Origin of the sequence: Luteibacter sp. CQ10, from assembly GCF_040900725.1 — a bacterium.
Lineage (GTDB): Bacteria > Pseudomonadota > Gammaproteobacteria > Xanthomonadales > Rhodanobacteraceae > Luteibacter.
Genome location: NZ_JAEUYM010000008.1, coordinates 1 through 46,048, shown reverse-complemented (window position 1 = coordinate 46,048; position 46,048 = coordinate 1). Strand labels below are relative to the sequence as shown.

The 46,048-nt window shown below is 68.5% G+C and carries 22 protein-coding genes; 2 read left to right on the top strand and 20 right to left on the bottom strand.

The features are described 5' to 3' along the window. The 14 genes from JNG39_RS20835 to fabD all read right to left on the bottom strand — a co-directional run. Positions 1-9,948: SDR family NAD(P)-dependent oxidoreductase (locus JNG39_RS20835; RefSeq protein WP_368313879.1), on the bottom strand; the 9,948-nt coding region annotated here is incomplete at its 3' end. A gap of 82 nt (positions 9,949-10,030) precedes the next feature. Next, positions 10,031-11,227 (bottom strand): ABC transporter permease, encoded by a 1,197-nt coding sequence (locus JNG39_RS20830; protein ID WP_368313878.1) that lies wholly within the window; start codon positions 11,225-11,227, stop codon positions 10,031-10,033. Between the two features lie 33 nt (positions 11,228-11,260). Then, positions 11,261-12,412 carry an ABC transporter permease gene (locus tag JNG39_RS20825; RefSeq protein WP_368313877.1) on the bottom strand — a complete coding sequence of 384 codons (1,152 nt, stop codon included), beginning with the start codon at positions 12,410-12,412 and terminating at the stop codon, positions 11,261-11,263. Next, positions 12,409-13,110, bottom strand: a complete 702-nt coding sequence (locus JNG39_RS20820) for an ABC transporter ATP-binding protein (protein ID WP_368313876.1) — start codon at positions 13,108-13,110, stop codon at positions 12,409-12,411. Before JNG39_RS20820 ends, JNG39_RS20825 begins: the two co-directional genes overlap by 4 nt. A 44-nt stretch (positions 13,111-13,154) precedes the next feature. Continuing rightward, positions 13,155-13,901 (bottom strand): polyketide synthase, encoded by a 747-nt coding sequence (locus tag JNG39_RS20815; RefSeq protein WP_368313875.1) that lies wholly within the window; start codon positions 13,899-13,901, stop codon positions 13,155-13,157. A 10-nt stretch (positions 13,902-13,911) separates the two neighbouring features. Beyond that, positions 13,912-14,712 (bottom strand): ABC transporter permease, encoded by an 801-nt coding sequence (locus tag JNG39_RS20810; RefSeq protein WP_368313874.1) that lies wholly within the window; start codon positions 14,710-14,712, stop codon positions 13,912-13,914. Next, positions 14,709-15,608 (bottom strand): ABC transporter ATP-binding protein, encoded by a 900-nt coding sequence (locus JNG39_RS20805; protein WP_368313873.1) that lies wholly within the window; start codon positions 15,606-15,608, stop codon positions 14,709-14,711. Before JNG39_RS20805 ends, JNG39_RS20810 begins: the two co-directional genes overlap by 4 nt. A gap of 52 nt (positions 15,609-15,660) precedes the next feature. Beyond that, entirely contained in the window at positions 15,661-21,060 is a 5,400-nt protein-coding gene (locus JNG39_RS20800) for an amino acid adenylation domain-containing protein (protein WP_368313871.1), read from the bottom strand. A 28-nt stretch (positions 21,061-21,088) separates the two neighbouring features. Further along, positions 21,089-21,853 (bottom strand): enoyl-CoA hydratase/isomerase, encoded by a 765-nt coding sequence (locus JNG39_RS20795; protein ID WP_368313870.1) that lies wholly within the window; start codon positions 21,851-21,853, stop codon positions 21,089-21,091. Beyond that, positions 21,850-23,109, bottom strand: coding sequence for a hydroxymethylglutaryl-CoA synthase family protein (locus tag JNG39_RS20790; RefSeq protein WP_368313869.1), 1,260 nt, complete (start codon positions 23,107-23,109; stop codon positions 21,850-21,852). Before JNG39_RS20790 ends, JNG39_RS20795 begins: the two co-directional genes overlap by 4 nt. A 55-nt stretch (positions 23,110-23,164) precedes the next feature. Further along, positions 23,165-23,413 (bottom strand): acyl carrier protein, encoded by a 249-nt coding sequence (locus JNG39_RS20785; protein ID WP_368313868.1) that lies wholly within the window; start codon positions 23,411-23,413, stop codon positions 23,165-23,167. Positions 23,414-23,420: 7 nt separating this feature from the next. Next, on the bottom strand, positions 23,421-24,842 hold the full coding sequence (locus JNG39_RS20780) for a PfaD family polyunsaturated fatty acid/polyketide biosynthesis protein (protein ID WP_368313867.1): 1,422 nt from the start codon (positions 24,840-24,842) through the stop codon (positions 23,421-23,423). Positions 24,843-24,879: 37 nt separating this feature from the next. After that, positions 24,880-25,356, bottom strand: coding sequence for a PspC domain-containing protein (locus tag JNG39_RS20775; RefSeq protein WP_368313866.1), 477 nt, complete (start codon positions 25,354-25,356; stop codon positions 24,880-24,882). 12 nt (positions 25,357-25,368) lie between these two features. Next, positions 25,369-26,241 carry an ACP S-malonyltransferase gene (gene fabD, locus JNG39_RS20770; RefSeq protein ID WP_368313865.1) on the bottom strand — a complete coding sequence of 291 codons (873 nt, stop codon included), beginning with the start codon at positions 26,239-26,241 and terminating at the stop codon, positions 25,369-25,371. A gap of 301 nt (positions 26,242-26,542) precedes the next feature. Here fabD and JNG39_RS20765 point away from each other — a divergent pair, with 301 nt between their 5' ends. Both JNG39_RS20765 and JNG39_RS20760 read left to right on the top strand, forming a co-directional pair. Further along, a complete protein-coding gene (locus JNG39_RS20765; protein WP_368313864.1) occupies positions 26,543-27,304 on the top strand; it encodes a metallophosphoesterase in 762 nt (253 codons plus the stop codon). Continuing rightward, positions 27,301-28,101, top strand: coding sequence for a 4'-phosphopantetheinyl transferase superfamily protein (locus tag JNG39_RS20760; RefSeq protein ID WP_368313863.1), 801 nt, complete (start codon positions 27,301-27,303; stop codon positions 28,099-28,101). The genes JNG39_RS20765 and JNG39_RS20760 overlap by 4 nt, the downstream gene beginning before the upstream one ends. Here the strand turns inward: JNG39_RS20760 and JNG39_RS20755 are convergent. The 6 genes from JNG39_RS20755 to JNG39_RS20730 form a co-directional block, all read right to left on the bottom strand. Then, on the bottom strand, positions 28,088-29,035 hold the full coding sequence (locus JNG39_RS20755; RefSeq protein WP_368313862.1) for an acyltransferase domain-containing protein: 948 nt from the start codon (positions 29,033-29,035) through the stop codon (positions 28,088-28,090). The two genes, JNG39_RS20760 and JNG39_RS20755, sit on opposite strands and share 14 nt — an antisense overlap. 6 nt (positions 29,036-29,041) lie before the next feature. Then, positions 29,042-29,692, bottom strand: coding sequence for a glutathione S-transferase family protein (locus tag JNG39_RS20750; RefSeq protein WP_368313861.1), 651 nt, complete (start codon positions 29,690-29,692; stop codon positions 29,042-29,044). Positions 29,693-29,695: 3 nt separating this feature from the next. Continuing rightward, positions 29,696-32,329 (bottom strand): 50S ribosomal protein L11 methyltransferase, encoded by a 2,634-nt coding sequence (locus tag JNG39_RS20745; protein WP_368313860.1) that lies wholly within the window; start codon positions 32,327-32,329, stop codon positions 29,696-29,698. A gap of 30 nt (positions 32,330-32,359) precedes the next feature. Further along, a complete protein-coding gene (locus JNG39_RS20740) occupies positions 32,360-36,913 on the bottom strand; it encodes an amino acid adenylation domain-containing protein (RefSeq protein ID WP_368313859.1) in 4,554 nt (1,517 codons plus the stop codon). A gap of 11 nt (positions 36,914-36,924) precedes the next feature. Further along, on the bottom strand, positions 36,925-45,828 hold the full coding sequence (locus JNG39_RS20735) for an SDR family NAD(P)-dependent oxidoreductase (RefSeq protein ID WP_368313858.1): 8,904 nt from the start codon (positions 45,826-45,828) through the stop codon (positions 36,925-36,927). Between the two features lie 34 nt (positions 45,829-45,862). Beyond that, a partial coding sequence (locus tag JNG39_RS20730) for a hypothetical protein (protein ID WP_368313857.1) occupies positions 45,863-46,048 on the bottom strand: 186 nt, incomplete at its 5' end.

Genomic DNA, 46,048 nt, shown 5'->3' with positions numbered 1-46,048 from the left:
CTCCCCCGGCACGAAACCGTTCGCACCGTCGTCCATCGTCTTGCAGCGCCCGTCGCTGGACAGCATGCCCGCCGCGCTCATGGTCACGTAGAGCTCGGGCGCGAGATAGAGCGTCACTCCGCCGGCGAGCGCCATGTCCACCTCGCCGTGGCGCAATGCCTGGCAGGCCAGGTGCGTCGCCACCAGCGACGAGGAGCATGCGGTGTCGATGGCGATCGCCGGACCTTTCAGGTCGAGCAGGTAGGCGATGCGCGCCGCGGCGATTGCGCCGCTGTTCCCCGTGCTGTCGGCCGTGCCACCGTGGCGCTGGATGATCTGCGCGTATTCGTTGCCCATGATGCCGAGGTACACCCCGCAGCGGGCACCGCCGAGATCGCCCGGGTGACAGCCCGCATCGTCGAACGCGCGCGACGCCTCCTGGAGAAAGAGCCTGTGCTGCGGATCCATCAGCTCCGCCTCGGCCGGCGATATGCCAAAGTACAGCGGGTCGAACGCGTCGATGTCGTCCACGACACCCAGCCAGCGGCATGCCACGTCGGCGCGATCGGCGGCCCACCGCTCGGGCGGCACCTCGGTCACGCAATCGACGCCGTCGGCGAGACGGTTCCAGAACGCGTTGAGGTCTTCGGCTCCGGGATAACGTCCCGACATGCCGACGATCGCGATCGGCTCCAACACGACGTTCCGCGCACGGCCGATGTCGTCGTGCACGGCGGCATCGGCCGCGCGCGGCGGCTCCGGCGGCGCGGCAGCGGCGGATGCGATGTCCTCGCGCACCGCGTCGCCCACCGTCGGTACGGGCGTCTTCACCGCCATGGGCTCGTCCTGCCGTTCCAGCACCTGGACCACGTGCGCGGCCATCTGCGCCAACGTCGGGCAGTCGTAGATCTTGGCGGTGGGCAGGCGCAGGTGGAAATGCGCATTGACCGCGCGCAGCCACTCGACGCCGATGATGGAGTCCAGGCCCAGTTCCGCGAACGGTTTGCGCGGATCGATGTCCTCCGCCTCCATGTACAACGCGCGGCCCAGCATCCGGCCAAGTTCGGCCTCGATCGCCCGCGGATCCCGGCGATGGACGGGTGGCGCGGCGGCGGCCGCCGTGTCTGGCGCGGCCATCGCGGTGGACACGGGCATGGGGGGGGCGGGACGGACGGGCGAAGGCGTGGGACGTTCCGTCCGGCTCGTCGCCTCCGCCGAGAGCGCGCGCAGCGCGATCGCGGTGGGCTTGCCCGGCGCCCCATCGCGCATCGGCGCGGGCAACGGCGGGGCATCGACGGCCGGTGCCGCTCCCAGCGCCCGCGGCGCGATCCAGAAACGGGTCCGTTCGAACGGATAGGTCGGCAGCGAGCGACGGCGAGCGGTGGCGTTTTCGGGCACGACCCGCCAATCGACAGGCAGGCCTCCCACCCATAGCTCGCAGACCTTGCGATAGTCGCCGTTCGCGAGCCAGGCCGAGGCGAGGCGTGCGACGTCGGCAGCGTCGACCAGCGCGGCGAGTCCGTCGGGAACGGCTGTTCCGTCACCCAGGTACACGCCGTCGACGGACTCGCCATCGACGATGGCCCGCAAGCGCTGGCGCAAGGCGTCCATCGAGTCGACGACGAACGCCAGCCGGTGCGACATCGCCTCTCGACCGACCTGCAGGGTATGGGCGATGTCGTGCAGGTCGCCATCGTCCAGCCGGTCAGCCTCGATGGCGTGCAGCAGGCGCGCGGCCACCTCACGGCGCGCGGCGACGCTTTTCGCCGAGAGCACGATGATCGCCGGCCGCGGCGCGGTCGATGCGGTCGGCTCACCGGCCGGTACCACGTACTCCTCCACCACGACGTGCGCGTTGGCGCCGCCGGCACCGAACGACGACACGCCGGCGCGACGCGGGCGTTCGTACGCCGCGCCGTCGATTTCCACGCGCTGCCGGGGCCACGGCGCAAGGCGCGATTGCACGAAGAACGGCGTCGCCGCGAAGTCGATGTGCGGGTTGGTCTCTTCGGCGTGCAGGCTGGGCGCGAGCGCGCCATGCTTCATCTGCAGGAGGATCCGGGTGAGACCGGCGATGCCCGCGGCGCTTTCCGCATGCCCGATCATCGTCTTCACCGAGCCGATGGCGCAGAACTGGCGATCGGCCGTGCTCCGTTCGAAAGCCTGGGTAAGACCGGCGATCTCGATCGGATCGCCCAGTTCGGTGCCGGTACCGTGGGCCTCGATGTAGCCGATCGAGCGCGCGTCGATGCCCGCCCGGTCCAGCGCGGCGGACACCAGGTCGCGCTGCGCGAGCGGGTTGGGCACCGTGTAGCCGTGCGTCCGTCCACCGTGGTTGATGCTGGTACCGAGGATCACGCCATGGATGGGATCGCGATCGGCGATCGCCGTGGACAGGCGTTTGAGCAGCACAGCGCCGCTGCCCTCGCCCGGCACCATGCCGTCGGCACCGGCACCGAAGGTGCGGCAGCGCCCGCCGGGCGACAACATGCGCGTCGCGCACATGTAGACGTAGCTCGACGGATGCAGGTAGAGATTCACGCCGCCAGCAAGAGCCAGTTCGCATTCGTCGCGAAGCAGGTGCTCGCATGCCTCATGGACGGCGGTGAGCGATGCCGAACACATCGTGTCCACGGGCATGCTCGGACCTTGCAGGTTCATCACGTACGACACGCGGTTGGCGATCGAGGCGAACGACGTGTGCAGGGTCAACGCCTCGCCCCGGCGCCAGAGCGCGGGGCCGTACAGGTCGAAGCCGGTCTTGGTGACGCCCGCGAACACACCCACCGACCGGTGGTGCCGCGTGTCGAGGGATTCGCGCGTATAGCCGGCGTCTTCCACCGCTTCCCAGCAGGTCTGCAGGAAAAGGCGTTCCTGCGGATCCATCATGTCGGCATCGCGGGGAGCGATACCGAAGAACAGCGCGTCGAACTCGCTGAATCCTTCGATGAAGCCGCCCCACTTGCCGTAGCTGCGCCCGCGCGCGCTGGCCTGGAGCTCGTCGGGATCGTAGAAACCCTCCAGCGACCAACGCTCGGGCGGAATCTCACCGATGCAGTCGCGTCCCTCGCTCAGGTTCGTCCAGAACGTGCGCAGGTCGCGCGCGCCGGGATACCGCCCGGCCATACCGATGACCGCGATCGGTTCCCGCGCGGCGGCCCGCGCGGCAGGCGTCGCACCGACGGACGGAGCCGGGCCGGCGACGGGTGTCGCCGGGGTCACGGGCGCGACCTGGCACCAGCGTGAACATGCTTCCGGGTACCGGGACAGCAGGTGGTCGCGCAGGGAACGCAGCGTCGCGTGTTCGTAGAGCACCGTCTTCGACAGCCGCTCGAAGACGGCGCCCAGGCGCTTGTTCAACTGCAGCACCATCATCGAATCGATGCCGTAGCGTTCCAGTGGCGCGATGGGATCGATGCGCGCGGGCGACTGCCCGCTGACCTCCGCGAGGAGATGTTTCAGGCGTTGCGTCAGGTTCTCGGCGAGGGCCGGCGCATCCATCGCCGGCACCGGCGGCTTCGGCCCGGTCGCGACCGGCGCCGGCGCAACGAACGACGCCGTGCACGGCGCCGCGATGGCGACCGTCGCTGCGCGGCTGCCGAGGGCCAGGTAGAACGCGGCGATGCCGTCGTCGGTGTCCAGCGGCGACACGCCGAGCGAGCGCAGTTCCTCGGCCGTGGCCTCCGGTATGCGCATGCCACCGACGGACCACCATGGCCACGCGATGGACAGGGTCTGGCCATGGAGGTCGCCCTCGGCCACGCGACGCGCGCGTTGCCGGGCAAACGCGTCCATCGCGGCGTTGGCCGCGGCGTAGTCGCCCTGCCCCGGATTGCCGTCCGTACCGGCCACCGACGAAAACAGCACGAAGAAGTCGAGCGGTCGCGCGCCAATCGCGGCATCGAGGTTGAGCGCACCGTGAAGCTTCGGCGCCATCACCTGCGCGTATTCCTCTGGCGTCTTGCGCAGCAGGTAGCTGTCGCGGATCACGCCCGCGGCATGCAGCACGCCGTGGAGCACGCCATGCGCACCCTCGATGTCGCGAACCAGGGCGATCGTCTCGTCCCGCCGAGCCACGTCCACCTGGCGATAGGCGACCGATCGACCCGACCTCTGCCACGCGGCCACGCGCGCGGCGGCGTCGCCGCGCAATGGCGAACGGCCGGCGAGGACGACGTGGGCCGCCGGCGCGCGGACGAAGAGTTCCTCGACAAAGGCGAGGCCGAGACCACCCGCACCGCCGGTGACGAGATAGACACCTTCCGGGCGCCACGGCATCCGCGCGACCACGCCGTCGAGCACGCTCGACCGTCGCGCCTCCAGCACACCGCCGATGCGACGCAACTCGACCGCCGCCATCCGCGATCCGGTGTCGATGGCGGCGACCCACGAAGGCGCGTCGTCGTTCGCCTCGCCTTGGATCAATTGCACGCCGATGCGCGGGTTCTCCCGTTGCGCGGTCTTCAACAGTCCGCCCAGGCCGCTAAGCAGTGTGTCCGGCGAGCCCGCAAAAGCCACCTGGACGAGGATCTCGCTCCGCGGCGAACTCACCAGGAGGCGCTTGAGGTAAGCCAGCAAGCGCCAGCCGAACCCTTCGAACGCTTCGCCCGGGTCGTGCGTTTCGGCCACCCAGCGATCGCAAGCGATGCCGTCACGCCCCTGGAAGGCGGCAGCGACCTGCGCGAACGGCGCGCTGTCGTCCATGCCCTGGAGCAGCAGCACGTGGCGTTCGTCCGCTTCGGCGCGTGCGTCCACCGGTGCGCGCGTCCAATGGGCGTGGCTGAGCACCGGAACGGGATGCGTCGCGGCGGCGCCGTCGTCGATCCAGTGGCGCGTGCGCGCGAACGGGTAACCGGATAGTTCAATACGCCGCCCGGGCGACGCGTCGGGATGCGTGTTCCAATCCACCTCTTCGCCTGCGAGCCAGCGGCCCATCAGCGCGTCGCCGTGGCTGACTTCCGTCGAGGCGGCCATCGCGTCGTCGTCGGCCAGCACGGCGTCAAGCCGCCTCCGCGCGTCGGCAAGCGACGTCGCCGTCACGACCAGGCGCCGCTCCATCGGTTCGCGACCGTGCTGGAGCGTCCAGGCGACGTCGGCCAGCCGCGCGTCGTCATCGATCCGGTCGAGATCGGCGCGCAGCGCGGCGACCCTGCCCCGCAGCTGCGCCTCGTTGCGCGCCGAGAGCACCAGGTGATGCGAAGGGGCGATCCGGGCCGTTTCGTGATGCGCCGGGATGGGCGGTTCGGCCAGGATGGCATGCGCGTTGACGCCACCGAAACCGAAGGAACTGACCCCGGCCACGCGTGGCGCTTCGCGACCGTCGGCACGCACGCGACGCGGCCACGGCGAAGTAGCCTCGACGACGCGCAGCGGACCGTCGCCCAGGCCCAGCCCCGGATTCGCGGTCTCGAAACCGAGGCTGGCAGGCAAGGTGCCGCGACCCATCGAAAGCAGGACCTTGACCACCCCGGCGAGACCGGCGGCGCCTTCCAGGTGTCCGATGTTCGTCTTCACCGAGCCGATGGCGCAGGTGGACGCCACCTCGCCCGGCCTCCGGTTCAGCGCATCGCGCAAGCCGGCGATCTCGACCACGTCACCGAGCGGCGTACCGGTGCCATGCGCTTCGACGTATTGCAGGTCGTCGGCGCGCACGCCCGCATCGCGCATCGCCTGCTCGATCACGGCGGCCTGCGACGCGGGCTTGGGCGCGGTCAGTGACGCCGCGCGGCCGCCATGGCCGACCGCCGTGCCAAGGACGATGCCGTGGATGATGTCACCGTCCGCCATGGCATGCCGTAGCGGCTTGAGCAGCAGCACCACGGCCCCTTCGCCGCGCACGAAACCGTTGGCCGCCTCGTCGAAGGCCCGCACGCGGCCCGTCCTGGAGAGCATGCCGGATTCGTGATAGGCCACGCTGTTGACTGGGCTGCACAGCAGGTTCACCGCACCCAGCAATGCGATATCGCATTCGTCGCCACGCAGGGATTGGACAGCGCGATCCATCGCCACGAGGGCGCTGGAGCACGCGGTGTCGATGCACACGCTGGGACCGTTGAAGTCGTAGACGTAGGAAAGCCGGTTGGCCAGCATCGACGGTGCGCTGCCGGTGCCGATGTAGGCATCGCCGGCGCCCGGCGCGCGCGCGAGCAGGTCGCGATAGTCGCTGTGGCAGGCGCCGACGAAGACGCCGGTGCGCCGGGCCGCGAGTTGCGACGGACGGTAGCCACTGCGCTCCATCGCCTCCCAGCCCAGTTCCAGGAGCAGGCGCTGCTGTGGATCGAGACGTTCCGCCTCGTGCGGCGAGATGTGGAAGAAGTCGGCGTCGAAGGCATCGATCCGATCAAGCAGTCCGGCGCGGTCGATTCCGGCATGCTCCCCGTCGAGGTCGACGCCGTCGGGCCAGCGCCATCGCCCGTCGAGCGAAGCGATCGCATGCCGACCGTCGCGCAGCAAGTGCCAGAACGCCTCGGTGGTGTTCGCTCCAGGCAGACGGCAAGCGATACCGATGACCGCGATGGCGCGCTCTTCGCCCGGCAGCGGTGCCTGCACCGGCGCGGCCGACGCCTCGACCGGCCGTGGGTTCGGCGCCATGTCGGCGAGCGCGGCGGCCACCTTGGCGGCGGTTTCGTTCTCGAACAGGAAGGCGGGCGCGAGCTTGACCCCGATCGCGCGACCGATCGCTCCCTTGAGTTCCACCAGTTCGACCGAATCCAGGCCCAGTTGCATCAGCGGCCGGTTGGCGTCGAACGCCGCCGCGCGGCGTTCGCCGAGGATGTCCATCACCTGGTCGCGAACGAGGGATGCGAAGGCCGGATCGACGGCGGCGGGATCGGGCTCGGGCGATGCCATGGACTGCGTATCCTCGTGATCGGGGACCGGGTTTGCGGCGCAGGCCGGTGCGAGGGGGGCGGGTCTGCGCGACGCCGTGTCCGGCGCTCGGCACGCGAAGATGGTGTGCCCGGATGCGTCGACGGAAGGCGCGGAGGGCAGTCCGAACGCCGACACGGCGACGAACCCGGCTTCGGCCAACTCGTGACGCCACTGCGGCACGCCGAGCAGACAGAAATCGTCCAGCCGCTTTGCCCCGTCCTCGAATTGCCAGGTGCCGTGCAGCAGTCCGCCGCTGAACAGCAACCATGTCTTGGCCTCGGTGTATTCGGCCAGGAGCAAGGTGCCACCCGGCGCAAGCAACTCGCGCACCTGGCGAAGGGTGAATGCGATGTCGCGGGTGTTGTGCAACACGTTGGCCGCGATCACCACATCGTAGGTGCCAGCCGCCACGTCCTGCGTCGCGAGGTCGCCTTCGATGTCCAGCACGTGGAAGCCGACGTACGGATAGCGATCCGCGAGCGCCCTTTGCGCGCGGCGCAGGAAGGCCGGCGAGAGATCGGAAAACACGTAGGACACATCGGCGGACGCGCCGAGCGCGCGCAGGACGGATATCGTCGTACCACCGGTTCCCGCGCCGATTTCCAGGATACGCAGTGGCGCACCGGCGCGGGCGGCGTGGCGCGCGCCCACCGCCGCGGCGATCAACTCGTTGATGTAGTCCGCGATCGGCTCGCCGTGGAAGATGCCGCCGAACGCCTGCATGTCGCCGTCGGGGAACATGGCCGACGCAGCCGCGACCCGCCCGGCGAGCACATCGGCGAAGTGTCGGAGCGGCCCGAGGATGAAATGCAGATAGGCCGACGCGTGGGGGTGGCGCGCAAGGAAATCCCGAGCGAAGTCGTCGACGTCGTCGATGCCGGCGTTACGCGCCGACGCCGTGAGGGCGATGGTGTCGCCTTCGCTGCGCAGCAGGCCCCGCGCGTCCAGTCGCGACAGCAGCGCGTCCAGGTAGCGGTGATATTTGGACAGCACGCCCAAGTTCGCGATCACGTCGGCTTTGCGCCGCGAGTCCCCACGAGCCAGGCCGGCGTCGCCATGCAGCCACGCCACGACGCGGCGCAGGGCGAAATCGGTCAGTTCGGCTTCCCATTCGCGGGAATCCAGCCCGGGCTCGTCGGCTCGTCGTGCCGCGGCGGCGCGCACGGCGGCAAGCGTGTCGGCCCATCCGTCGTGCGGCGCATCGCACCATGCGTCGAGAGCGGCACGGCAGGCGTCGACGCCCTCCAGCGATTCGAAGGACTTGTCGACCAGAAGGTAATGTCCGGCGAACACCAGCAATGCCGCGAGGTCGTCGCCACGACCGCCCTCGCCGGACATGAGCCACCCGCCCTGCAGGTGGGCGCGGCGCCCCGGGGTGGCGACGGCCGGTTCGTCCTCGCGCCACGCGAGCGCGGCACGGATTCGTCCGTCGCGCACGAGGACGAGCGTGGTATCCGCGAGCGTCGCCGGTGCCGGCGCATCGTTCACTGCTTGCCAGACCGGGGTGGCCGCCGAGCGGTCGAGGTCCTCGCCCAGGTGCAGGTGACGCACCGTGTGCGGACGGCGACGGAAATGGTTCACCGTGATCCGGGTAAAGCCCATGCGTTGCGGATAGCTCTGCCATTCGCCGTCGGCGCAGAAGAGGCCGGCCTCCGCGGCGGCGAGCACGAAGCTGCGTGCGTCGAGGAGAAACTGCCTCGACATGCTGTGGTAGGCATCGAAATGCAGGCTCTCGGCTTCGTCGATGAACGCCGCGCCGATCGCCGTCGGCAACGAGTGCACCTCCAGCAGCAGCAGCCCATCGCCGCCGACCACCTCGCCCCAGCGTCGAAGGTGCTCGACCGTGCTCTGCATCACGTCGCGCGCGGGGATGCGTCCACCGGCGTGGTCGACGAAGACGCCGTCCACGCCGACGACGCGGCGAGCGGCCGCCTCCCCGGCATCGACCGGCGGACGGTAGGGGCGATCGTGGTCGAGGAACGAACGCACGTGGAGCACGTCGTCAGGCGTTCCGATGCCCAGGTCGTCGAGGTCGGCGACAATGCCCGCCGGGTCGCCGATGTCGCCCTTGATGGCCGTGTGCGGCGTGCCGGCCAGCGTCAGCGCCGACTGCCGCAACGCCTTCACGTTCCAGTCGATCGCCGCCAGCCGCAACGGATGCCGGTCGATCGCCGCGCCGCGCGTCGTCTCGGCGAGCACCTTGTCGTAGAGCGTGCGCAACAGCGTGCCGTCGCCGCATCCGGTGTCGGCCAGGCACGTCGGCTGCGCGGCGACGTCGTCGGTATCGAAGCAGCGCAGCACGAAGCCGGCGAGCGCGGCGAAATACCGCTGGTGCTGGAAGCCGCTGCCCACCACGTTGAGCGTTCGGTCGAGGTGCTTTTCGTGGCCCTTCCCGTCGAGCGCGAACACGTCGTCCGGCACACCACCCAGCAACGTCGCGGTCTGCGCGAACATCGGCCGGTAGGACGCCAGCGCAGCCGTGGTGCGGATCCGCTCAAGCATCGACTGCCCGGAGGGCAGCAGGCATAGGCCCTCGGCGTCGCGCCGTATCCAATGCTTCGAAAGCAGCCACGTCTCGATTTCCCGTCGCGGCCCCTCGGCCAGGTCGAGGTCGAGCGCCATGCGTCCCTGCGCATCCGCCGTGCCCCGGCGCACGCATTCATGCTGCTCCAGCGCGAGCAGGAGCGGAATCGCGAACACGCCGTCCAGATAGTCGCGCAGGCGTTCGTCGTCGGTCGCCCAACCGTCGGCGGACCGTTCCAGCCAGCGCCGCAGCGAGCGTTTCGCGCTGCCCCTGGCGTAGCCGTCGAAGGGAAAGCGGTATAGCTCCATGATCCGGTCGGGAATCGCCGCCTGGGCATCGAAGGCACCGGTGACGCACCAATGGTCCTCCCCCGCCGCTTCGATCCAGCCTAGGGTCCGGAACATGCGCAACGCGACGGCCACGTAGCCCTCGTTGAGCGAGAAGCGCCCACACAGGGAGGTAGTGGAGAAACGGCCAGACGACGCCATGTGCGCCAGGCACCCCTGCCTGCGCATGGCGTCGACGAACGGCAGCAGCACCATGCCGTGTGCGTAGCGGTTCAGGACCTCGAGCATCCGGATCGGCCCCCCTCGTTTGGCGCTTCCTCACCCCTGCGCCGGCGCCCCCTCGACGGCCGGCCGGGGCACCCGTTTTGTCTTAGATCTCCCTCAACGCGACCGTGACCGGTACCCGCGCCGCCGTCAACGCCGGGAAGAGGCTTCCCGCCACGCCGATGACCAGCGCCACCGCCACGCCGATGAGCGCGGTGCCCAGCGTCATCCTCACGTCGAACACCAATTGCGTGTTGAGTCCGCCGAACCCCGTGCCCAGTTCCTTGCCGTTGAGCAAGAGCCAGGCGAGGCCCAGGCCCAGCAGACTGCCCACCAGGGTCAGCGCGAGGGCTTCGAGCAGCACGGACAGCACGATCACTCCTTCGCCGTAGCCCAGCGCGCGGAGGATCGCGATCTCCGACGCGCGGACGCTCACCGACGCATACATGGTGTTGAGCGCGGCGAACATGGCACCGATGGCCATGATCGCGCCCAGAACGTAGGCGGCCACGAAGACGAGTTTGCCGATGTCCTTCGACTGCTGGCCGAAGAACTCCGATTCGCGCATCACGTCGACGTTGAGCCCGGGATTGGCGCGCAGCGACGCCTGCAGCGTATCGAGCGCCGCCGGCGACTCCAGTTGCACCAGCACCGAGTTGTAGTGACTCCAGCGCAATGCGTTCGCGAGCGTGTCGCGGTCGGTCATGAGTTCGGATTCATGCGTGTCCCCGGCGCTGCCGAACACGCCCACCACGTCCCACCGCGCTCCGCGAAGGGTGAGCGTGTCGCCCACCTTGAGTCCCTGGAACCGGCGTGCGGCCGTCTGGCCGACGATCAGTTCGTACTTGCCCGGACGGAACATGCGCCCCTGCAGCAGCTTCATCTCCGGGCGCACGGTCATGACCTGCGGCCCCACGCCGCGTAACGCGATGGTCACGTTCTGGGCATCGCGCCCGGTGCCGCGCGTGACCGAGGCGGGCGCTAGCAGTTCCGCCGAGGCGATCGGTTGCCCCGAGGCGTCGTGGGCGATTCCGGCGCCGGTGAGGATAGTCAGCACGTCGTTGCGCAAGAGCACGCTGGTCGCGTCGGTCGATGCGCCGCCTCTCAGGACGATGGCGCGATCGGGCCGGCCGGTCTCCGCCACGGACCGGGTCAGCCCGGTGGCCATGGCCAGGATGGCGGCCAGCACCGCAACCACGGCGGTCACTCCCACGACGATCACCAGCGAAGATCCCGCGCGACGCGGCAGCGTGAAGAAGCTGGCGGTCATGACGGCGGCGATCTGGCGAAATGGTTTGGACATGCGGTCGGTATCTCGTGAAGGGAGTCCGGAACCTCAGCGGCGCAGCGCGAGGGATTCGATGATGCTCAACCGTCCTGCCTTCCAGGCCGGCATCCCGCCACTGACCAGCGCCATCGCGAGGGCGATGCCGAACGAGGCCAACCACAGCACCCAGGGAATGCCCGCCCTGGCGAACAGATCGCCGGCCACGGCGAAGACGCCACGAGCGACCAGCAAGCCGATGCAGGCCGCGAAAAGACAGAGGAGTACGGCCTCGGCGATGACCAGCGCGACAACCCCCGCGCGGGTGAAACCGACCGTCTTGAGCACCGCGAATTCGGGCCGTCGCTCGCGCACGGACTGGCTCATCGTGCTCGCGGTAACGAACAGAAGCGAGAAGAACGCCGCGCCCACGATCGCGTTCACCAGCAGGTTCAGGTCGGCGATCGTCGTCATCTGGCTTTGCAGCAGCGCCTGTTCGGTCATCGTCCGCGTCTCCGCGGGTGAGTTGGCGAAGCGCGCGTCGATCGTGTCGATGATTCCCTGCGCAGCCTTCGGATCGGCTATCTCGGCGATGAAGAACTGCACGGTGTCGGGCAGGAACGCGCGCGACTCGTTGAGGTATTCGTAATTCATGAAGAACGCGCCGGCCAGGCCCTGGGTGGCGCCATCGGTGCTCTCGAAGATGCCCACGATCTGAAACGGATAGCTCGACGTGCCGTCTTTTTTCGTCCAGATGGAGCTACCCAGCGTCACGCTGTCGCCGAGTTTCCAGCCGAAGCGGTTGGCCAGCGACCTGGCGACGATGGCTCCGGAGCGATGCGTGCGCATGGCATCGAGCTGGTCCGCCGGCACCTTGAACAGCGAATGGTAGACGCCGAACATGCTCTTGACGTCGGTGGCATACACCGGCACCGCATTGCGCCGGTCCTGGAAATAGCCGCCGAAGAAGGTCATGTGCGATACCTCCACTACGCCGGGCGTCTCGGCGATGCGGCCCTCGTAGCCGAGCGGCAATTGCTCCTGGGCGTATTTGCTGGAAACGAACAGGCGATCGTTGAGATTGGAGAGTGCCGAGTTGAGCACCACGTTGAACCCGATCAGCACGGCGAACAGCAGGAAGGCGACCGCGACGGAGATGATCGCGAACCAGGTGCGCTTCGGCCGGCGCCACAACTGCGCCCAGACCAGCTGGAAATACTTCACGCGGCGCTCCTGTGGTTGCCGGACGCCTCGCGCGTCCGCGCCTTGCCCACCGGGATGACCCGCGTGGTGTGCTGGGCGGCCTCCGGATCGTGGGTGGCCATGACGATCGTCTTGCCCTGCTCGCGATTGAGCCAGGCCAGCAATCCGAGCACCATGTCGGCGTTTTCGCGATCCAGGTCGCCGGTGGGCTCGTCACAGACGATCAGCGCCGGATCGGTGACCAGGGCCCTGGCGATGGCGATGCGCTGCTGCTGGCCGCCTGAAAGTTCCTCGGGTCGCCGGTGCAGGTAGTCGGCCATGCCCAGCACTTCGAGCACGTCGCGGACACGCTTGCGGCACTGCGCCGAAGGCATGCCCGTCAGCAGCAGCGGCAGCATCACGTTGCGCTCCACCGACATCACCTGGAGCAGGTGGTAGAACTGGAATACGAGTCCGACGTGCCGGGCTCGCCATTGCGAAAGCTGGCGGTTGGAGAAGGTATGGAGTTCGCCGCCGGCCACCGAGACGGAGCCACGTTCCACCGTGTCAAGACCGCCTATGATATTGAGCAGCGTCGTCTTGCCGGAGCCGGACGGCCCCATCAACGCGACGAATTCGCCTTGCTCGATGGTCAGGTCTTCCTCGTAGAGCACCTCGATCATCGTGCCGCCGAGCTTGTAACGCTTGGTCACCTTACGCAACGCGATGAAACTGGTCATCCTCTCCCCCCCTGCCTGCCCCGGCCGGCGCCGGGCGCAAATGGTCAGTTTCCGAAAAGCCGCTCGATCCGCTCCCTTACCTCGGGCTGCGAGAACGTCACGTCGTGCATCGCCAGCTCCTGCTCGATCACGGCCGGCAATTCGCGACGCATGCCGCCCACGAGGTGGTCCTTCAGCGTGACCAGCGCCCCCCGGGGCTTGTCCGCCAGATCCACCGCCAGCTCTCTGGCGTACCCTAGCACATCGGCGCGCGGCATCACGGGGAACGGCACGCCGCGCTTGGCGAGGTCGTCACCGCGGTAGCTGCGGGCGCTCATCAGCATTTCGTGGCCGAGCGGAATGCCGAGCTTGCGCGCCAGGATATAGGTGGCGCCCATGCCGGGGGTGAAGCCGTATTTCATGAAATTCGTGGTGTAGACGCTCTCCCGGCTGAGCACCACGAAGTCGGCGAACAGCCCGAACACGAAGCCGCCGCCGATGCCATGGCCCTGCATGGCCGAGATGACCGGAACCCTGCAGTCGAGCGCCAGGCTGTAAAGGTTCACGTCGGAGAACTTGCTGCGTCCCTGCTGGATGCTGTGCAGGCCTTCCTTGGTGCCGCCGGAGGCGAAATAGGTGTCATAGCCGGTAAGGATCACCGCCCGGTAGCCCGGATTCGCCTCGATGTGGGCGAAAGCCTCGACGAGCCCCTGCATGAGCTCCGGCGAAAACGTGTTCTTGTTCTGGCGATCCTGCATCGTGACCTGCAGGACCCCCGGTGCCACTTCGCTCAAATCGACGACCGATGTCATGGGGATGCCCTTATCCGTGGCGCGTCATCTTCTTCACGGTAAGCAAGGTCAGCCCGACGGTGAGCACCGCCAGGAAAAGCACGTGGAACCATGCTCCGCCGATGTAGATGTGCTTGGCGCCACCCACGCCCAGCACCAGCTGGTTCAGGTAGAACGGCGGCATGAACAGCGCGATCCAGCCGATGGCGGCCGGCAACGGGAAGAACAGGCCGGAAAAGTACAGCTGCGGCATGTACACGATGGTGGTGATGCCGTTGGCCACGTGCGCGCTGGCACGGGCACCGATGAAGAAACCGATGGCACAGAACGGTAGCACGCCCAGCCACAGCACGAGGCCGACCATGATCGCCTGGGTCGCGTTCAGCGAGATGCGGCCCATGACCAGTCCGACCGCGATCATCACCAGGATCACCATCGCCGCGTAGGCCATGGCGCAGACGAATTTGCCGATCAGGTGCGCAGCCGCCGGCATCGCGATGGCGCGCTTGAACTCCAGCAGTTTGAACTGTCGCTCGCCGGCGAGGATGGCGCCGAAACCGAACATCGCAGGGCCCATGATGCCGAGAATCGCCATGCCGCTGAACAAGCCTAGCCGCATGTCGGGATCGGCTTTCTGCGGCGAACCCAGCGCGCTGAACACGAGGAACAGCACCACCGGCATCACCAGGAAGGGAAAGCCGAATCCGGGATTGCGCAACGAGCGGATGAATTCGTACTTGGCCTCCAGGTAATAGATGCGCAATACCTTCAGGCGAGACATCCGCTTGCGCTGGATCGTCGCGGTGTCCAGTTCGGGAACGGTCGAATTCACAGGCGGTTCTCCTGGGTGATCTTCACGAAGGCATCGGCCAACCCCGCCTGGCTGACGGACAGGTCGCCGAGTGTGTTGTCCCGTTCCAGCAGGCGGCTCACCGTGGATTCCAGTTCGGCGTGGTCCACGGTCAGCTTCAGGGATCCGTTCTCGACCACCGCGATCGCCACGCCCGGCCAGCTCCCGACCTCGTCGGCGGTGAGACGGCTGGTGCAGGTGATCCGGCGGGTGGAAATCGATTGGGTCACTTCCTTGACGGTGCCCGACTTGACGACGCGCCCCTTGGCCAGCACCACGATACGGTCGGCGAGCGCCTCCGCTTCCTCCAGGTAATGGGTAGTCAGAAGGATGGAGCACCCGGCGTCGACCTGCTTGCGCACGATGTCCCAGAGGCCTTGCCGGGCCTGCACGTCGAGGCCCACCGTGGGTTCGTCAAGGAACAGCAATTCGGGTTTGCCGCACAACGCGATGGCGAATTGCACCTGTCGCTTCTGTCCGCCCGAGAGCAAGCCGTAGCGACGGTCACCCAGCGAGTCAGTGTTGGTCATCCGCAGAATCTCGTCGGGATCGTGACCGTCGGGGTAGTAGCTGGCGAACAGCGTGACCAGTTCGCGCACCTTCAGTTCCGGCGCCATGAAGACCTCCTGCAACATGACGCCGAGGCGTCGCCTCGCCTCCATGTCGCCCGGCGGCAGGCCGAACATGCGGATCTGTCCGGCATCGGGTGTCTGCAGCCCCAGCATCAGGGAGATGGCGGTGGTTTTGCCGGCGCCGTTCTCGCCGAGCAGCGCGACCAGCTCGCCACGACGTACGCGAAGGTCGAAACCGTCCAGCGCGGTGGTGTCTCCGAAGCGCTTGTAGACGCCTTCCATTTCAGCCAGATCGACGCTTGCCATCATGTTTCCCTGATTTCGTGGGTTGACTGGATGTAGCCGGTGCGACGAGGGGTCAATGCGATGGCCCCTGTCCGGAAAGGCTCGACAACGACGCCTCGAACGAATCCGCGATGCCCTGCAGCGTATCGCGAGAGTACCTGCTGCTGACGAAATTTACACACAGGCAGCCGTCCGTGATGTTGCTCATCAACGCCATTTTCCATGGCAGCGATACCTGCTCCAGCACATCGGCGTACTCGCGGTTGTCGAAGTGCGTGGTGAAAAGGCTGCCTGTCGCCGCGCCGCCGAGCACACCCTGGTGGTTGAGCAGCACGTCGATGGGCGCGGGCGCGAGGCGTCGCGAGACCTCGCCCAGGTGCCGCAGCACGCCGTAGCCGAGACCTTCGTGCGGCAGCTTGCGCAACCGCTGGCGCACGCCTGCCAGCGTCGCGTCCATCGAGGAGTCGGCCGCCAGTTCGAGCAGGCACGGCACCGGCGTGGAGAACCAGCCGAGCGTACGCGACACGTCGAGGCCGCCGAAGCCGGCGACCCGGCCGTGATGGTAGACGCCGAGCGCGAAACTCGTTCGCCCCGACCATCGCCACAGGGCGCGCACCAGCGCGGCCAGCAGCAATTCGGCCGTTTGCGCCGCATGCACGCGCGCGGCACGTGCCAGCAGCTCGGACGTCCGCCGCGCATCGATGCGCAGGGTGACGCATTCGGAACGGTCCGCATCGCCGCCCGCGTCGAGCTCCACCGGCAGCGGTTCGTGCGCGGCCCATGGCAACGCCTGCCAGAAGGTCCGGTCCGTCTCGGCGGCCGGCGATGCGGCGTAATCCTCCAGGGCCACGGCCCATTGCCGAGCGGAGGCGCCCTTGATCGGCAGGCGTACCGGCAGGCATGCCTCGAGCTGTTCGTATACGGTCTGCAGGTCCTGCAACAGGATGCCCCACGAAAGTGGATCGATCGCGAAGTGATGGACCGCCAGCAGGAGCACCTGGGTCGAGGTGTCCGCGGTCTCGACGAGGCTGGCCTGCAAAGGCATGCCGGCACCGGCGTCCACCCTTTCGCGCGTGCGTGCCAGGGCCGCCGCGACGGCCTCGCCGACGTCCGCACCCTCGCTCAACCGCTCGACGTCCAGCAACTCGCAGCCGGCCAGCGTGGCGGCGTGCGCGATCGCCTGCGTCCAGCCGCCATCCGGCGTGCGCGCCACGCGCAATCTCAGCGCATCATGATAGATCGCCAGCTTGCGCAAGGCGGCGCCCAGCAGCGCCGGTGACAGCGGCCGGCGGCACGCCAGTACCTGTGACGACACGATGTGCCGGACCGCCTCTTCGCCCTGTGCGAGCGTCCCCTGCTGGATCGGCGTGAATGGCAGGTCGCCGCTCTCCGCGCCGCGCTCGGGGGCCTGCAGCGCGTCCGCGCGCCCGGCGTCGCGCGGCGCTTCCGCGACCGACGCAGCATCCGCCAGCGTCGCCGCGAGGCGGGCCACGGTGGGACGCTCGAATAGCGCATGCAGGGTCAGGCGCAGGCCCGCGCGACTCGCCCTTCCGATGATCTCGATCGCACTGATGGAACTGCCGCCGAGCTCGAAGAAATTGTCGTCGCGTCCCACGTGCTCCACGCGCAACGCCTCGCGCCACACGTCCGCCAGCGCCGTCTCGACCGGTCCGCGGGGAGGCGCGAAGGGACGATCGTGCCCGCGCGGCGGAGGCGGCAACGCGCGCCGGTCCACCTTGCCCTGGAGGTTCATCGGCAACGCGTCGAGGATGACGTACGCGGCGGGCAGCATGTATGCGGGAAGCGTCTCGCCGATCCGCTGGCGCAAGGTGCCCTCGATCGTCGCGCGATCGGCGTCGGCGCAGCTCACCCATGCCACAAGCATCGGCTCGCCGGCCGCCGACCGGTCGACGCCGACGACCGCCTCGCGCACCTGCGCGACCGCGCGCAGGCATGCCTCGATCTCTCCGGGCTCGATGCGGAAGCCGCGCAGTTTCACCTGGTCGTCGTTGCGGCCCACGTAGGCGAGATCGCCGCCGGGAAGCCAACGGGCGAGATCCCCGGTGCGGTAGATGCGCCCGCCCTCGACGAAGGGGTCCGCGACGAAGCGGGCGGCGGTGAGGTCGTCGCGATGCAGGTAGCCGCGCGCGACGCCGGCGCCTCCGATGCACAGTTCGCCGACCACTCCCGTCGGCATGGGATGCCCGTGCTCGTCGAGCACGTAGACCCGCGCGCCGTCGATCGGGCGGCCGATGGCCACGTCGTCGAGCGAGCCGGTGTCGTCCGGTACGCGATACGCGGTGCTGGTGACCGTCCCCTCGGTCGGGCCGTAGGTGTTGAGGCAGGCGATGCGCGTCCCGGCGAGCGCGTGCCAGCGTCGCAGCGAGGCCAGCGACACGCGCTCGCCGCCGACGATCACCAGGCGCAACGAACCGGTATCGACCGTCGTATCACCCAGCGCCTCGACGAACGCGTGCCAGTACGCCGTGGGCAGGTTGAGCACCGTCACCCGTCGCGCGACGATGCCGTGGAGCAGTTCGGCCGCGGTCGGCACGCCGGACGCGCGCAGGACGATCGCCGCACCGGCGGCGAGGGTGGGAAAAATTTCCTCGACGGAGGCATCGAAGCTGATCGACGCGAACTGCAACGCGCGGTCGGTCTCGGTCAGCGCGAACGCCGCGCATGCCCATCGGGCGTGCGCGACCACGCTCGCGTGTTCGACCACCACGCCCTTCGGTTCGCCCGTGGAACCGGAGGTATAGATGACGTAGGCGGCATCGGCGGCCCCACGGGTGGCGGCATGCGTCGCCGGGTTCGTGGACGGCAGGGACATCGACGGATCCGCGTTGCCGTCCATGGCGAACACGGGCGCGGCGGCGCGCGACAGGCGCGCGGCCAACGCCGACTGGGTAAGGATCGCCACGGGACGTGTCTGGCCGAGGATGTGCCCGAGACGCGCGTCCGATGTCGCCGGGTCCACCGGCACGTAGGCCGCACCCGCCTTTAGCGTTGCCAACAAGGCCACTATCAGCGCCGGGCTTCGCTCGACATACACCAGGACCCGGCTTTCCGGACCGGCACCCAGCGAACGCAGGTAATGGGCCAGCCGGTTGGCCCGGGCATTGAGTTCGTCGTAATCGATCTCGACATCGCCATCGACGATCGCGACGGCGCGGGGGCGTCGCTCGACCTGCGCCTCGAAGAGCGCATGCACCATCGCGGCGGACGCGGATACTTCCGCACCACGGGAGAAGCGCAACGATTCCTCGCGGCCAGCGCCGCCGGCTAGCGGCAGGTCGGCCAGGGGGCCGTCCAGCGCGACCGGATCGACCAGCCGCGCGAGCAGGTCGAGCAGACCATGCGCATGGGCCTGGACCTCCCAGGTCTCGAAATGCCGGGCATCGGCGCTCCATGCCAGCCGAAGCTCGCCGTCCAGTCGACAGCGCACGTGGAGTTCCGCGTCGTCGGCACCGTCGGTGGCACCGGCCACGTCGAGCACGGTGCGCCAGGCGGCCGGTTGCCGTTCGTGGCCGTCCACATGCACGGCGGCGGCCGTGCGCGTCGCGCAATCCCGGATGAAGTCCGCCGTACGCAGGGATGCCCGCGCGGCGTACGCCACCGCCGCGAGGCCGCCCTGGGCGGATACCTGCAGGGCCACCCTCACCTGTTCCGTGTGCAGGGCCTTGCAGAGATAGAGCACGGCGGCGGCGACGAACACGTCGGCGACGGCGACGTCGCATGCGAGCGCGGCGGCGTGCAGCGCATCGAGCGTACCCTCCCGCGCGACGACCTCATGGCGCAGGCGCCCCGACCCGGCGTGCGAGCGCATCGCCACGCAAAGACTGGCCGGCATGCTATCGCTCGTGGAGGCGTCGGCGCCGCCGTCGATGCGGTGCGCGCGAAATCGTTCGTCGCGCGCCGGCGACTCACCCAGGTCCAGGTCCAGATCGTCGAGCACGATGTCCGGGCACGCCGCGACCTGTCGAACCACGGCGACGAAACGCCGGCCCAGATCCTCGACGGTCGAGGCGTCGAAGAGATCGGTCGCGTATTCGAACGCCCCGTAGAACGCGTCGGCCGCTTCCTGGATGCTCAAGGTCAATTCGTTCTTGGCCGTCGTCCAGGGCAGGACGACCGGCGCCATGGTCGCATCGCCGAGGGTCGTCTCGCCTGCCGCTTTGCCGTGCATCGCGAACGCGATCGTGCCCAGTGCCGGCGGCGCGCCGCCGGCGTCCGCGCGCAATGCCGCGACCAGTTCCTCGAAGGGCAGGTCCTGGTGCGCATAGGCATCGATCACGATGTCGCGCACGTGGGCCAGCCACTGGCGAAAGCTCGTGCCTTCCCCGGCCGCGGCGCGCAGCACGAGGTTGTTCACGCACAGGCCGACGATGGCCTCGGTGCCCGGGTGGTTACGACCGGCAGCCGGCGTGGACACGACGAGGTCTCGTTGCCCCGTCCAGCGGCGGAGCAGCACGTGGAACACGGCGAACATCGCCATGAACGGCGACGCCCCCGTCGAGACGGCCAGGGCGCGCAGCGCCGCTCCGTCCTCTGCGGGAATCGCGAAGCCATGTACCGCACCGCGAAAGCTCGGCACCACCGGTCGCTCGCGATCTACCGGCGGCACGACCGCACGAAAACCGTCGAGCCGGCGCGTCCAGTGGGCGAGAAGCGCTTCCAGCACGGCGTCCCGCAACCAGGCCCGCTGCCACCGCGCGTAATCCGCATAACGCAACCGCACCGGCGGCAGGGGATCCGGCGCACCGGCACGGAACGCTTCGTAGAGCGGCACAAGCTCGCCCCAGAGCAGTTGCGACGCCCAGCCGTCGCAGACCACGTGATGCAGCGTAACGAAGAGGACGTGATCCTCCGTGCCCATCCGGATCAGCGTACCGCGCACGAGCGGTCCGACGGCCAGGTCGAACGGCAACCGGAGCTCATCCCCGAGCAGACGGTGGAGGCGCTCCTCCGCCTCTTCCAAGGCACCCGTCGACAAGTCGGCCTGGCGCAGGGCGAATCCGCCGGGATCGCCCACGTGCTGCATCGGCGTGCCATCGACGAGCGACAGCGTGGTGCGAAGTATCTCGTGCCGTTCGACCAGGGTATCCAGGGCGCTCCGCAATGCCGCGACATCGAGCGGACCGCGCATGCGTACGGCCGACGGCACGTGGTAGCGCGCCGCCCCGCGCGGACCGGCCAACTGGTCGACGATCCAGAGGCGCTGCTGGGCGAGAGAAAGCGGGGCCGGCCCGTCTCCGGGCGAGGGCACCAGCGGTGGCGGAGCCACGCCCTGCCCCGGTCGACCGAGGAAGGCGAGGATCTCGGCCTTGTGCGTACGCAACCGGGAAATATCCTCCTCGCGCAGTGCGCCGCGCGGCGCGTCCACCGCGAGTTCGCCGTTCTCCACCCAGAGGCGAACATCCCTGGCGCGAAGGCCAAGGACGAGCCGGTCGATGGAAGGTTCGACGCTCACGGCGGCCGATGTCCGCCCGGCATGGTATTCATGCCTCCCACGGGAAGACCCCCCGCTCGACGAAGCGGACGATACCCTCGACGTTGCGGGGATCGGAAAACACCTCGGCGTTCACGTCGATCGCAGCCTGACGTTGCGCCTGGAGCCCGCCGGCGAGTTGGTTGGCGTATCGCTTGTAGCGCCCGATCGCAACCGGGGAGAGCCGGCGCAGACGCAGCAGGTGCTTGCGCAGCAGGGCATCCGATTGTGGCTCGAGCGCATCGATGAGTCCCCATGAAAGCGCCTGCGACGCTTCGATCGGGTGGGTCATCAGGGTAAGGTAGTGCGCCCTCTGGAAACCGATGCGTCGGATGAGGAACGGCAGCACGCAGGCGGGAATGAGGCCGAAGAGCAATTCGGAAAGGCTGAAGCGCGCCGTCTCGTCGGCCAGCACGATGTCGCTCGCCGCCACGAAACCCATGCCGCCGGCGTTGACCTTGCCGCGCACGTGCGCAACGCAGAGGAAGGGGCTGGTCGCCATGCGCAGCCAGAGGTCGTACAGCCGGTCGGGGCCGGCCTCGGGGGCCTCGGCACCCGCGGACCGATCGCGGATGTCCGAGAAGTCGGCACCGAAGCAGAACGTCTCCGCATTGCCGCTCAAGACCACGGCTGTCGCGCTGCCCTCGCATTCGTCGAGGACGCGATGACAGTCCTCGACCAGCCTGGCATTGATGGTGTTGTTGGCTTCGGGACGATCGAACTGCAGGAAGCAGATCGAATCCTGGAAGCGCACCTGCAACGTCTCGTAGCTCACGCGGTCCACTCGTACTCGCGATGGAATTCGCGAATCTGGCGCAGGTACATCCGCGGGCGACCGGCATGATTCATGCTTGCCGCCCGTTCCCACTGCTCGTGCAGCGCAACGTTGCGCGTGCCGAACCTCACGATGGCGCTTTCCCTGAGCAGGTCGTCATACTCGCCCATCGAGAGCGAATGGCGCGCATCCAGGCCGCCCTTGATGTCGAAGCGACGCTGCCGTTGCTGTCCTTCGCCGGTCACTACGCCGCTGTAGAACTCCGAGCAGCAGCCCGAGCCGTAGGAAAAACAGCCGATCCGCTTTGGCTGCGCATAGTCGCCGGTGTCGATGGTTCCGGCCAGCGACATGAAGACCGTGCCGCCCATGATATTGCCCACCCTCTGGCAGTACGACATGCCCGGGGTGACGCGGCGCTGGAAATCATCGTCGATCTCGTTCGGTCGCGCCTGCGCCACCTTGCGCATCATCGTGCGATGGGCGCCCTTGACCATCCCGCCGAACGGCGTATGGAAGGTCAGGTACTGAAACGAATCGCGGTAATCCACCCCTTCGACGCGCCGCTGGTACTCACGGAACGCGTTTTCGCAGCAATCCAGGTACGAAAGCAGGGAAAGATCCGCGTCGCCCGCTTCGCTGTCGGCCACCGGCCGACAGGTGTCCATTACCTCGTAGCCGTAGTAACCGTTGGCTCCGACGTCGACCTGGAACACTTCCGGATTCTCGCCGATCAGCATCGCCACCGCGCCAGCGCCCGAACTCGGTTCGGCGAACGACCAGTCCTGGGTCAGGGCCTCGCCGGCATCGACGGCCATGAAGCGCGAGATGTCGGTCGCCACCACAAGGGCCTTTGCCCCGGGGGATGCCTGGGAAAGGATGAAATTTACGGCCATCTGGAAACCGGCGGTGCCCGAATAGCATGCCTGCTTGATCTCGAACAACCGGCAATTCCGGTTGAGTCCGAGATGATGGTGGATGTACGTGCTCATCGACTTGCCGAAGTCGATGCCCGACTCCGAACAGGTGATGAGCAGTTCGATCCGGTCGCGTTCCGCCTCGTCGAGGTCGTCGACGATGGGCTTGGCTGCGTTCACCGCGAAGGTGATCGGATCCTCGCAGGGCAAGGCGACCGCTTTCTCCTTCATCAGCAGGTTCTCAAAACGCGTGGTGTCCAGCCGCCGGTGCTCGGCAAGTTTGCCGACGTCCAGGCACGCAGTGCCGCCGAACACGTTCAATGCCTCGATACCAACCAGCATTCCACCCTCCCCTGTCGACAGGCCCGCGGCCCGTGATCCTTACCAGACCGCCATGTCAGGCGGATTGCAGCTTGCCCAGCAACAGCTCGGCGAGTTCGCCGATGTTGCGCGGACCGAACAGTTCCACGCGCGGGATTGCCAGGTTCAGTTCCGACAGCACCTCGGCGAGTATCTCGGCGCGATCGATGGAATTGGCGCCCAGGTCTTTCAGGCTGTCCTCGGCGACGAAACGATGATCTTCCAGGGCGGGAAGCACTTCCGCCGCCTTGGCGCCGATGACTGCGACGATGTCGTTCTTATCCATCAAAGCCTCACGATGGCAGTCCACCGACCGCCCTCAACGATTCGGGTTCAGACGCGTGGCCGGCGCGTTGCATCGACGCCAGTTCCGCGTAGCGTTGGCCCAGCAGCTGTGCCGCGCCCTCCATCAGGCGCACGCCGATGTCGGCCACGCGCCGGTTGCGCCAGGGCACGAGCGACGTGTCCTTGACCCACTGGTTGAATGCGCCCAGGGCCGGCCCGCAATGGATCTGGTAGTCGACCTTGCCCTCGGCCACGCCCTGCATGGCCAGTCGCGTGGTGTGCACGAAGTACCACTTGAAGATAAGCGCCATCTTGTGCCGAGGATTTCGCTCCATCTCGCCGATCCTGTCCGGCATGATGCGGGCGTAATACGCCATCGTCTCTTCCCAGACCGCCTCGAACGAGCGCTGGAAGTACTTGTCCTGGATCTGCTGGCGCGTCTGCGCGTCGATGTCCTCGATGGAGCCGAAACGCTGGTACAGCTCGTAGAGCTTGTTGGCGCGCGCGGGGAAGAACAACCCGCGCCGGGCCACCTGTACCCTGGCGCCGAGTTCGAACATATCGCCGGCCGGGGCATAGCAGGTGTCCTGCACGTTCAGCTCCTGCAGGATGTCCTTGACCGCGTCGCTGGTGCCCGCCTCGACGGTGCACTGATTGACCGAACCGGTCATGACGAAGGCCGCGCCCATGATGAACGCCGCGGCGACCGCATGCGGCGTACCGATGCCGCCCGCGGCGCCCACGCGGATGCGCCAGCGGTAGCCATGCTCCTTCATGGCCACATCGCGCAGCGCGAACATCGCCGGCAACAGCGCGAACGCCACGCCCTGGTCGGTGTGTCCGCCCGAATCGGATTCGACGCAGATGTCCTCGGACATCGGGATGCCGGCGCCGATCTCCGCCTCCTCCGCGGTGAGGCGGCCGGCGGCGACCAGGGCACGGACGATATCTTCCGGCGGCGGGCGCATGAAGGCCGAGGCCACTTCCGGGCGCGATACCTTCGCGAGAATGCGTCGTGGCGACACGGCACGGCCCTGGGCGTCGCGCCGGATGCCGTGCAGGCGAAATCTCACCAGGCTAGGCGTGATGCGCATGAATGCGGCGGCCTCGACGAAACGCACGCCGTGGCGCAGGTACATGTCGACGGTGTGGTCCTCGATATCCGGCCGATCGAGGCTGCACAGCAGGTTCATACCATAGGCTTCGCCGGCCGAAAGCCGCTCGCGTATGCGAACCAGCGCTGCCTCGAGTGCGTCGAAGGTCATGCCACCGGCGCCGAGGTAGCCGAGCATTCCGGCGCGCCCCATCGCGATGACGAGGTCGGCGGAAGAAATGCCCTTGTACATCGCGCCGGCCAGATACGCGTAGCGAAGGCCGTGGTCGGCCCTGAAACCTTCGTCACCCAGCGAATCGGCGGCGATGGTCAGCATGGAAGGCTCCGGCCTGATCGTCGCTGCGCCATTTCGCTCACCCGGCGTCTCGCGTCTGCGTGGCCGCGCGCGGGTCGTCGGCCACGGGCACGACGAAGATCGCGATCAGGTAGAGGATCACCAGCGCGCCCCCGCTGAACACGCCGAGGATGATGAAGATGGAGCGCATCCAGGCCACGTCGACCTTCGAGTACACGGCCAGCCCGTTGCACAACCCGGCCAGCCATTGGCCTTCGCGAATGCGGTACAGCCGACGCCCTTCTTCCCGGAGCGGCGGCGTCGCGGCGGCGGACGGCGTTGCGGCGACATCGCGCAGGATCGCGTCGATCTCGGTCGAGGTGACCACCGTCTTGGTCGCATCCACGCACGCGGCCAATCGCCCGGCCAGCACGCGCTCGGTAGCGTCCCTGTCGGTGGGAGCCAGCGAATCCAGGTACTCGCGCAGCTTCCGGTAGCCGTCTTCCTCCACCTGGAATGCCCTGCCGCGAACGCTCAACGTGACGACTGTTTTCACGGGATACGGTCCTCAGCCGGCGGTGGCTCGCGCGGCGTCCTGAATCTGTTTGACAAGCCGGGTCAATACGTTGCCCGGACCCACTTCGCGGAAGTCCGTGACGCCCTGCGACAGGAGATACTCGACGCTTTCGGTCCAGCGCACCGGCTGGGTGATCTGTTTTACCAACAGTTCGCGAATGCTCGCCGCATCGCCCGGATAGGGTTTCGCCGTGACGTTCGCCACCACGGGAATCCGCGGCGAAGCGAACGCGAACGAGGCCAGGAATCCCTCGAACTGGCGGGCATAGGGTTCCATGTAGCGCGAATGGAACGCCGCGCTCACCGGCAGCGGCACGAATAGGGAGGCCCCGGCGGATTCGAAGATCGGGCCGAGCCGGGCGATATCGGTCGTCGGACCGGAGATTACCGTCTGCGAAGGCGAGTTGTAGTTGGCGACGTCGATACCCTGGATACCCTGGTCGTCGATCACCGTGCGGATCCGCTCGGGCGACAGGCCGATGACCGCGCCCATGCCGCCATCGCGCGCCTGGCCCATGAGTTCGCCGCGTTTGTGCACGAGGCGCAGTCCGGTCATGAAGTCGATGACGCCCGCTGCCACGAGGGCGCAATACTCACCGAGGCTGTGCCCGGCCGCATAGCGCGGTGCCTGGCCCTCCTTCACCGCCTTGAGCATGTGCAGCGAGCAGACCACGTACAGGGCCGGCTGAGTGTACCGGGTGTCCTTCAACAGGCCATCGGCATCGTCGATGCAGAGTCCGCGCATCGAATAGCCGACGAGCTCGTCGATGTCCTTTTCAACGGCGCGATATTCGGGCAGGTCGAAGAGATCCTGCCCCATGCCTTTTTGCTGCGACCCCTGTCCGGGAAAAACGAATGCAGTCATCAACGTCCTCCGCTTGCTCCCTGAACGTCGAGAATGCTTCGACGTAGCGATACTCACGATGGTCACCGGCATCGTGAGATCCCGGACAGCCGGTTATGCGCGTGCTTTCGTAGCCGAACCCGCATGCGAGCGATGGACGGCGGTGTACGCCGTTGCACATGCAGGAAAAACCCAGCCTCGCACCGATAATTACCGATTTCCCAGGGGACCGCAACCCTGTTCGGACCGCTCCCGCGCGGCGTGCCGGGTACATGCTAAAGTGCTTCGGGCGGCGCTACGCCGTGCCGCGGACCGCCCTGCCATGCGAGTGTTTGCGCTGTCGGATATCCACGTGGATTACGAGGTCAACGCGCGCTGGGTCCAACGGCTTTCCCACCTCGACTACCGCGACGACCTGCTCATCCTGGCCGGCGACGTCACCGATCGGCTCGACCTGCTCGCATGGTGCGTCGCCGAGTTCGCGAAGCGCTTCCGGCGGGTACTGTTCGTGCCCGGCAACCACGATCTCTGGGTGATTCGCGACGCGCCGGGCAAGACCTCCTGGGAGAAGTTCGACGACGTGGCCGCCTGCGTGAACGATGCCGGCGCCAGCATGCGGCCCTTCCGGCATGGCGGTCTCCACGTCGTTCCCCTGCTGAGCTGGTACGACTACTCCTTCGGCGAGCCCGACGAAAACCTGCGCTCCACCTGGATGGATTTCGCCGCGTGTCGCTGGCCCGAGGGCACCGACGTGGACGAGGTCAGCGAACGCCTGGCGGCGATGAACCCGAGCGAGCCACCGACCGGCGCGGAGCGCGTGGTGACGTTCTCGCATTTCATGCCGCGCATCGATCTCATGCCCGCCTCCGCTCCCGCTTCGGTGCGCATGCTCTTTCCCGTGTTCGGGTCGACGCGCCTCGACGCGCAGCTTCGCCGACTGGGCGCCGACACGCACGTCTACGGCCACAGCCATCTCAACCGGACGAAACGGATCGACGGGGTGACCTACGTCAACAACGCCTTCGGCTATCCCTACGAAGAGCACATCGCCGCCAAGCGCCTGGTCCCGATCGTCACCGAATGAGTACGCGATCGCTCCTGCCCGGCGAGGTGCACCTGTGGATGGCGCGCTACCCGCAATTCGACGATCCCGTCGCGCGGGCCAGATGCGACGCCGTCATGAGCGACGAGGAACGGTCGCAAACCGAACGCTTTTACTTCCCGGACGATCGCCTGCGTCACCGGGTCACCCGCGCGCTGCTACGCAATACGCTGTCGCGGTACGCGCCGGTCGAGGCCGGCGCATGGCGCTTCACGGTCAACGCCTACGGACGCCCCGCGATCGACCCGGGCCACGGCGAGGCCCGGGCCCTGTCGTTCAACCTGTCGCATACGCGCGGACTCATCGTGCTGGCCGTGGCCCGGGACATCGATCTCGGCGTCGACGTGGAAAACATCCGCCATCGCGCCGCGCCGCTGGACATCGCCGATCGCTTCTTCTCGACCGAAGAGGTCGCCGCGCTCGCCATGCTCGAGGCTGAGGCGCGACCGCGCCGCTTCTACGAGTACTGGACCCTGAAGGAGTCGTACATCAAGGCGCGGGGCATGGGCCTTTCCCTGCCTCTGGACGGCTTCGCCTTCTCGTATACCGCCACGGATGCGATCGCGCTCGCGATCGACCCGGCCCTCGCCGACGACCCTGAACGCTGGGAGTTCTGGCAGTGGCATCCGATCGACGACTGCCTCATCGCCCTGTGTATCCAGCGGCGCGGCGACACGGTCGCGCGCATCCAGGCACGCCTCGCATTGCCGGAGGGGGATGCGCCGATACCGCTCGTGCCGCTGCGCCGATCCCCCGCGCCCGTGCTCAGGCCGCGGTGACCTGGTCGAAGCTCTTCAGTTCGCCGCCCAGCGGCGAAAGCACCTTGCCGATGCGCGAAGCCGAACCCGACGGCAGAAGGTAGCGCAGGAATGCGGCGAGCGTGCCGGATGGACCGATGTCGAGGTAATGGAACGGCTCGCGGGCTTCCAGCCGCTGGACCGCTGCCGGAAAGGCGATGGGATCGCGCACCACGTGCCAGAAGAAGTCCCCAGGCAGCCTCCCGTACTCGGTGGCCCGGGCGCAGCAGACCACCGGTACGCGGGCCGGACCCATGGGCAACGCGTCGAAGCACGCCCGCAACGGCTGGCCTGCGGCGTCGATCCAGCGCGAATGGAACGCGTGGGTGACCGGCAGTCGCTGATACGGCACGGTGCGCGCGTCGAGGAAACGCTCGACCTCGTCCAGCGCGGCGTCCAGTCCGGCCACCACGAAATGGGAAGAGAAGTTGACCGCGGCCAGGTCCGCGCGCGTGGCGATTTCCGGCATGTCGTACAGCGACGGGTCGGCGACGACGGCGAGCATCCCGCCGGGCGGGCAATGCTGTTCCATGACCCGCGCCTGGCGCAGGATCGTCGCCAGCGCGTTCTCGGGCGAAATCGCACCGGCCACGGCCGCTGCCGCGTAGCTGCCCAGGCTGGCGCCCAGGGTGAGGTCGGCATGCACGTGGGCGGCCTCCAGGGCCTTCGCCATCGCGTACTCGACCATGAAGATCGCCAGTCCGCTCAGCGGTGTGCGAGCGAACGTGTCCGACCGCGACCGGGCCGGATCGTAGACCAGGCTGACGATCGAGCTGCCGCACAGCACGCGGGCGTGCGAGTCGAGGCGGTCCATCCAGTGGCGGAACACCTCGTTGCCCTCGTACAGCGGTTCGCCCATGCGGTAGTACTGCGAGCCCTGCCCGGAAAACATGAAGATCGTCTTGAGTGGTTGCATGGAGCCTCAGTCGGAGGATGGGTGCGACATGCCCGGAGCCGACACGGCCGCTCCCGGAGGCGTGGTGAAGAATCGGCTCGGCCAGGGGCGCCCGATGCATTGCGCCAGCCAGCGGCGCACTTCCGGGAACGCGGCCAGGTCGATCGACGTGGCGCGGACCGAACTGAGGATGCCGGCGACGTTTACGTCCGCCGCGGTAAACGTTGGGCCGAGCAGAAAGCGCGAGCGCGCAAGTGCGCCATCGAGCACGGCCAGCGGCGCGGCAAGGCGCCGGGCATGCTCGCCGGCTCGGGCGGGGCCATCGGCGAGCGCCGCGACCACATGAGGCTCGATGTCGCTGACGGCCCAGAAGCTCCATTGCAGCACCGTCGCTTGCCGCGCCGACGCGGTCGGCCAGAGCGGACCGCCAGCTTTCTTCGCCAGGTAGAGGTTGATCGCGATCGACTCCCACAGAACCAGGGCGCCGTCACGCAGCACGGGCATCCGGCCGTTCGGGTTGAGGGCCAGGTACGCCGCGGATTTCATGTCGTCGGCGCTGGCCCCTACCCACTCATATGCCAGGCCCAGCTCCTCGAGCATCCACAGGCAACGGAACGCGCGCGACGGCAGCGAGCCGTAGAGGATGGGCACCGTCGCCCCGGCGGCCGCATCGTTCATCGATCAGTCGCGGGCCGGAAGGAATTTCGCCACGAATCGCTCCGCGATGCGTGGGTCGATGCCATGCGCGGCCGGCTCGACCGCGAAGCGATGCGCGAGCCCGGCCACCCTGCGGTATTCGGCCGGATCCGACATGCAATGCTGGAACAGGTCGGCGGTCTGGGCCTGCAGTTCGCTTGCCTGCTGGAACACGCGCGGATCGAAACGGGGCAGCGCCGAGAACGCTTCGGCCGGCACCGCGTCCTGCCGCCAGCGGAACATCAGCGCGCTTCCGTTATGGCCTGCGGTGAGCGGCAACGCGTCGCCCTTCGCCACGCGTATTTCGGGGAGGAATTGCAGCCCCTGCTTCCAGTGGTAGCCCGGCGCCTGGCCGGGCTCGTTCGAAAGCCAGCGCCCGGGGGTCATTTCCAGGTCGAACCAGAAGAGCACCGCGCCACCGATGCCATCGGCCACGGCAGCCATGTCGATCTCACGCTCCTGCGGGGACGGATCCGCCTGGGCGAAATCGAATGCGAACACGTCGAACGGCTCGCTCAGCGGACGGTAGTCGATTTCACGAGCGTCGACGTTGCTGAACTCGGCCGTGAAACGATAAGGATTGAGCAGGTTGACGTCGACGTCGAGGATGCGTTCGAGTCGATACTCGACGACCATCGCGCGCAGGCGCCCTGCCATCGGCAGGTAAGTCGCACCGTCCGCCAGGAGATGCTCCCGCGCGTAAGCCAGGAAATGCAGCACGCCCTCGCCGATCAGGCTGCAATCGAACAACTCGAACACTGCCAGTTCCGCGCGCTCAGGCAGCGATGCCGGCACGGTCAGCGCGCGGCAATCCATGGCGAGCACCTCGACCCGCTCGTCCACCGCGTTGGCCGCGGCCACCTCGCGAGAGACACGGGCCAGACGCGTATCGACTTCGCACGCATGCACGCGTGCGCCCAGTTGCGCCGCCATCACCGAAAGCAAGCCGCAGCCGGCGCCGATATCCAGCACCCGCGTGTCTTCGGCACCGTCCAGGAACGAGGCGAGCGCGTCGCGATAGGCCCGGTTGCGGGCGCCATCCAGCACCATCGGCACGTACCACGACGGCAGCATGGCCGTTCGCGGCATTCGCGCGGGCGGCTCGGTGGTCACCGCAAGGCGCGTGGCTCCCAGGCCGACGCCCAACGTGAACGTGGCGCCCGACGCCACGTCGACGGGATCGACGTAGTGCGCCGCGGGCCGCAGACAACGCAGTCCGCCGTCGATGCCGGTATCCAGGCGTGCGTCGCCCAGTTCGATCGAAAACCAGAAGAGGATCGCCTCGACCGTGCCATCGGCCGTCACCGCGAGTTCGCACGTGCGCACGCCGGATGCGAAGTCGCCCAGGTCGATCTCCCCCAGGTCGGCCGGCGCGGTCAGCGCCGTCCACGCGTCCGCGGGCGAGGAGACCGCCAGCGGGTACGGACTCCAGCGCAAGGAGGACAAGGGACCGATGTCGAGGCCAGCTCCCGGATAGCTCCACTGCACCGCCATCGCGAAGACGCGGGCACGCCCCGGGAGCACGCGCAGGTTGGGTGCGCCGCGACGATAGCGTTCGACGATGCGGACGATGCCCGTACCTAGCAGCGTATGGTCGATGTCCGGTACCACGAGCCAGTCGTAGGTCGCCGGCTGCAGGGACGCGTCGTCCTCCGGCAGCACGTCGACGTGCGCGGCGAAGGCTTCGAACGAGCTGCGTCGTTGCTCGTCGCTCCATCTCGCGATCTCCTCGCCGTGCGCGGCGTGCCAGGCCGTCAGCAAGTGCTTCTGCACCACACCGGAAGCGATCCGCGCGTCGATCGCGGACGGCTCCACGATGGTGACGTGCGCCGCGCCGTGGACCAGGGCGCGCACGGCCAGTACGCCCAGTTCGCTGCCGTGCATGAGCACCCGCTTGCCGGCCGTGATACGCAACGCCCGGTCCCAGGCGGCGACCCAACCGGCATCCTCCAGCCGCGCGAGCGCATTGCGCGACGACTGATGCGTGCCGTAGCGGACCAGGTGCTGGCGAAGACCGCCCACCATGGCGGCGTTCATCGATTCGGGAATCGCCGGATCGCCGAGCAGGACGGGGTCGAAGGGCACCGCGGGAAGCGGTTCGGGCTTGCCGGGCGATGCTTCCGCTGCTTCCGGATCGAGCGCCTGGCGCAGGATGTCGTCCTTGCGCAGTTGGTCCTGCAGCCGTTCGATGCGCTCGGCGACGCCGCTGTCGTCGGGATCGAGCGCCTGCACGCGAAGATAGGCGGCCAATGCAGCGGCGCGGTCGCGTTCATTGTGATATGCCTCGGCCAGCAGGCGGTGACCCACCACGGAATCGGGATCGATCGCGACGATCCGCGACGCGTCCTCGATCACGGCGCCGGGCTCGTCGAGGCGCAGGTTGACCCTCGCGCGCTCCGCGCGCCAGCGCGCTTCGTCGGGCTCGATCGCGACGAGTTGGTCGAGATAGGTCAGCGCCTGCTCCAGGTCGTTCTTGCCGAGCGCGTCGTCGGCCATGCGGGAGAACACCGGGACGCCCTCGCGCAGCACGTCGTGCGGCACGCGTTCCAGCGCGGCCTTCATCCCTGCCGGATCGCCGCTGCCCAGGGCGCGCGCGAGTTCATCCTGCCAATCCACCATGATCGCGAGGCTCCCCTGCTTCATCGCAAGTCATAGTACGAACCGCTCCCGTTCCTTGGCAACCTCCGAACCGGCCGACGCCGCCGCATCGCGCGACCAGCGGATCGTCTCGATCCGCTTCGCCAGTTCGTGCAGGTCGCGGCATTCGAAGAGGGCCTCGAAGGGAAGATCCACGCCGAACCCCGTATGCACTTTCGCGAGCACCTGTATGCCGAGCAGCGAGTGCCCGCCCAGTTCGAAGAAGTTGTCGCGACGACCGACCGCGCGCACCGCTAGCACGTCCTCCCAGATGCGGGCCAGGGCTTCTTCCGCGTCGCCGGTGGGATGGCCTCCGTTCGGCTCGCCGGTGTCCCGTCCTTCGGGCAGCGGCAGCGCGTTGCGATCGAGCTTGCCGTTCGCCGAGAGAGGCCAAGACGAAAGGCGCACCACCGCCGCCGGTACCATATGCGGTGGTAGGTGTGCCTTGAGATGGTCGCGCAAGGTCTCGGTCGCGATCGCCTGGTCGTCCACGCTCGTGACGTAGGCGACCAGGCGCCGGTCGCCTGCGTATTCCTTCACCACGACCACCGCATCGCGTATCGACGGATGGGCAGCCAGCGAGGCTTCGATTTCGCCGGGCTCGATGCGCACGCCACGCAACTTCACCTGCTGGTCGCGGCGGCCCAGGTAGTCGATCGTGCCGTCGCCGCGACAGCGGGCCAGATCGCCGGTCCGATACATGCGCTGGCCCGGTTCTGTCGCATGGGGGTCCGGGACGAACCGGTCGGCGGTGAGGTCCGGGCGGTACCGGTATCCGCGGGCCAGGCCGATGCCCCCGATGTAGAGCTCGCCGGACACCCCGGGTGGGACGGGATCGAGCCGATCGTCGAGCACGAGCATGCGCGTATTCCAGATCGCCCGGCCGATGGGCACGCGATCGGGCACGTCCCCACGAGCGCATTCGAACGCGGTGACGTCGATCGCCGCTTCCGTGGGCCCGTACAGGTTGTGCAACCGCGCGGTGGGATGCGCGACCAGGAATCGGCGGGCGAGATCGGCGGGCAAGGCTTCACCGCTGCAGATGAGGTGCCGCAGCGCGGGCGCCTCGACGACATCCACGCGAGCGAGGAAGGCGGCCAGCATCGACGGCACGAAATGCGCCACGGTGATGCCCTCGTCTCCCAGCATCCGATGGAGCTGGTCGACGTCGCGGTGGCCGCCGGGGCGAGCGAGCACCAGGCATCCGCCACACATGAGCGGCAGCAGGAATTCCCAGACGGAGACGTCGAAGGTGTACGGGGTTTTCTGCAGGATGCGGTCGTCCGGTCCGATCGCATAGGCGTCTTCCATCCAGCGAAGCCGGTTGAGCAACGCGGCATGCGGGATATCCACGCATTTGGGCATGCCAGTCGATCCGGACGTGTACATGGCATAGGCCGACGAGGCGCCGTCCACCTCCACCGCCGGCGCGGTGGCCGGGAAGTCGGCGAACGCGGCCGCATCGACGACGCATGACGGCGTATCGCCGCGCAACGCAGCCAGCCGCGCGTGAAGGCGCGAGTCCGTCGCGACGAGACCGGGGCGCGACTGACCCAGAAAATATTCGAGCCGAGCGTCGGGCGAATCCGTGTCCAGGGGCAGATAGGCCGCGCCGGCCTTGAGGACGCCAAGCATGGCGACCACCAGCGCGACGCAGCGTTCGAAGAACAGGCCGACGAGCGCTCCGGGGCCGATGCCCGTCGCGACGAGGTGATGCGCGAAACGGTTGGCGCGCTCGTCGAGTTCGCGGTAGCTCAGCGTCTCGCCCTCCGCGCGCAGCGCCACGGCTTCGGGCGTCGTCCGCGCGTGACGGGCGAACCGCCGATGCACGGGAACCACGCACGCGGTGTCGGTGATGTCGCCGGCGCAGCGTTCGAGCAACGTCGCCCGCGCCGCATGGCCGAGCAGCGTGAGCGCGACCGGCGAATCCGTCGGTCGCTGTCGCGCCGCGCCGTCGAGGAAATGCGCGAAGGCTTCCAGCAATGCCTCGCGCTCCCACGATGCCCCCGATGTACCGGGAACGTCGAACCGCAACGTCGGACCCTCGGCGGGACCGCGCCAAACGATGCGGATAAGCGACGCCCCTCGCGTGGCCAAGGCGACTGCGGCGATCGGCGCATCGTCGTGCACGTCGACGACCACGCGGAAGCCGGCTCCCCCTTCGTCGTCCAGCAACGCCTGCATGGAGGCGACCGCGGCCGGGTCCGCCAATGTGCGCGAGCGGTTCGCGACGATGCGCATGACGGCGTTCGCCATGTCCGCGGTGTCGTCTTGCCGGAATGCCACCGGAACGATCGCTTCGCGGGGTGTCCGGACCGGCGCGCCATCCGCGTCGCCCGCACGCAGCACCGCGCCTAAGCGCAGCAACGGCATGCCACCGAGCCGGTGCAGGAAAAGCACGGCCCAGGCGAAGAGTACGTCGTGGGGAGAATGCCCCAGGCTCGCGGCGCAGGCGTCGATACACGCGGCGAAGCGCGGCGAGAGCCTGCGCTCCAGGGACGATCGTCCACCCTCATTGCGATCCTCGGCGAAAGCTTCCGACGCGGGAAAGGGATCCACCGGTACGGCGTCCATGAGATCGGCCAGCCGTGCCCGCGTCGCCGCCGCGGCACGCGGCGCGTAGGCCGCCTCGCGCCAGGCGCGCAGTTCGGCGACGAACGGCTCCTCGTCGGAAACGGCAGCGGCGCCATCCGACGCACGGCACCCTTCCAGGCACCGCCGCACGATCGCCGACGCCTGAGCCTCGTCCACCGCCAGGGGATGGAAACGCACCTGCAGCTCGGAGGGGTGTCCCGGCTTCGGCACGAGCAGGCAGCGCATCGCCGGCATGTCCAGACCGGTGGACGCGACCTCGGGGGCCGCGCGATCCTCCACGCGCACCTCGACGTGCGCCGACGACAGGATCGTCTGCCACACGCCATCACGCGCGTTGCCGGCAAAGGACAGACGCAGGGCGACCGTGGTGTCGGTCACCGCGTTCACCGCCCGCTGCAATGTCGCGACATCCACGTCGGCCGGCAGCGTCGCGACGATCAGAAGCGGATCCAGCCCCTGCCCTCCACGCCGCCGAAAGTCCGCCCAGCGCAGGCGCTGGATGGCGGTCAACGGATAGCGAGAGCGGGCAACGCCGTTCGAAAGGCGCATGTCGATGTCGCCAAGCGACGCGTCGGGCGCCTCCGCCACGACATGGGCGACTCGAAGGAAACGCTCGGCGAAGTCCTGGACGTCGTCGGCATCGAACAATCCGGTGGCGTAGACGAATTCGCAATCCAGCCCCCTCGCGGTCGGTTGGGCGACGAGGGTGAGATCGTTGATCGCGCCGGACGGCGCGCCCTGCACCGGGCTGATTTTCAGGCCCGCCACGCCGTCGCCGTCGTGCTGCGCGTCGCGCAACACGAAATCGACCTGCGCGATCGGCTCGTGCGACAGGTCGCGCCGACCCGCGCGCTCGGCCACCAGCCATTCGTACGGGAAGTTCTGGTGCCCGAATGCCTCGAGCGCGCGTTCGCGCACCCTAACGAGGTGGGCATTGAACGACGATCCTTCCTCGACGCGCGTGCGCAGGGCGAGCAGGTTGACGAACAGCCCGATGACGCCACCGATCCGGGGATGCGTGCGTCCCGAGGATGGCGTCCGGACGACGATATCCGGCATGTCGCACAGGCGCGCGAGAAACACCTGGAACACGGCGAGCAGGGTCATGTAGAGGGTGGCGCTCGCGGCGCGACCCAGGGCGTCCAACCGGCCCAGCGTCGACGACGGAAGCTGGAACCGATGCGTGGCGCCGCGAAAGTCGCGTCGTGCTGGCCGTTCGCGCGCATGGGGCAGGCGCAGCAGCGCCGGCGCGCCGTCCAGGTAATCGCGCCAGAACGCACGTTGCGCCTGCAACGCCTCGGCGGTGAAGCGGCCGCGCTGCCACGCCGCGAACTCGGCGTAGCTCATCGACGCCTCGCGCGGTGCCGAAGGCGGACGTCCGGCCCGAAAGGCCGCATACGCGTCCATGAGTCCGGCGACGAAGATCTGCGACGACCAGCCATCCCAGACGATGTGGTGCACCACCCAGACGAAGATGTGGGACGTCGCGGCCCGATGCAGCAGCGACGCGCGAAACAAGGGGGCGACATGCAGGTCGAAGGGAAGCTCCGCCCGTTGCCGCACGGCGTGCCGACAGGCCTCGTCGTCGGCACCTTCCAGGTCGACGCGCTCGACGGGCACCGGAAGCGCCGCTTCCGCGACCTGGCTCGCGCTGCCGTCCGCCGCGGTGACGATGCGCATGCGCAGCGCGTCGTGCCGCTCCACCATCCACGCCAGCGCCCGCTGGAATGCGTCGGCATCGAGCGGACCGTCGATGCGCAGCGCCACCGTCTCGTTATATGCCGTGGCCTCGGTGCCAAGCCGTTCGACCAGCCACAGGGCCTCCTGCGCGTAGGTCAGAGGCGCCTGCGTTCCTGACGCGCGAACGGGTTCGGCGGCGCCCGCCCCGCGTCGTTGGCTTAGCAGGCGATTCGCCAGCGCCTGCAACTGTTCGGGCGAGAGAGCGGAGATGTCGTCCGGTTCGGAAGTCATGCGGCTTTCCTTCATCCATCGCTTTCGGCGGCGACCTGCCTGGCCAGTTCCATCACCAGCAACTCACTGAGCCGCGCGATCGTCCCGTCCGGCCGCAGCAGGGCCGGCACCTCGATGGTTACGCGGTAGTGCTCGTCGATCATCGCGACGACCCGGGCGGCGAGAAGCGAACTACCGCCCAGATCGAGGAAGGTATCGAAGATGCCGATGGAGGAAAAGCCGAGTGCTTCGCGCCAGATGCCGAGCAGTGTCGTCTCCAACTCGTTGCGCGGCGCCGCCACGTCCCGGTGTGACAGGGCCAGCAGCGACGCGCTGCCGATCGCGTATCCCCCCGTCGCCGCGTGTCCGTCCGCCTCCGCGTCGCGAAGCGATGCGCCGGCGCCGTCGCGAACGCCGCGGCAGCGCGCGACCCGGACGCCCGCGGCATCGAGCAGGTCGATGTCCACCACGACGGCCTGGCCGTCGCCCGCGTCGCCGCGGCGGATCCACGCGGAACGGGCCTCGGCGAGGCGCCCACCCATCCACAGATCGCGACAGGCGAGCGCGGCGGGCAAGACGATGGTGCGCTCGTCCTCGCCGCTGCGCGCCACCTGCAAGGCAGCCGCCTGCAAGGCGATGTTCATCAACGCCAGCGGGAGCCCGAAGCCGGCGTCCACGGCGGCGACGATCGGCGGCATCGGGATGTCCACCACGGCGTAACGGCGGTCGCCTTCGTCCGCGCCGCTGGCTACCTCGCCCTCCCGCTGGTAAGGCTCGCCGAATGCCAGGCCGATCCGTCGCATCATTGCGATCCATTGCGGCGCCGGCATGCGGTTGGTCGCCCGATCGCGCCAGGGCGCGAGGTCGTCGCCCTTCTCGGCGGGATCGTCGGCCGCCACCGCCATGCAGCGCAGATGCGTCCGCCGGGACCCGTCGCCGTCGCCCGGAGTCAGCGAATACACCTCGACGTCGAGCCGCCCCGCCGCGGCGGGGCGCATGCCGACGTGCACGGTCACCGGCGCGGAGGCGATCTCCACTGGACCGTTCCAACGCAGGTCGAGCAGGCGCACGGCGGTGCCGGGCCCGCCCGTCAGGCGCTCCACCGCGGCGCGGAGCATCTCCAGGCAAAGCGCATCGGGCAGCAGGCGCAGTCCGCGCACCTCGTCGCGCGCGGCCCAGCCTTCCTCGCCGGAGAACGTGCTGCTGAAGCGGTACTCCCCGATGTCGGAGCTGTTCACCTGCAACAGGGGGTGCAGCACGGGCACGCTTCGGCGGCCGTCCGACTCGATCGTCTCCACCCGGCGCGGCGCATCGGGACGCGTCACGGCGGGCACCTCGGCCGTCGACGATGCGGACGGCAACCAGTGGCGCTCACGGGCGAAAGGATAGCCCGGCAGCGTAAGGATGCGGCGCCGGCGGGGATGCAACCGGGCCCAGGGCACCTTGCCGCCGCGCGCCCAGAACATGGCCAGTTTCTCCGCGTCCGCTTCGCGCAGGAATGTCTCCAGCAGCGCGGTTCCCGCGCTGCCGCTGGTGAACGACTGGAAGGCCGCGGCCTCGGCCGGGCCACCGTCGAAGACGATCGCGCCGGGCACCGGCCGTTCGTCGCCAGCGAGCCAGGCATCGAACGCCGCACGCAGGGCCGCCCGATCGCCGACCACCAGCGCGAGCCGCTGCGCCATCGCCTCGCGGCCGCATTGCAGCGTATAGGCCAGGTCGCCCAGGCTCATTTGCGGATCGGCATCGATGGCGTCCACGAGCGCGCTCACGAGGGCGCGCAGCCGTTCCACGCTGCGCGCCGAGACGACCAGCACATGGCGATCGGCGAACGGTTCGACCGGTACGGCGTCCACGGGGGGCGACGCGTATTCGGATACGACCAGGCAGGCATTCGAACCGCCGGCGCCGAACGAGTTGATCAGGGCGGTACGCCCGCGCTCGCGTGGCCATGGCTCCACGGCCCTCGGCAGGCGGAACGGCGAGCCGTCCAGGACGATCGCCGGATTGGGCGGCTCGGTCTGGATCGTCGGAACCCATTCCCCGTGGCGCATCTGCAGCAGCACCTTGGCAAGCTGGGCCATGCCCGAGGCCGCCTCGGCATGTCCGATGTTCGATTTCACCGCGCCAATCGCGCAGCCATGCGCGGGCAAGCCGGAAAACACGGTGCGCAGCGCGGCCAGTTCGATCGCGTCACCCAGCGGGGAGCCGTTCGCCGCCGCCTCCACGTAACCGATCGACGCCGGGGACACGCGCGCCTGGCGCAAGGCGCTCCGCATGACGGCGGCCTGCGCATCGGGGTTGGGCACCGAATAGCCGTTGCTCCGGCCGCCGTGGTTTACCGCCGATCCCCCGATCACGCCGAGGATCGTGTCTGCGTCCTCGATCGCGCGAGACAGCGGCTTGAGCAGCACGGCGCCAACGGCCTCGGCCGGCAGGTAACCGTCGGTTTGCCCGAAGCTTCGTCCGCTCGACTGGCTGGCCAGCATCTGCGCCTGGCCCAGCGTGATGTATTTCTTCGGATGCACCGAAAGGTTCACGCCGCCAGCGATGGCCAGCGGACACACGCCCGCGCGCAAGTCCATGCATGCCATGTGGATGGCGGCGAACGCCGACGAACACATGGTATCCACGGCGATGCTGGGGCCTTGCAGGCCGAAGAAATATGAAACGCGGTTGGCGATGGCGGCCTGCGGCGATGTACCGAGGGCGTCGACGCCTTCGTCGTCGCTCGTCGCGCCGTACTGGTTGTACATCGAGCCGACGTAGACGCCCACGTTGCCGGCGTATTCCTCCCTCAGCGCGTCGCGCGTGTAGCCGCTGCCTTCCAGGAGGTTCCAGACCGTCTCCAGGTAAAGACGCTGCTGGGGATCGGTGAATCGGGCCTCCACCGGCGTCATGTTGAAGAACAGCGGGTCAAAGGCATCCACGTCGTCGAGGAAGCCGCCCCACCGGCAATAGGTCTTGCCGAAGACGGCCTTGCGCGGATCGAACCGGGCGGCGTGATCCCAGCGTTCGGCCGGGATTTCGGTGATGCTGTCGGTGCCCGCGCGCAGGTTGCACCAGAATGCGTCGAGGTCCGCGGCCTGGGGAAACCGGCCGCTGAAACCGACGATCGCGATGCCCTCGTCGGGCACGGCATGGCCGTCGGGAATCGACGGCACCGATGCCGTCGCCCGGGTCGGACGCAACGGCGCCGCGACCGCCGCCGTGGCCGCGGTGGGCACGTCCGCTCCCACGCCGAGCAGGCGGGCCACGGCCGGACGATGCTCGCGCAGCAGGTAATCGTTGAGCGAACCCAGGTCGTGGTACTCGAAGAACAGCGTCTTCGACAACGAACCGAAGGACTTCTCCAGCTCGTTGGTCATCTGCATCGCGAGGATCGAATCGAAGCCGAAATCGTCCAGTGGCGTGTCGGCCGACACGCGATCCAGTGGCAGCTTTACCGCCTCGCCGAGCAAGGTACGCAGCGCACGCAGCATGCGCGCCGCGAGCGGATCGGACGACGGCGCCGGCATCACCGGCGATGCCGGGCGAGCCGCGGGCGAATCGACCCCCACGCCGGCCGATGCCAGCAAGCGGCGCAAGGGGCCGTCCTCGCCGGCCAGCACCAGGTGCACGCCGTGGTCATCGCCGAGCAGGCGCTCGAGCAGGTCGATGCCTTCCGTCGTCTCCAGGACGCGCTGCCCGCTCGATGCGAGATACGCCGCCGTCGCTTCGGCGTCGCCCATGCCCAGGCCGCCGTCGCGCCACAACGGCCACTGGATGGCGACACGCCGTGCACCCGCTGGCGCTGCGGCGGCGCATGCGGATTGGAAGCGGTTCGCCACCGCATAGGCGCACGCGCCGAAATCTCCCAATACGGCCGACGACGACGAGAAATGGCAGATGAAATCGAGCGCGTGGCCGGCGAACGCTTCTTCCAGTGCGAGCGTTCCCGCGACCTTCGGGGCGAGCACGCGTTCGATCGCTTCCGGCGGGCTGTCGAACAGGCTGCCGGTGGCGCCGATGCCGGCGGCGTGGAAGATGCCGTCGATGCGCCCGCCGATTTCCGGCGTGGCTTCGACGGCCGCGCGCAGCGACGCGACATCGGCGACGTCGGCGCGCGCGTGGACGACCCGCGCGCCGTTCGCCTCCCATTCGCGCATGCGTGCCTGCGCCGCCGCGTCGGGCGTCGATCGGCTGATCAGCAGCAAGGTGGCCCGGTAGCGTCGCGCGAGATACGCGGCGAGGTGCCCACCCAGGCCACCGAGCCCGCCGGTGACGAGGTAGGTGCCGCCTTCGCGCAGCACGGGCCGCGCATTCGTTCGCGCCGTCGGCACCATTCGCCGCACGCGGCGCATGCCGTCCTCGTGGAACACGCTCGTCGCCGCCGGGTCGGCCAGTTCGCGTAACGCGTTGCCGAACGCATTGCGCATGGCAGAGCGCGTGTCCGCGTTCGCATCCACCACGCTGCCGACGATCTGCAGCGTGTAGGGCGCGATGCGTCGAAGCGACGGAACCAGGGCGATCCAGGCATCCACGCACGCACGCTCCATCGGCGTGCGGCACAGCGCGGCCAGCACGATCCGCGACGGCGGCGGGTCGGCCAGCGCCGCTGCGCGCAGCAACGCGATGAGCGCAGGCATGTCTGCCGGGACGGGCGGACGCTCCACCGCCCACAGGACCACGAGCGCATCCGCCGCGCCCAGGTCCTCCGGATGCGGTGTCGCATCGTCGGGCAGGACGCGAAACGCCACCGTCGGGTCGGCGCCGTCGAAAACGTCGCGCGACGTCGCCAGCGCGTGCACGCAGACGATGCGACCGGACGGCATCGCGTCGGTCGGCGGCGGCGCTTCGTCCCAGCGTTCCTGGAACGTCAGCGGCTCGGTCGGGGCCGCGGCGCGGTCGCCGCCTTCCATTCGGCGCGCGGCGAACCCACGCATCCGCACGAGCACGTTGCCCACGTCGTCGCACAAGGTCACTTCCAGCTTGCGCAGCGCGGCACCACCTCCGGCGCCGTTGCGAATCACCGCATAGGCGGCGCCGTGGCAGGCGGCAAAGACCTCGAGCGTTTCGAGGGCATACGGTACATAGGGCGTCATTCGCGCCGACGCGGCGGAAGGGTCGCCAGGCACGCGCATCAGGCCCAGCGATGCCTGCAAAGCGCCGTCCAGGATCGCCGGGTGCAGTTCGAAGCGATCCGCGTCCGGGCGCACGACTTCGGGCAGTTCGAGCCGGGCGAGCACGACCGGCGCCCGCTCGGCCTCCTCGCCCATCCACACCCGGCGCATGCTGCGAAACGCGTCGCCGTAGCGCAGACCGCCTGCCTCCAGGAGTTCGTAGCATTCCGTCACCGGCAGTTCGGCGTCGCAGCTTGCGCGAAGGGCGTCCAGGTCGATTCGCGGTGGCGCGTCCGCGCAAGGGGTTGCGGCGCATTGGAAGTGGATCGTCCGCTGCGCGCCCTCGCCGGCGAATATTTCGCAACCCAGTTCGCCCGACGGCATGCGATACACCCCGACGTGCACGGCCGCGACGCCGCCCGTGGCGATTATCGGCTGCGCCCAGATCGCATTGCGCAGACGCCAGCGTGTCGGCGAGGCGTCGCCCGTCGCGCGAACGAGCGCCGCGTGGGCCATTTCCAGGTAGGCAACGCCCGGCAGCACGGGCGCGCCGTTCACCACGTGGTCGCGAAAGAAGAACTCGGTGCCGTCGAAACGCGAGGTGAAGCGTTGTTCGTCGAGGCTGGACGTATTCTCGTGCAAGGCCGGATGCAGCATCGATCGTGGGCCGGCGGCGCTTGGGCCGCGGCGTGGCACCGCCGCGCTTTCCTCGACCCAATACCGCTCGCCGGCGAACGGATAGGTCGGCAGGGAGAGCCTGCGCGGCGCGGGATCGGCATACACGGCGCTCCATTCCACCGTATCGCCGGTCGTCCACGCGCGGGCCACGTCGGCGTAACGGCCTTCGGCAAGCGCACTGCGGATGCCCACCGGCGACGACACCGTCCCGCCACCGTTGCCACGACCGGACGGCGAGACCGCGCCCTCGAACACCTCATGGCCGTCCGTCGCCTCGTCGAGGAAGGCACGCAACGCCTGCCGCAGCGACGCGAGATCACCCGCGACGAAGGCGACGCGATGGGCGTGCGCTTCCCTGCCCCGCTGCAAGGTGTGAGCGAGACGATGCAGGTGGTTGCCCGAGACAACGGCGTCGCCGTCGGCCAGGTGGGCCAGCAGGCGTCGCGCGCTTTCGCGCAGCTGCGCCGGTGTCTGCGCGGAGAGCGGCACGATGGCGGGCATCGACGGCGGTGCGCGGAACGGGTCGTCGCGCTCGATATGCTCCTCGAGAATCGCGTGGGCGTTCGACCCGGCGGCGCCGAACGAACTGACCGCGCCGCGCCGGGGCAGCACCGTCTCGACGCCATCGACGGGCAGGCGCGGCGGTTCCCAGGGCGCGGTGCGCGTCTGCACGACGAACGGGGTCGTCGCCCAGTCGATGTGTGGATTGGGCCGCTCGCCGTGCAGGGACGGGACCAGCGTCGCGTGGTGCAGCTGCAGCGCGACCTTGATGATGCCGGCAATGCCCGCCGCCGATTCCGTATGCCCCATGTTCGACTTGATCGAACCGATGGCGCAGTAGCCGACGGCGTCGGTGCCGGCGCGGAACGCCCTGCCCAGCCCCTCGATCTCGATCGGATCGCCGAGTGCGGTACCCGTGCCATGCGCCTCCACGTAGCCGATCCCGCGTGGGTCGACGCCCGCCTTCGCCATGCAGTCGGCGATCAGGTCGGCCTGGGCCACCGGGCTCGGCACGGAGATGCCGCTCACCGCGCCCACGTGGTTGACCGTGCTGCCGCGTATCACGGCATAGACGTGGTCGTTGTCGGCGACCGCGCGCGCCAGGGGCTTCAGCACGACCACGCCGACGCCTTCGCCGGCCACATAGCCGTCACCGCCCTCGCCGAAGGTTCGGCAACGACCGTCGCTGGAATGCATGCCGAGCAAGGCGAAGGTGAGGTACTTGCCCGGGTGCAGCGAAAGGTTGACGCCGCCGGCCAGCGCCACCTGGCACTCGCCCTGGCGCAGGCTTTCCGTGGCCATGTGCACCGCGGTCAACGACGACGAGCACAGCGTGTCGACGACGACGCTGGGGCCGTGGAAATTGCAGAAATAGGACACCCGGTTGGCGATCGGGGCGTTGGACATCGCCAGCGACTGCAACTGCCCGTCGAACAGGCGCTGCGCCTGCCACAGCAGGTAATCCTTGTGCATCACGCCGGCGAATACGCCGACCGGCCGACGCTGGCCCGCGCCGTGCGGCGGCACGAGGTTGCGCGGCGTATATCCCGCGTCCTCGACCGCTTCCCAGGACACTTCGAGGAACAGGCGCTCCTGCGGATCGATCGCCTCGGCCGCGCGAGGCGTAACGCGAAAGAAACGGGCGTCGAAGCGGTCGACGTCGGCGACGAATCCACCCCAGCGCGACACCTGCCTGCCGGCGATCGCCTCGATGCCGTCGAACAGATGCCAATCCCAGCGGTCCGAAGGTACTTCGGTGATGCAGTCCTTGCCGGCTTTCAGGTTCTGCCAAAGCTCTCCGATGTCCTTGGCCTGCGGGAAGCGCCCAGCCATGCCGATGATGGCAATGGGCTCGTCGCGCATCGGATCGCGCGCGGACGGACGAGGCCCGACCGCTGCACCGGTGGCGGCGGCCGCGATCGCGACCGGTGCCGACGCCCCGGACGGCGCGGCGGCGAGCGCGTCGCCGTAACGCTCCATGAGGTGATCGGCAAGCTCGTCGATGGTGGTGTATTCGAAGAGCAGCGTCGGGGACAACGACATCCCGAAACGCTCCTCGAGCAGCTTCACCAGATGCAGCAGGCCGACCGAATCCAGGCCCATCTCGTAGTAACCCACGGCGGGATCGATGTCGGCCGCGGACACGCCGAGCCGGTCGGCGATACCGCTCGCGATCAGTTCGCGCAGCGAGGCCGTCGCGTCGTTCGGAGTGTCGTTCGCGACCGGGGCTTTCGTCACGGACGTCGGCGCCCTGGGAACGCGGTTGCCGCTGGCCAGGCTGACGATCGCGCCGTCCTCCGTCGTGGACTGGCCCGATGCCTCGCTGATCGCGTCCTGGCGGCGTAGGGCCTTCAGGGCGAGGTTGCGCAGTTCTGCGATCTTGCGACCGCCCTCGTCCAGGAAATCGATAGTGACCAGGAACAGGTCGTTGCGCCGCCGCAAGGTCGAATGGTCGATACGCGCGATGCAACGGCCGCGAACCAGCGACGTGGCTCGAAAGCCGTCGTAAGAAAGGGGAATGTACAGGCCGCCCCCCGGCGAACCGTCGTCGATGTCGGAGCCGGGCAACATGCCCGACGCGCAGGTGACGCCGCCGTCGAGCAAGGCCGGATGGAACATGTACTGCGCGTTGCTGTCCTTGGCTTCGTCGCTGAGGCCGACCTCGGCGAATGCATGGGTCGGCGTGGAGAAGCCCACCCCGCGAACCTGCATGAAACCGCTGTGCACCAGTCCGCGCGGACGGAACGTGGCGTAGATGTCGTCCGAATCCAGCCGTCCCTGCGGCATCGGCGGCTCGGCCTGGTCTTCGTCAGTATCGAAACGCACCTCGCAGCGATGCATCTCCGCCATCGCGTAACACGCCTTGTCCGCGACCGCCCGGCCGTCCTGTTGTCGCGTGCCCTCGACCATCACCCGCCATACGCCCGGACGGATCTCCGGGGCCTGGATCTCGACCAGAATGTCGTCGTTGCCAGGCAGCACCATGGGTTGGTGGATGGCCAGGTGGCGCAATTCGAGTTCGTCGAAACGATGACCGCTGCGCCGGAAGAACTGGTAGATCAGGTCGATGTAGGTCAGGCCCGGCAACACCTTGAAGCCGTGCACCTGGTGGCTGGCCACGACTGGGTTCGAGTTTCGTACGAGGAACGTCACATCCATGCCGAGGCCATCCGTCGTTGCGCTGTTCGGTACGTCATTCCCACGCTCCTTCCACTACGTCTGCCACGGCTTCCGTACGGTCGGTCGCCGCCGGCGTCGATTTACGCGCGTCGGCATCCGCCAGGTCGACGCGCCGGAACCGTGGGGGCTCCAGCGGCACGCGTGCGGTCGCATCGGCGGCCGGGGCGGCTTCCACCAGCACGTGCGCGTTCGTGCCGCC

Excerpts from the sequence above, each read along its gene's own strand:
- JNG39_RS20805 (WP_368313873.1), bottom strand. The coding sequence starts at position 15,608 with ATGGCAAGCGTCGATCTGGCTGAAATGGAAGGCGTCTACAAGCGCTTC.
- JNG39_RS20755 (WP_368313862.1), bottom strand. The coding sequence starts at position 29,035 with ATGCAACCACTCAAGACGATCTTCATGTTTTCCGGGCAGGGCTCGCAG.
- JNG39_RS20765 (WP_368313864.1), top strand. The coding sequence starts at position 26,543 with ATGCGAGTGTTTGCGCTGTCGGATATCCACGTGGATTACGAGGTCAAC.
- JNG39_RS20820 (WP_368313876.1), bottom strand. The coding sequence starts at position 13,110 with ATGACCAGTTTCATCGCGTTGCGTAAGGTGACCAAGCGTTACAAGCTC.
- JNG39_RS20785 (WP_368313868.1), bottom strand. The coding sequence starts at position 23,413 with ATGGATAAGAACGACATCGTCGCAGTCATCGGCGCCAAGGCGGCGGAA.
- JNG39_RS20735 (WP_368313858.1), bottom strand. The coding sequence starts at position 45,828 with ATGGATGTGACGTTCCTCGTACGAAACTCGAACCCAGTCGTGGCCAGC.
- JNG39_RS20745 (WP_368313860.1), bottom strand. The coding sequence starts at position 32,329 with ATGGTGGATTGGCAGGATGAACTCGCGCGCGCCCTGGGCAGCGGCGAT.
- fabD (WP_368313865.1), bottom strand. The coding sequence starts at position 26,241 with ATGACTGCATTCGTTTTTCCCGGACAGGGGTCGCAGCAAAAAGGCATG.
- JNG39_RS20780 (WP_368313867.1), bottom strand. The coding sequence starts at position 24,842 with ATGCTGACCATCGCCGCCGATTCGCTGGGTGACGAAGGTTTCAGGGCC.
- JNG39_RS20740 (WP_368313859.1), bottom strand. The coding sequence starts at position 36,913 with ATGACTTCCGAACCGGACGACATCTCCGCTCTCTCGCCCGAACAGTTG.
- JNG39_RS20815 (WP_368313875.1), bottom strand. The coding sequence starts at position 13,901 with ATGACATCGGTCGTCGATTTGAGCGAAGTGGCACCGGGGGTCCTGCAG.
- JNG39_RS20760 (WP_368313863.1), top strand. The coding sequence starts at position 27,301 with ATGAGTACGCGATCGCTCCTGCCCGGCGAGGTGCACCTGTGGATGGCG.
- JNG39_RS20750 (WP_368313861.1), bottom strand. The coding sequence starts at position 29,692 with ATGAACGATGCGGCCGCCGGGGCGACGGTGCCCATCCTCTACGGCTCG.
- JNG39_RS20790 (WP_368313869.1), bottom strand. The coding sequence starts at position 23,109 with ATGCTGGTTGGTATCGAGGCATTGAACGTGTTCGGCGGCACTGCGTGC.
- JNG39_RS20830 (WP_368313878.1), bottom strand. The coding sequence starts at position 11,227 with ATGTCCAAACCATTTCGCCAGATCGCCGCCGTCATGACCGCCAGCTTC.